The following is a 57,038-nucleotide window of genomic DNA, read 5'->3' as shown; positions in this document are numbered from 1 at the left end:
CGAATGGGACGCCGTCTTCCTCGTCGGCCTCGTCGAGGGCACCCTGCCCACGGCGTACGCCAAGACGCCGCAGGCGGTGGAGGAGGAGCGCCGGCTGCTCTACGTCGGCGTGACCCGCGCCCGGCAGTGGCTGTGGCTCAGTTACGGGCAGTCCCGGTCGCCCGGCGGCCGAGCTCGCAAACCTTGCCGGTTCCTGCCGCAATTGGGCGGCTCGGACGTCCCCCCGCAGCGGAAGGGTCCGTCGAAGGTCGACCGTCGCCGGGCGATCGCCGTCTCCTGCCGGGTCTGCGGGGCGACGCTGCTCGGCGGCTCGGAACGCAAGCTCGGCCGGTGCCAGACCTGCCCCTCGGATCTCGACGAGGAACTTTTCGAACGACTCCGGGAGTGGCGGTCGCGAGTCGCCGCCGAGCAGGGTGTGCCGGCGTACGTGGTGTTCACCGACGCGACCCTCACCGCCCTCGCCGAACGGCGTCCCACCAGCACCGATGACCTCTTGCGCATCGCCGGCATCGGGCCTCGGAAAATCGAGCTCTACGGTGCCGCCGCATTGGCGCTCCTCAACGGAGCCGACGTCGACGATCTTGTCGGCGAAAAAAACTTGGCAACGGAACCGTAAAATCATTTGCGCCTGCTCAAGCAGGCGGAATAACCTTCGGTCACACCAGTTCGAGCGGCGGGAGCGATCCTGCCCGGGAGCTAGACCAGAGCGCGCCGGCGAGAGCCGGACGCGGAGAGCAGTGAGGAGGTGAGCCAGGTGGTTCTGATGACGTGGACGACGACGCCGCAGAGACTGCCGATGCTCGCTTCTGCCTGCGCGTCGAACGGTGGCACCAGTCTGCCCACTATCGCCCAGCTCAGCCTGGGTGGCGATGTGTTGAAGACCCGCAAGCCGGGTCACGTCATCGGAGGAGTCTCTCCGGTGGCAGCGCAGCGGCCGCAGACCGTCCTGAACCCGGAGCAGATCCAGGTCCAGGACCCGCGCGGCGGCTACGCGGAGAAGCCGGAGTTCATGTCGACCAAGGTCGATGGACTCCGCGGTGTTCCGCCTCGAGGTAGGCCGGTCTAGAAAACAGACCACCGGCTCACCTCGAGGCCGCGGAACCCGTACACCGGGATCCGCGGCCTCATTTATTTGCCACTACGGCCACCCCCTGGGGAAGAACCCCCAAGAAGGAAGAAGAGGTGAGTAGGACTATGAGTCTGGCGTTGGCCCCAGCTCTCGACGTCCCCGTCGAGCTGGGTGCGGAGCTGCCCTGCCGGAAGTTCGACCCCGACCTGTGGTTCGCCGACGCTCCGGCCGAGCTGGAGCTGGCCCGAGCCCTCTGCGGCGACTGCCCGCTGCGGGCCGAGTGCCTGGCGGGCGCGTTGGAGCGGGCCGAGCCTTGGGGCGTCTGGGGTGGTGAGATCTTCGACCGCGGTGCGATCGTGGCGCGCAAGCGTCCTCGTGGCCGTCCGCGCAAGGAGGACCTCGCCCGGGACGCCGACCTGCGGGCCGAGACGGTCGCCCGGGTGGCGACGGTCACCGGCCGCGAGTCGGTCCGTCTGGCCGCCTGAACCGAACAGCACAGCAGCGAAGCACCAACCCAGCCGGGTCTTACCGGCTACATCCGATAAATGAGTGAGAAAGAGAGAAGGAAATGAATCCGTCGAGTGGAATCGCCGAGATGTATCTACTGAACGAAGCGTTGACGCGGGCGCGAATGCCCGAGCCTCAGGCCGAGGCACCCCGCACCGCGAAGCGCATCGCCATGAAGGCGCTGCGTAAGCAGGCCCGCCAGTCGGGCTCCTTCTGATCGGTAGATCGACGACGACACACCAGCGCCCGGGTCCGCGAGTACGCGGCCCGGGCGCTTTCCTGTGCGGCGGTGTGGCTAGACGGTCTCGGGCTCGAAGCCCGGCAGGTACTCGGCGATCACGTCGCGATAGGAGGCCTTGGCCTCCAGTTGGCACAACACGCCGATGGTCCCCATCGTGACGCGCTGGATCATCAGGTACGCCGGCGGCAGGTTGAGCTGCCGGCCCATCGCGTAAGCCGGGCTCTTCGGGCTGGCGATCCGGGCCGCCTCGCCGCGCAGCCAGGACCGGGTGAACCGGAACTCCTCGGCGCGCAGCGGTTCGAGCATCGGGTCGATCCACTCGAGGATGGCGGGCGCGTCGATGTCGACGTCGGGCTTGACGAAGCCCTCCTCGCGCAGCCCTTTCAGGACGCCGTCGGCGTCGCCTTCGAGGGCGAGCCGGGTGAGCCGGCCGATCGGCTCGGGCAGCCCGCCGGGGAGCCGGGCCACCGCACCGAAGTCGATGACGCCGAGCCGTCCGTCGGGCATCAGCCGGAAGTTCCCCGGATGCGGGTCGGCGTGCAGCATCCCCGCGCGCTGCGGCGCCGAGAACGCGAAGGTCGCCAAGAGCTGACCTGCCTGGTCGCGGTCGCCGACGGTGCCGGAGTTGATGACCGCCGACAGGGGCGTGCCCTCGATCCACTCGGTGATCAGCACCCGAGGGGCGCTCATCAGCACTCGGGGGATGTGGAACTGCTCGTCGCCGGCGTACGCCTCGGCGAAGATCCGCTGGGAGGCGGCCTCGAGATCGTAGTCGAGTTCCTCGACGACCCGCGCCTTCAACTCGGTGACCAGCGGCTTCACGTCGAGGCCGGGCTGGATCACGCCGAAGAGAGCGGAGAACCGAGACAGCTGGTTGAGGTCGGCGACCAGGGCGTCGCCCGCCCCCGGGTACTGGATCTTCACGGCGACCGGCAGACCGGTGCGCTTGCGGGGCACCTTCCACTCGGCCCGGTGGACCTGGCCGATGCTGGCCGCGGCGGCCGGATGATCGTCGAACTCCTTGAACAGACTGCGCCATTCCGGGCCGAGCTGGTCGGCGAGGACCTTGTGGACACTGGCCGCCGGCAGCGGCGGCGCCGCCTCCTGCAACTTCGTCAGCGCCTGGCGATAAGGTCCGGCCAGCTCCTCGGGCAATGCGGCCTCGAACACGCTCAGCGCCTGGCCGAGCTTCATCGCACCGCCCTTGAGCTGCCCCAATACGCTGAACAGCTGCTCGGCCGTGCGCTCCTGGATCCCGGCCGCCACGACGTCGGCCGCCATCCCGGTGACCCGCTTGCCGAACCCGAGGACGGTACGCCCGGCGAAGCCGAGCGGCAGCGACGCGAGCTTGGCGGTGCGGGCTACGGCTCGGCGTGGAATGTCGGTCACCGGGCCATTCTCCCTCATCCGAACGTCTGTCATCGGTCCGACATCCTCACGGCGGGCAAGCGCAAGCGGGATGCCGCTCCCATCGCCGTCGGCGGATCTCGTCGGCTCCGGAGATCTCCACACTAGCCCCGATCAGCGCAGACGGCCCCCCGTCGAGCAGGGTGAGTGCCTCGGCGATCGTCCGGGCCGCCGCCGCGAGCACGGTCACCGCCGAACACGGCGGCTCGGTCTCCAGGGAAGCGGGCAACTGCGACTCCAGGTGCTGCCAACGGGGATCACGGTCGACCCGGTGCAGCCCCAGACACCGCAGACAGGGGCCGTGAGCCGCGACGACCATCGGCCCGACGGTCACGGCGGCTTCGCGTACCGTCACCAGCAGCAGCGGCAGGGACCGGGCGGCCGGCAGCCGCCCGCCGGAGATCTCGACCCGGAGGGCCGCGCCGCCCGCGCGTACTCGGGGGCCGCCGACCCGGTCCGGAAGCAGCGCCTGCGGCTCGGCCGCCTGCGCGACACGGCGTACTCCCGCCTCCCGGAGCCCGTCGGCCACCGTCTCGGCCAGTCGCCCGCCGCCGCCGATCACGACGCGAGAACGCGCTCGCCGCCGCAACACCTCGGCCGGCGTCCGGGGCGGTTGCTCCAACGCCAGCGCGCCCGCCTCGGCGCTGAGGCGCTCACGGTCCGTGGCCGGCAGACCGGCCGGGAGCAGTGCGTCCGCGGCGATCACCAGGCCGCGGTCCATCAGATCGCGCAGGAGGGTACGCGTGGCTTCCTCGCTCATGCCCAGTGCGGCCGCCTGGTCGAGCAGCATTCGTTCGGTACGCGAACCGTCGAGCAGGTCGAGCAGCCGACCGGCCGACGGATGCGCCAGCTCGAGGACGACCGCCCGCCGTTGATCCAGCCCCAGCTGCACGCGGCGGCGATCCCGCCAGAGCGGGCGTACGCCGGGCAGCAGCAGCGGCCGGGGCTGACGGCGATGGCTCACGCACCGGATTCTGCTGCGTACGCGGGGTCGGTCACCGGCCGATCCACAGGTTATGCACAACCTCGATCGGGTTATCCACAGAAATCGGCCGGTTATCCACAGGATGCGGGCCCCAGCTGTCGGTGTGCTGACAGCCGGGGCCCGAAAGGTCGGACGGGTCAGGCCTTGCCCAGAATGCGGTTCACCGTGGTCCCGCAGACGGGGCAGGGGCCCTTCGCCATCTTCATTCCGGTCTTCGAGACAGTAACGGTGCCCTGGAAGTCGCGCTTCTCCTTGCACTTCACGCAGTACCCGTTGTACATCTCAGCCACGATGTCCTCCTGTTGCCCTTTCGCCCGCCCATATGCGACAGGCTCGCCCGGAAGTGTGCCTTCCCCACGTCATCGGATATGTCAGGTACGCCGGGACACGCCGGGCGGGCCCGAGATGATCTTCGGCGCTTTTGTCCAGTACCCGAGTTTTGCGAAGAAAAAAGGCGTGGGACAGGTCTTGCGCACCCCTGCACTCCGCCCGCTACCGTCCAACGCATGAACCGGCTGAACGTCACCGCCGGCGTGAGCTGAACCTGCCATCGATGGCGGACCAGCGGACGCCCGTCGTTGAGGTGCGGCGCAGTGAGCGCCGACGCCGGACGGTTGCCGCCTACCGCGAGGGTGAGACGGTCGTCGTTCTCATACCCAGCCAATTCTCCCGGGCCGAGGAAACCGCCTGGGTCGACAAAATGCTGGCCAGGCTGGAAGCCAAGGACAAAAAGGGCGCCCGCTCGGACGATGCGTTGATGGCCCGGGCACGCCAGCTCGTCGCCCGATACTTCGCCGACTACGACGCCGCCGCGATCCCGGTCGGGGTGCGGTGGGTCTCCAATCAACGCGGCCGGTGGGGCTCGTGCTCACCCGACGACCGGACCATCCGGCTGTCGGACCGGCTCCGGGACATGCCCATCTGGGTGAGCGACTACGTGCTCGTCCACGAACTGGCCCACCTGATCGAGCCCAACCACGGCGCGGCCTTCTGGCGGCTGGTGGCCCGGTACCCGAAGACCGAACGCGCCCGCGGCTTCCTCGAAGGCGTCGCGGCGGTCGCCGGCAACGCCTACATCGAAGACTGACGCCGCCGGCTGAGCAGCCGACGGCGTCGCCTCACTTCCCGTCGTCGGGCTTGTCGTCCGAGTCGGAGTCGTCGGAGTCGGGCTTGTCGTCGGGGGCGGTCGGCGTCTCGCCCTCCATCAACTTGCGCAGGTCGGACTCGAAGTCGCCGAGATCACCCAGGGACAGCTGACCGGCGGCGTACGCCTCGGGGTCGGTGAAGTCGTCGTCGGTGGGCAGCAGGTCGGGGTGCCCCCAGAGGGCGTCCCGCCCGGCGATCCCCCGATGCTCGGCGAGGGCGGCCCAGAGCCGGGCGGCCTCCCGCAGCCGGCGCGGCCGCAGCTCCAGCCCGACCAGGGCGGCGAAAGTCTGCTCGGCTGGTCCGCCGGCGGCCCGGCGACGGCGGAACGCCTCGCCCAGTTTGGCCGCGTTCGGCAGGCGCCCCTCCGCCGCGGTGTCCACGACGTGGCTGACCCAGCCCTCGATCAACGCGAGGACGGTCTCCAGCCGCCGCAGCGCGGCCTGCTGAGCCGGGCTGTCCTCCGGGGTGAAGATCCCGGCCATCTGCAGTTCCTGCATCGAGCTCGGGTCGCTCGGGTCGATGCGGCCCATCGCCTCCTCGATCGCGTCCCGGTCGACGCGGATGCCGCCCGCGTACGCCTCGACGGCGGCGAAGACGTGGCCGCGCAGCCACGGCACGTGGCTGAACAGGCGCTGGTGAGCGGCTTCCCGGAGGGCGGCGTAGAGGCGCACCTCGGACGGGTCGATCTCCAGCCCCTCCCCGTACGCCTGGACGTTGGCCGGGACCAGCGCACCCGTGCCGGCCGGCCCCAACGGGAGGCCGATGTCACCGGCGGAGAGCACCTCGGCGGCGAGCGAGGCCAGCGCCTGCCCGAGCTGGCCGCCGAAGACGGCGCTGCCCAGGGCGGTCAGCATGCCCTGCATCATGCCCAGCTGCGCTCGCGCCTCCTCGGGGACGAGGTCGCCCATCGCCCCAACCATGCGGGACGCGACGGGGTCGCAGAGTTTGCGCCAGGCGTCGAGGGTGTGGAAGAGCCATTCGTTGCGATTCCACGCAGCGGTGTTGGTGAGGCCGGTCGGCCACGCCGTCAGCGGTTCCAGCCACAGGTCGGCCAGGCGCAACGCCTCGGTGACCGCCGCGCGGTCGGCCGGGGAGACGCCGGGGTCGCCCGCCGAATTGAGCTGGCTGGTCGCCACCTGCCGGGCCAGGTCCCAGTTGACCGGGCCGTCGGTGGCGGCGCTCTGCGCGAGCATGTGCTGCAGTCCGGCGAGGAACTGCTGCATCTGCCGCGGATCGTTCGGGTCGGGCTGCCCGCCCGGCAGGCTGAAGCCGAAAGGAGTGTCAGGCACGTACTCCACGGTACGCGAAGTTGAGTCGTACTGACTCAGGGAGGCCCCCGATCCTGGCTGTACATCTCCTGTGCGCTGCGCTGTGCGTACAAGCTGGGTCCTGACGATCCCAGCTTGGCCTCAGCGACGGTGCTGCGCCCCATCGCGCGGAATCAGAAAGTGGGCCTGATCTAGTGTTGTCGCCATGAGACGTCGCGGGTGGACCGTTGTCGCGGGGGCCGTGCTGGCCGCGCTGCTGGTGTTCCTGATCGGCCAGGCGCCGGTGAAGTACGTGATCCTCGGCCCGGGACCGACCTTCAACACCCTCGGCAGCTACGACAAGAAGCAGGTGATCCAGGTCACCGGCGCGACCACCAGCACGAGCCAGGGCCAGCTGCGGATGGTGACGGTCAACGTCACCGACGACATCGACCTGCTCTCGGCGATCAAGGCGTGGTTCGACCCGCAGCAGAAGGTCGTCCCGCGCGAGCTGGTCTACCCGCCCGATCAGAGCAACGAGCAGGTCGAGCAGGAGAACAAGGAGGCCTTCCAGGAGTCGCAGTCCAGCGCGGAGACGGCCGCGCTGCGCGAGCTCGGCTACCCGGTCCAGGTCACGGTCTCCGAGGTCGCGGCCGACGGCGCGTCGGCCGGCAGGCTCGCCGCGGGCGACGTGATCCAGACCGTGGACGGCCAGCAGGTCACCTCCACCCAGAAGCTTCAGGAGCTGGTACGCGGGAAGCCGGTCGGCACCGAGCTGGCCGTCGTCCGCAAACGGGGCGACGCGACCGAGACGGTGAAGATCGCGACGAAGGCCGGTGACGACGGCACGCCCCGGATCGGCATCTCCGCCGAGAACAAGCAGCCGCACCCGTTCGAGATCACCTACCACCTGGAGAACGTCGGCGGCCCGAGCGCGGGGCTCATGTTCGCGCTGGGCACGATCGATACCCTGAACACCGAGGACCTGACGGGCGGCAAGGTGATCGCCGGCACCGGGACCATCGACGACGAGGGCAATGTCGGCGTGATCGGCGGCATCGCGCAGAAGCTGGTCGGCGCCAAGGACGACGGCGCGACGTTCTTCCTGACCCCGGCCGGGAACTGCGAGGAGGCCGCGGCGAACGCGGTGAAGGGCCTGAAGCTGGTCAAGGTGGAGACGCTGGACGGGGCGCTGCAGGCGCTGTCCGACATCCGCGCGGGCAATCCGACGCCGACCTGCTGAGCCGAGCTGCTTTCAGCGCCGTGCGGCGCGCTTGAGGTCGCGTGCGAGCGCGCCCTGGATGCCTAAGCTGACAGGGTGACTCTGGCTGAGCATCCCCCGCTGGGCCGTCGCGGACGCATCGCCCTCGTGGTGGTCGTCAGCTCACTGGCCGTCCTGCTCGTCCTCGGCTGGGTCGTCGCCCTGTGGACCGACTGGCTGTGGTTCGACGAGGTCGGCTTCCGCTCGGTCCTCACCAAGGAGCTGAGCACCCGCGTCGGCCTGTTCGTGGTGGCGACGCTGGCCACCGGTCTCTTCCTGGTCGGCAACCTGGCGCTCGCCGTCCGCCTGCGGCCCTTCCTGCCGCCGGGCGCGGGCGGTACGCCGGCCGAGGAGACGCTGGACCGGATGCGGTTCGCCCTGGCCGGTCGGCTCGGCCGGTGGCTCGTCCTGCCCGCCGCGGTCGTGGCCCTGCTGTTCGGGCTCGGCGCGCAGGGGCAGTGGCAGACCTGGTTGCTGTTTCGCAACGCGCAGCCGTTCGGGCAGACCGATCCGCTGTTCCACCGCGACATCGGGTACTACGTCTTCGAGCTGCCGTTCTGGCAGTTCCTGCTCGGCCTCGGGTTCACCCTGATCACCTTGACCCTGCTGGGCTCGACCGCGATGCACGTCATCTACGGCGCGGTACGCCTTCGCGGCCGCGGCGACCGCATCACGCCGGGCGCCCGCACCCATCTGACCGCGCTGATCGCGGCGTACGTGGGGTTGAAGGCGATCGCGTACGAGCTGGACAAGAGCGCTCTGGTGCTCGACGGGAACTCCACATACGACTTCAACGGCGCGGGCTACACCGACGTGCACGCCGTCGTCTCGGCCAAGGAGATCCTGTCCTACCTCGCGATCGTCGTCGCCGTCGCGATCCTCGTCGTCTCCAACGCCGTGCTCCGCAATCTGGTGTGGCCCGGCGTCGCCCTCGGGCTGCTGCTCATCTCGGCGATCGCCATCGGCGGGGTCCTGCCGTGGTGGGTGCAGACCTTCAAGGTGAACCAGACGCCGACGCTGGAGCAGCCGTACGTGCAGGACGCGTTGCGCGCGACACGCACCGCGTACGGGTTGCGGGACGTGACGGTCGAACGCTACGCCTCGGCCAACACGCAGGCGCCCGCGTCGCTGCTGACCGACGAGACGATCGCCCGCAACGTCCGGCTGCTCGACCCGGCCATCGTGGACGAGTCGTTCACCCAGCTCCAGCAGGTCCGGCCGTGGTACGACTTCGGCGACAAGCTGGACGTCGACCGGTACACGGTGAACGGCCAGACCAGCGACTACGTGATCGGCATCCGGGGCATCGACTACGCCAGGCTCACCGGGCCGCAGACCAACTGGCAGAACAAGCACATGGTCTACACCCACGGGTACGGCCTGGTCGCCGCACCGGCGGACCGGGTGGGCTGCGGCGGGGGACCCTACTTCGTCTCCGGTCTCCTCGGCGGCTCGGCCACCGGGGCGAACTGTTCGGCGGCGGTCGACCAGCTCGACATCGAGCAACCCCGGATCTACTACGGCGAAGGGTTCGACGAGTACGCCGTCGTCGGCGGCGCGGACCAGCCGATCGAGTACGACCGGCCGTCCGACGACGCGGCGTACTACACCTACTCCGGGTCGGGCGGCGTACGCCTGGACTCGGCGTGGCGGAAGACGCTGTACTCGCTGGCGTACATGGAGACCCGGTTCCTGCTGAACGACCAGGTCACCGACGACTCCAAGGTCCTCTACGTCCGGGATCCACGGGAACGGGTGCAGAAGGTCGCGCCGTTCCTGACCCTGGACGGCGACCCCTATCCGGCCGTGGTCGACGGGCGCATCCTGTGGATCGTCGACGGCTACACCACCTCCGCGCACTACCCGTACGCCCAGCGCGTCAACCTGCGCGACGCCACCAACGACGCCCTGACCGGAACCGGGACCACCGCCCAGGCCGGGCAGGAGATCACCTATCTGCGCAACTCCGTCAAGGCGACGGTCGACGCCTACGACGGCACGGTCACGTTGTACGAGTTCGACCCCGGCGACCCCGTGCTGAAAGCCTGGAACAAGGCGTTCGGCGACATCATCACGCCGCACCCCTCGATCCCGGCCGCCTTGGCCGCGCACTTCCGGTACCCCCAAGACCTGTTCAAGGTCCAGCGGGATCTCCTCACCCGCTACCACGTCGCCGACGCGACGAGCTTCGCCGCCGCCAGCGACCAGTGGAAGGTGCCGAGGGACCCGGCGCAGCCCGGCAAGACGGCCAAGCAGCCGCCGTACTACCTCTACGCCCAGCCCCCCGGCGCAGCTCAAGAGCAGCCGCGGTTCCAGCTGGTGTCGGCGCTCACCCCGGCCGGCAACCGGGACAATCTCGCGGCACTCGTCTCCGCGTCCTACGTCGGCGGGAGACCCGAGATCCGGGTGCTCGAGCTGCCCAAGGACACCCAGACCGCCGGGCCCAACCAGGCCGCCCAGCTCATGGAAGGGCAGGAGGCGGTGCGTACGGACATCAACATCTGGGGCAAGAACGTCCAGCGCGGCAACCTGTTGTCCCTCCCGTACGCCGACGGGATGCTCTACGTCCAGCCGCTCTATGTGAACAACACCACTGATCCGAAGTATCCGCAGCTCCGCAAGGTCCTGGCCCTCTACGGCACCAGGATCGGGTATGCCGACACGCTGGAAGGTGCGCTCGCTCAGCTGGCCGGGGCCGACGCCCCGCCGGGGTCGCCGTCGACCGTTCAAGCGGCTGTCGCCAAGATCCAGAAGGCGCTCGCTGATTTGAAGGCCGCTCAGCGTACGGGGGACTTCGCCGCCCAAGGGCAGGCGTTGGCCGAGTTGGAGGCCGCTCTTCAGGAGTTCTCCGCCGCCACTGCTGCGTCGCCCACGGGGGCGGTGCCGTCGCCTTCGGCGACCGCCCCGCCTCCCTCCGGCTAACTGTCCCGCCGACCCCATGACGGATCGCCGGCGGCCATGATCAACGGAGGTGATCCAGATGTCGGCGGGTATGGATTTGGCAGCCCGTTCGCCCTGGGGTAATCTTTAGAAGCCGACGCGGGGTGGAGCAGCTCGGTAGCTCGCTGGGCTCATAACCCAGAGGTCGCAGGTTCAAATCCTGTCCCCGCTACTCAGTAGCCAAGGGCGCTTATCCAGTGGATAAGCGCCCTTGACCGTCTTCTCCGGGAAACGCCGGAACGGTGGTGATGTCGGAGTCGGTCCGTAGGATCGACGGGTGCAGGAGCCCCGGGAAGTACTCCGCAAGATCTTCGGCTACGACTCCTTCCGCGGCGAGCAGCAGGAGATCATCGACCACGTCATCGGCGGCGGCGACGCGCTGGTGCTGATGCCGACCGGCGGTGGCAAGTCCCTCTGCTACCAGATTCCCGCGCTCCTCCGAGACGGCGTCGCCGTGGTGATCTCACCGTTGATCGCGCTGATGCAGGACCAGGTGGACGCGTTGACCGCGCTCGGCGTACGAGCCGGTTTCCTCAACTCCACCCAGGACCTCGAGACGCGGCGCGAGGTCGAGGCGGCGTTCCTCAGCGGTGATCTTGACCTGCTTTACCTCGCGCCCGAAGCGTTGAGCGGCGGCTCGGCGATGAGGTTGCTGGAGCGGGGCCGGATCTCGCTCTTCGCCATCGACGAGGCCCATTGTGTCTCGCAGTGGGGCCACGACTTCCGGCCCGACTATCTGGCGCTGTCGGTGCTGCACGAGCGCTGGCCGGAGGTCCCGCGGATCGCCTTGACGGCCACTGCGACGACGGCCACCCGGAACGAGATCGCCAGCCGGCTGAAGCTGACCGAGGCGCGGCTGTTCGTCTCCAGCTTCGACCGGCCCAACATTCGCTATCGCATCGTGCCCAAGGTCGACCCGCGCAAACAGCTCCTCGAACTGGTGCGGACGGAACACTCCGGTGACGCGGGCATCGTCTACTGCCTGTCGCGTGCGTCCGTCGACAAGACTGCGGAGTTCCTCGTGGCCAACGGGATCGAGGCGCTCGCGTACCACGCGGGGCTGGACGCCGCGACGCGCGCCGCGCACCAGGCCCGCTTCCTGCGCGAAGACGGCCTGATCATGGTGGCGACGATCGCGTTCGGGATGGGCGTCGACAAGCCCGACGTACGCTTCGTCGCCCATCTCGACCTGCCGAAATCAGTCGAGGGCTACTACCAGGAGACCGGTCGAGCCGGTCGGGACGGATTGCCGGCGACCGCCTGGCTGGCGTACGGGTTGCAGGACGTCGTCCAGCAACGCAAGATGATCGACTCGTCCGAGGGCGACAACGCCTACCGGCGCGGGCTCGCCGCGCATCTGGACGCCATGCTGGCGCTCTGCGAGACGACCGAATGCCGCCGTGCGCAGCTGCTGGCGTACTTCGGTGAAACCAGCGAGGCCTGCGCCAACTGCGACACCTGTCTGGAGCCGCCACAGTCCTGGGACGGAACGATCGCGGCGCAGAAGCTGCTGTCGACGGTGCTGCGGCTGCAACGCGAACGCAACCAGCGATTCGGCGCCGGTCAGTCGATCGACATCCTCCTGGGCCGCAAGACCGACAAGGTCGTCCAACATCGGCACGACGAGCTGTCCGTCTTCGGCATCGGCACCGAACTGCAGGAATCCGAATGGCGTGCGGTGGTTCGCCAGCTGCTCGCCCAAGGCCTGCTCGCCGTGGAAGGCGGCTACGGCACCATCTCGCTCACCGACGGCAGCGCCGCGGTGCTCAGCCGGCAACGCGAAGTCCTGCTCCGCAAGGAACCTGAGCGTACGCGTCGATCCGCCGCCGGAACGGCGAAGAAGGCGGCAGCCTCCGCAGACCTCAGTCCAGTGGCAGCGCCGATCTTCGAGCGGCTGCGCGCGTGGCGGGCGGCGACCGCGAAGGAGCAAGGCGTCCCGGCGTACGTGATCTTCCACGACGCGACGCTGCGGCAGATCGCCACCGAGGCGCCCGCTTCGTTGGCGGCCTTGGGCACCGTGAGCGGAGTGGGAGAGAACAAGCTCGCCAAGTACGGCGACCAGATCCTAGCGGCCCTCGCCGAGCATTGACCTAATATGGCCGGGTGATGATCGAGAAGAGCCCGACCGTCCGGCATCCACTATGGATGATCGTGGGACCGGCCCTCGGAACCATGCTGGCGGCGTACCAGATCGGCGCGCTGATCGGGCCGTTGCGGGAGACTCTCGAGCGGGACATGGGCTACAGCACGACGGTGAACCTCATCGTGCTGATGATTCACTTCCTGGCCCTGGGCGTCGGCGTCGTGCCCGGACTGCTGCTCGGGCGGCGTGCGCCCAACGCGGTGGCCGCTCCGGCCATCGGGTTGATGCTGATCGGCGTCGTGCTCCTGGCACTGGCGCCCGCGGCGTTCATGGTGATGGCGGCGTCGCTCTTCATCGGCTTCGGCAGCGGTGCGGTGCTCGGCACCGCGCTCGCACTGGCCGGTCAGGCGGGCGCGCGGCGTACGGCGATGCTCATCGCCGTAGCCGCGGTCGCTTTTGTCGGCTTGCTGTTCGGGCTGGTCCTCGGCTGGTTCTTGACGACCGCACTCAGTTGGCGGTGGGTGTACTTCCTGGCGGTGCCGATGGCGCTGGTCTCGCTCGTCGTCACCGGAGCCGGCGGGATCGTCGCGCCGACGAAGAAGTCCGCCTGACCGATCCCTCGCCGTGACGGCCGATCGGCGAGGGGACCCGATTGGCGAAGGTCGGCGGAGGGATGCGGCGGATCAGGAGCGGGACGTCCAGAAGACCGCGGTCAGCCAGCTCCACGCGAGGACGACCGCGACCAGGAAGCCGATCGTCGTCGGCCCGTGCGAGCCACTGGCGATGCCCGCGAACCCGGCGAGGAACACGACGCCGGTGATCCACGAGAACCACGCGAACCCCCGCCGGCCTGCTGCCAGGTACCGCCGTCCGAGAACGACGCAGGCGGCGATCAGGCAGAGGAAGCCGATGCCGCCGACGACGAAGTGCAGCGTGCCGTGCCAGCTCATGGTGTCGGTCGTCGTTCCGGCCGGAAAGCCCTGGGCCGGGTCGGCCCGGAAGACGCCGGCGCCGATCAGGCTTGCCCCGTAGATTCCGATGAGGACGCTGCGGAGGCCGATCGCGCCGAGCACCGTCAGGATGCCCGCGACGAGGAAGTCGGCGATCTGGATCCAGCCGAGGTCGCCGTTGCTGAGCAGGCTCCAGGCGTGCTTCGTGAGGTCGAAACCGTCGCGGGTGACGGCCTGCGTCAGCCCCACGACCAGGTAGATCGGACCGGCCAGGGCGCCGAGCGAAAGAAGTGTCCGAGGGTTCATGCCCGGTTAGACGACCGTCGCGGGGGAAACTCATCGCATGCTGTTGATCGTTGACGCCGCCAACGTCGTCGGGTCGGTCCCGGACGGTTGGTGGCGCGATCGCGCGGGTGCGGCGCGCCGGCTCCGCGACGCCTTGGCGCCGCTGGCGACCACCGGTTTCGCGGGCCACGAAGGCCCGCTGGACATCGTGCTGGTGGTCGAGGGCAAGGCCCGAGGCATCTCCGCAATCCCAGGGGTACGCGTAGAGCAGTCGCCCGGATCAGGCGACGACACGATCGCAGCGCTCGCCGCCGCCGAGCGCGACCGGGAGGGTGGTGTCGTCGTGGTGACCGCCGATCGTGGGCTCCGCCAACGGGTCGAAGCAGTCGGCGCGACCGTCGTCGGCCCCCGCTCTCTCCCCTACCCGTAGCCCGCACCTGTCCCATCCGCGTCGCGGCCCTCTGCGCCGCCGCGACCCGCCGTGCCATGCGGCGCCGCTGACACGCCGGTCGATCATGCCCGTTAGTTCATGATCGCGCGGAAAGGGCGGCGGGGCGGGCGGGTGAGCGCGCTGGGGGCTAGGTGAGGAGGGCGGGGAGGACTGCGGCCAGGAGGAAGGGGCCGAGGGGGAGCGCCGAGCGCCAGGAGACCCGGCGAAGGGCCAGCAGGACGAGCGCCGTCAGCGTCATCAGGAGGCCGGTCGCCAGCGCCCAGATCGGCACGGTCGACCAGCCGGCCCAGCCCAGGACCAGGCCGATCGGGAAGGCGAGAGCGGCGTCGCCGAGGCCGATGCCGCGCCGGGGCAGGGCCAGGAGGAAGAGGATCCCGGCCAGGAGCAGTCCGCAGAGGACGGCGGGGATGAGGCGTACCGGGGCGGCGCCGGCGAGCAGCAGCAGCGTCCCGCCCGACATCGTGCCGACGGTGCGGAGCGGCAGGCGGTGGGTGCGTACGTCGGTGATCGAGAGCAGCACGGCGTGGCTGATCCACCAGAGCGCTGCCAAAAGGGCGGCGACGTGGGAATAGACGGATCCGTCAGCCAGCACTGTACGTATGGACATTGATCACCCCTTGTTACATAGGCGTCGATCATCGTACGATCGCCCGCGAGAGCGCAATCGGTTGGTGACGGGGGGTAGGGACCAGCCGATGACGAGGGGGGATGCATGCCATCCGGCTTCTACAAAGGACGGATAGCGGCAACAGGGTTGATTCTGTTGCTGCAGTTGGCATCCGGCTGTTCCCCGCGGGCGGTCGAAGTCCCGTCCGCCGGTCCGCCGAGCAAGGCGGCGATCCAGTCGAGCCTCTCGCCGACCGATCAGCAGGCCGTCGACCAGGCCTGGTCGGCGTACCAGCGGCTCAACGCGATCTATCTGAAGGCGGCGCAGTCCGGCGTCTACGAGTGGAACGCCGACAAGACGAAGCGCCCCCTCTACCCGTACGCCGCCGGCACCTACATGTCGGCGTTGGAGCGCGACCTGGACATCATGCGGGAGCAGGGCTTCGTCCGGAAAGGCTCGCCGCAGGTGACGCTGCGCCGCGTGGTCAGCGTCAGCCCCACCTCGATCGTCGTGGAGGTCTGCGTGGACGACTCGGGAACCGACACCGTCAGCCGTAAGACCGGAAAGTCCGTCGTGAAGGCCGGGCAGAACCAGCGCTATCCGGTGACGATGCGGGCCGGGCTCTACCCCGACGCCAAGTGGCGCTGGGTGGAGTCGCAGGCGGAGCGGGCGGCGTCATGCTGAGGTACGCGAACCGGAGCCGCCGTTGGGCGTACCCCTTGGTCCTGGTGGTGATCGCGGCCGGAACCGTCGTCGCCGGCGCGAGCCCCGCGCAGGCCGACTACATCTACTGCCCGCCGGACAACGGGCCGTGCTACATCGTCGTCACCGGAGGTGGCGACGGTGGGGGAGGCGGCGGCGGGGGCGGAGGTGGTGGCGGCGGGGGCGGCCGGGACGTGTGCCTCGACCCGCAACTGGGCGAGATTCCGTGCTACCGCGACAGTCTGGGCTGGTACAACCCGACCGACGGCTGCTACTACGACCGGCTGACGTTGCCGCCGAGCGACCCCGCCTGGGGCGGGCACGATCCGAGCGACGGGTCGATCTACCAGAAGTGGTGCTACGACGGCGGCGCCGCAGGGTTCGTCAACTCGGGCATCGAGTTCCTGGCCGATCCGCCGCCCGGCTACGGCGGACTGCCGTCGGTGCTGGAGATCGCCTTGCGCGCGATCAACGCGTTGCCGATCGCCGGGCCGGCCATCGGGCTGGTCCCGCGACCAGGCAGCACCGGGCTGGTGGGGCTGCCCGTGTGGATGTGGACTGAGGTGACCCCGGAGACCTGGGGGACGCAGTCGGCGACCGCCTCGGTGCCGGGGCTGTCGGTGACCGCGACCGCTCGATCGCGGCAGATCAGCTGGGACATGGGCGACGGGTCCACCAAGGTCTGCCCGAACCAGGGCACGCCCTACACCGCCGCCGACGGCGGGAAGTCCTCGCCGACCTGCGGCTATCGGTACGAGGAGCCCTCGCGAGACCGGCGCCTGCCCGGGCACTTCGGGCAGTACCGCGTGGAAGGCACGACGACGTGGCACGTGACCTGGGTCGCGACCACGGGAGAGACCGGCGAGCTGGACGTGTCCCGGTCCTCGACGACGTACATCCGGATCGACGAAATGCAGGTGGTCACCCGATGAGTACCGTTGCGACCGGCAAGCCGCCCGCGCCGCCGCTGGCCGTGCCCCGGCTGGCCCCCCGCCGCCGGTCCTTCCTCCAAGGCGCGCTCGCCCTCCTCCTGATCATCGCCGGCGCGCTGACCGCCGGATACGTCGTGCAGCGCATCGGCGCCACCCATGACTACCTGGCGGTGGCCCGCCCGGTCGGGGCGGGCGCGGAGATCACCTCGGCCGACCTGGTCATCGTCCGGGTCAACTCGGCGCTCGGGCTGCGGCCGATCCCGGCCGGGCAGGCCCGTGACGTGGTCGGCAAGCACGCGGTGATGGCACTGGTCCCCGGCACGCTGCTCACCCTGGAGCAGCTCACCGACGACGCGATCCCCGGGCCGGGCAAGCAGCTGGTGGGGTTGCTCCTCAAGGAGGACCGGATGCCGGCGACCCGCGTACGCATCGGCGTCGAAGCAGTCCTCGTCGTGATCCCCGACAAGATCACGACGACGGCGCAGAACACTCCCGAATTGGTGCCGCCCCGGACGATCACCGCCCGGGTGACGGACGTCAAGCCCGGCCACACCGAAGGAGAGACGCTGGTCAACGTCGAGGTCGCCACCGCGGACGCGCCGACCGTCGCGGCGATGGCCGCCGACGACCGCATCGCGCTCGCCCTAACCGGAGCCTAGGAGGTGCGATGAGCTTCGTCGCGATCGTCTCCGCCAAGGGCTCCCCGGGGGTGTCCACCTTCGCGCTCGCCGCGACGTTGTCCGTGCCGGCCTCCGGCGCGCAGTCTTCCTCCGGTGGGGCGGTTCTGGCGCGGGATCCGGGATATCGCGGCTTTCCCGCGACGGAAGACGACGTTTTCCCGGATAGTGCGCGCAAGCCCGGTCCGGTGGTGCTCGCCGAGTGCGACCCGGCCGGGGGCTCGCTCCTCGCGGGCTACCTCAGCCGCTACGACCTCCCGACCGACCGGGGCGTCCTGCCGCTCGCGGGGGCCACGCTGCGGGGGACGGCCGTCCAGGAGCTGCCCGGTCTGCTCATCGACCTGGACAACCACAAGGGCGAACGGCTGGCGCTGCCCGGCCTGTCCGACCCCGCCCAAGGCGCGTCGCTCGCCCCGGCCTGGGCCGCGATCGGCGAGTTCTTCGCCGGGCTCAGCCGGGCCGGATGGACCGTCATCGCCGACTGCGGCCGGCTGGCCAGCGGATTTCCGCCGTGGCCGTTGCTGCGGCAGGCCGACGCCGTGCTGCTGGGCGTACGACCGGCGACGCTCGGCACGATCTCCCCGGCGGTGCCGGCGCTCGCGCAGCTTCGGCGCGAACTGCCCGCCACCGACGGCACCCTGGCTCTGCTGGCGATCGGCGGCGGCGTCTCGACCCGTGAACTCAGCCGGCACCTCATGGCGCCGGTCGTCGCCGAGATCGCCTGGGACACCGGCACGGCGAGCGCGCTCGGCGGCAAGGGCCGCGGTCGTCGGCGGGGGGCGTTGATGCGTACGGCGGCGCGGGCGATGCAGGCCACGCAGGCGATGGTGGTCTCCGACCGCGCCGCGCGGGTTCAGCTCCCGGCGCTGCCCGGAGGAGTGATCACATGACTGGCCTTCAGCCGGTCATCAGCCGGCACAGTGTCGCTCATGCGAGCGCCGGCCGCAGGTTGGTGATCACATGACTGGCCTTCAGCCGGTCATCAGCCGGCACAGTGTCGCTCATGCGAGCGCCGGCCGCAGGTCGGTGATCACATGACTGGCCTTCAGCCGGTCATCAGCCGGCACAGTGTCGCTCATGCGAGCGCCGGCCGCAGGTCGGTGATCGCATGACTCAGCCAGCGAGGTTGAACGGGCATGCGACGTCCGCGGTGGTTCCGGTGTCGGCCGCGCCGTTCGTGCCGAAGGCGGTCGATCTCGACTACTCGGTGGTACGCCAACTGCATACCCGGGTCACCGACAAGTTGAGTCAGCTGCTGGCCGACTCGGCGAACGTGACCGCGGCGTACCGGCGGGAGACGGCCGAGCGCCTGGGCCGGGAGGTGATCCGGGACTACGCCGCCGGGATGGCGCACGCCGGTCGTCCGGTGAGCCCGCAGGAGGAACGGGCACTGCTGGAGGCGCTGGTCGCCGGGATGTTCGGGGCCGGGCGGCTGCAGCGGCTGCTCGACGACCCGCACATCACCAACGTGCACATCATCGGCTGCGACCAGGTCCTGCTGCATCACGCGGACGGTACGCGCAGCCGCGGTGAGCCGGTGGCCGACAGCGACGACGAGCTGATCAGCATGTTGCAGGTGCTCGCGATGCGGGTCGCGGCAACCGAGCGGCAGCTCTCGGAGTCCAACCCGGAGCTGGACATGCAGCTGCCGGACGGCTCCCGGATGACGGTGCTCTACAAGGTCTCGCCGCGGCCGATCGTCTACATCCGCAAGCACAGCCTGTTCGACGCCTCGCTGGAGCAGCTACGGGATCACTGGGGCATGATCGACCTGCTGCTCTACCGGTTCCTCACCAAGGCGCTGGAGTCCGGGGCGAACATCATGATCGCCGGGCTGGCCGGGTCGGGCAAGACGACGCTGCTGCGGGCGCTGGCCCGCACGATCCCGGCGGGCGAGCCGTACATCACCCTCGAGGAGTCTCGCGAACTGGGCCTGCACGAGCCGGCCGGGTCCAACTGGGTGATCAGCCTGGAGGCGCTGCAGGGCCACGGCGAGTACGACACCGGCGGCCGGCGGCGTGGTGAGAAGAACCTCCACGACATGATGCCCATCACCCAGCGGCTCGGCGTACGCCGGGTGATCGTCGGGGAGACCCGGGGCCGCGAGATCGTGCCGATGCTGCGGGCCATGACGGTCAGCCGGGGTGCGATGTGCACCATCCACGCCCGGCAGGCCCGGGAGGTCATGGACTCGATCGTTCAGCTCGCCTGCTCGTACGGCACCGACATCGGGGCCGAGCAGGCGTTGCGGATGGCGGCCCAGGGCATCGACCTGATCGTCTACACCGCCGTCGTCGACGAGCGCGCGATCGGCGGGGCGGAGCACCGGTTCGTCTCCCACGTCGTCGAGGTCGGCGGCATGCGGGACGGTCAGGTGGTCACCACCACCGTCTTCGGACCCGGCCCGGACGGCCGCGCAGTACCCCGGCACCTGCCCGAACGTATCCGGGAGGACCTGCTGGACGTCGGCTACGACCTGCGGGAGCTGACGGCGTACATCGAGGCCGGGCCGCACAACCGGGGCGCGTGGGCGCATGAGCTGCACACTCGGCGGGTGCGCCGATGATCGAGCTGCTCGCGATCTTCGCCCTTCTCCTGCTCGGCGGCGGCATGGCGCTGGCGGTGAGCTTCGGCGTGGGGACGCGGAAGCCGGCCGGGCCGCCGTCGCCGATTGCGTTGTGGCTTCGCCGGATGGCCACCGGCGACCGCATCGACGATCCGGCGCACGCCCGGCTCCGGGCCGCTCTCCTGCTCGGCGGCGTGGCGGCGGCCGCGGCGACCTGGTTCCTGACCGGGTGGCCGGTCGGCGCGGCGATCGCCCTGGTCGCCGTACCGGGATTGCCGTGGCTGCTCTCGGCGGCGGGCGCGGAGAAACGGGCGATCGCCCGGCTCGGCGCGCTGGAGGCGTGGACCCGGCGGGTCGGCGACTACGTCCACAACGGACTCGGGTTGCAGGCCGCGATCGTGGCGTCGGCGCGGACCACCACCGTTCCGCTCATCGGGCCCGAGGTACGCAACCTCGCCGTACGCCTGCAGGCCGGGGTCGATCCGGCGGCGGCGTTGCGGGCGTTCGCCGACGAACTCGACGACTACAGCTGCGACGAGGTGGTCGCGCCGCTGATCCTGCAGCTCGCCGACGCGGGCGACGGTCTGCACAACGCGCTGGTCGACATCGCCCACGCCATCCAGGAGGAGATCACCACTCGTTCCACTGTCGACAGTGAACGGGCGCGGGCGCGGTTCACCGTCAAGTTCCTCACCGTCGCCACCGCCGCCATGGCGCTCTTCGGCGCGCTCAACGCGGGCGCGGCGATGGCGTACGGGACGGTCTTCGGGCAGATCCTGCTGGCCGTGCTCGCCGGGATCTACGTCCTGCTGATGCTCTGGATCCGGTCGCTGTCGTTGCCCGAGCGCCGTCCCCGGCTCCTGGGCGGGCCGCCGCTCGACGGAGGTGCGCTGTGATCGTCGATCTGTGGGTGATCGCCGCCGTGCTGGCCGGTGGACTGGTCGGCTTCGGCGTCTACCTGGCGGTCGTCGCTTGGCGTACGCCGGAGCCGGCGCTCGGCCCGGCGCTGCGGCGCCTGCATCCGCCCGCCACCGCGGGGATGCCCGGCCTGGCCGCGCCGTCGCACGCCCCGGTCGACCGGGACTGGTGGAACTGGGTCGAGCTGCCCAAGCAGGACCTGGAGATCCTCAACCGGACCCCGCAGGCGCACGCGACCACCGTCGTCTCGGTCGGCTTCGCCGCGATGCTGCTGCCCGGCCTGATCGCGGTGGCCGCCGTGATCCTCCAAGCGCCGTTCTCGCCCGCGGTCCCGCTGCTCATCTCGCTGGCGTTGGCGATCGGGGCGGGCTGGCTGACCCACCGGTCGATGCGCGCGGCGGCCCGGTCGGCGCGCTCGGAGTTCGTCCGGGCGCTGTGCACCTATGTGACGCTGGCCGCGCACCAGGTCCGGGCGGGCCATGGCGCGGTCGAGGCGATGGAGCGGGCGGCCAAGATCTGCCAGGGCTGGCCGTACGTGCGGCTCCGGTCGGCGCTGCTCACGGCGCAACTGCAGATGATCCCGCCCTGGGACGAGCTGCGGGCGCTGGCGCTGGCCATCGGCGTCGACGAACTCTCGGCGTACGCCGACATCATGCGCAGCGCCGGATCGGACGGCGCCCAGGTCTACCGGACCTTGCGCGCCCAGGCGGAATCGCTGCGCGATCAGGCTCGCGTACGCGCCCTGGAGGACGCGAAGAAGCGTTCCTCCAAATTGGACATCCCGGCCACGATGCTGGTCATGGTCCTCCTGGCGTTGGCCATCTTCCCGATCATGGCCAACCTGTTCGCCCAAACCTGACGAAAGGACTTCGTTATGCTGCGCAAGCTGTACGGGCGGATCCTGGTCCTGACCTCGCCCGCCGAACGGGACCGGGGCGAAGGCCCGGTGCCCTACATCATCCTGGTCGCGTTGATCGGCATCCTGGCGGTGGCGGTCTACACCGCCCTCAACGGCATCGTGACCGGCTGGCTCGGCCACGTCCCGAAGAACCCGTGACCGGGAACCGGTTCTGGCGTCGTCCGCTCCGCGGGGAGGGGCCGGTGGAGTTCGCCATCCTCACCGGCCCCATCCTCACGCTGACCTTCATGATCGTGCAGGCCTCCCTCGTCTGGTACGCCCACTCCGTCGCCCTCGGCGCGGCGACCCAGGGCGCGAACGCGGCCCGGCTCTACGGCGCGCCACCCGCGACCGGCAACGCCGAGGCGCAACGGTTCCTCGACCAGATCGGACCGGCCCTGACCGACACGACGGTCACCACGCGGATCAGCGGTGACCGGGTGGAGGTCGTGGTCACCGGGGAGGCGCAGTCGGTGCTGCCGTGGCTGACCTTCCACGTCCGCCAGACCGCGTCCGGCCCGATCGAACGGTGGATTCCATGACCGCCACCGGCCGCACCGCCCGCGCTGTGAGCGCTGGATCAGGGATCCGGGTCGAATCTTGGGGCAAGATTCGACCGAGATCCCTGATCCAGCTCAGAAGGAGCGGGGGCACGACCACCGCGGGGAAGTGGAGTCGGGGGACGATCGCGGTCGAGCTGGCGATCCTCACCCCGGCGGTGCTCGCCTTCTTCGCGAGCGCGATCATCGCCGGCCGGTACGCGATCGCGAAGCAGGCCGCGGACGCGGCGTCCTTCGACGCGGCCCGGACGGCGAGCCAGGCGCGAACCGCGCGGGACGCGACCAATCGGGCGCTGGCCGCGGCGCAGCGGTCGTTCGACGCGCAGGGCATCACCTGCCGTACGCCGGCCGACGTCGACGTCGACGTGAGCGGGTTCGGCGTACCGGTGGGGCAGCCGGCCTCGGTCCGGGTGACGGTCACCTGCGACGCCGAGCTCGGCGACGTCGCGCTGCCCGGTATGCCGGGGACGATCCGGCTCAGCTCGACTTTCGTGAGTCCCCTCGACACCTACCGGACGCGGTCATGAGACGGAGTCGGGGCAGCGTCTCGGTGTTCTTCTCGATCGTCGCGACGGGCTGGGTCAGCATCCTGGTGCTGATCATCGTGGGCGGTGGCCGGGTGCGGGCGTACCAACGGGCGGACAACATCGCCGCCGAGGCTGCCCGGGTCGCCGGGCAGGCCATCGAGCTGCCGCCCGCCGTCGAGGGCGGCGAGAAACGGATCGATCCGGCGCGGGCGCGGTTGGTGGCGCAGGCCTACCTGCGGGACGCGGGAGCGACCGGGACCGTGAACGTGGCGGAGGACGGGCAGACCGTCGAGGTCACCGCGACGGTCGGCTACGACAATCCCTCCGGCTTTCCCCTGCTGGGCGGCCGGACCTGGTACGCGACCGGGGCGGCGACCGCCGTGCTCCTGGTCGGGTGAGGAGGAGCCATGCGTCGGCTGGTCACCGCCTTCGCCGCCCTGCTGGGGCTGCTGTCCTTGGTGGCGGGGGCGCCGCTGCTGCTGCTCCGGGTCGGGTCGCTGCCTGATCGCGTACCCTCCTGGGCCGAGATCGGGGACGCGCTGGCCGCGCCGGACGACGGCACGCTGGTCCCGCGGATCTTGACGATCGTCGGCTGGCTGGCCTGGGCGAGTTTCGCGGCCGGGGTGCTGCTCGAGATTCCCGGGCGGCTGCGCGGCCGGGCGATCCGCGTGCGTGGCCTGCGGATGCAGCAGCGTGTCGCGGCGGCGCTCGTGGGCGCGATCCTCGCGGTCTTCACCGGCGGCGCGTTGGCCTCCGCCGCCCCGGTCGCGCGCCCGGCGGTCGTGCTGACGCTGCCGCAGGCGCCCGCACCGCCGATCGCGACCGTAGTTCAGCCGCTGCAGACCCAGCCGGTGGTCAAGCAGGCGGTGGTCCTCCAACGACCGGTCTACACCGTGAAACGGGGCGACTACCTGGGCAAGATCGCCGAGCGGTTCACCGGCGACTTCGAGCGCTACCACCAGATCGCGGCGTTGAACCCCAAGTTGGTCCGCAACCCGAACCTGATCCGTCCAGGGTGGCGGCTCACGCTTCCCGTCGACGCGCACGACCGTGGGCCGATGCGGCATGCGACGGGCCGTGTGGTCGTGCCCGCGCCGCCGAAACCACCGGCCGCGACGCCTCCACCCACCTCGGTGTCCCCGGCCGAGTCACCCGCCGCTTCTCCGCCGGCCACGACGACTCCGACTGGTACGCAGAAAGCCCGGGCCGAGGAAGGCGGAGTGAGTCCGCTGCTGGCCGTGCTCGCGGGGCTCGCCGCGGCCGGTGTCCTGACCGGGCATGCCGTGCTGTGGCGGCGACGGCTCGTCCGCATCCACCGTTACCAGGTCAGCAAGCATCGCGTACGCACCCGGGTGGAACCGGTCGGCGTCGAGTGGCCGGTCGAGGTCCCGCCCGTAGTGGCGCCGACGGACCGCACTCCCGACGGCTCGGCCGAGAGCGTCCCCGGCTTGATCTACGAGCCGAAACTGCGCCGACCGGCCGCCACCGCCGACCGGCTCGACGCCAGCCTCCGGCGGCTCGCGCTCGGTCTGCGTTCGCGGCCGGCCTGGGCGATGCCGGACATCTTCGCCGCCTGGCAGTACGCCGGTGAGCTGGGGGTGGTGCTCGCCGCGCCGTGCGGCGACCCGCCCGAGCCGTACGCGGCCCGCTCCGCCGACACCTGGGCGCTCCCGAGCGGGGCCGAATTGGACGCTCCGGACGACGCCCCGGCGCCGCTGCCCGGACTGCTGACCCTGGGCACCTGGCCGGAGGGCGGGGAGTTGCTGGTCGACAGCGAGCGTACGGGGTTGCTGACGCTGGTCGGCGATCCCGAGAACTGCGACGACCTGTTGCGGCACCTCGCGGCCGAGGCGGCGACCGCGGCTTGGGCCGACACGGCGGCCGTCCTCGTGAGCGGCTTCAACAGCACCGACACCCGGTCGCTGGGGGCGCTCAACGAATCCCGGGTGCGATCGATCCCGTCGGTCGAGGACGCCCTGTCCCGGGTGGCCCGCCGCGCCGTCGTCAACCGGTCGGTGCTGCGGGAGAGCGGCATCTCCGACACGATGTCGGCCCGGATCAACAGCGCCAGCGGTTCACTGTGGACGACGCACATCCTCTTCGTCGCCGACCCCTGGGGCCAGCACACCAGCGCGCTCGAGGAGCTGGACGCCCAGTTGGCCGAGTTCGGGCGGGTCGGCGTGTCGGTCGTGGCGACCCATCCGACCACTACTCGCTGGTCGGTGACGGTCGACGCGGGTGGCGCGCTCGACATGCCGTGGTTGGCGTTCACCGACACGACGGCCTGCCGGCTGTCCGGGACGCAGCTCGGCGCGCTCGCCTCGACCACCGGCAATCCCGAGTACGCCGGGATGCCGATCGCGGGGGCTCGGCACCGCTCCCGGACCTGACTTCAGCTGCTGATCCGCGTCGGACCCGGCGTATTCTGACATATCGGAATCACGCTGCTAAGTGGGACGAACACGGGTATCGGGGGAGTCAATGGTAGTCACGGCGACGACGCACGCCGATCCGCACCTCGAAGCGCGGCCGTCCCGAGTACGCCGGCTGATCTCCGTCGACGTGGTCGCCGTCGTTGTCTTCCTGGCGGCCGGAGTCTGGTTCACCGCCGCCCTGTGGCGTGATCCATCTGCGACGATCACCGCCAATCGCGAGGACCAGGCCTTCTTCGAATGGCTGCTCGCCCATGCCGCGCACGCCGTGACGCACGGCCAGAGCCTCCTGTTCGCGAGCGAGCTGAACACGCCGGCCGGCGTCAACCTCATGGCGAACACCTCGATCCTCGGCCTGGCGCTGCCGCTGGCGCCGGTCACCCTCCTCGGTGGACCGGCGGTCACGTTCACCCTGATCCTCACGCTCGCCCTCGTCGGCACGCCGATCGCCTGGTACTTCGTGTTCTCACGGCAGCTCGTCGGCAACCGCTGGGCCGCGCTCGCCGCGGCCGCCTTCTGCGGCTACGCGCCCGGCGTAATGGCCCAGGCCCAGGCCCATCCCAATCTGGTCGCCCAGTTCCTCGTGCCGGTGATCTTCTGGTGCGTCGTGCGCCTGCATCTCGCCCCGGTACGCCGTGGGCTGATCCTGGGTCTGCTGGTGGCGTACCAGTTCTTCATCAACGAAGAAGTGCTCTTTCTGCTGGCGCAGGCGTTGGCGATCACGGTGCTCGTGACGCTGGCGGGCACGCCCAGGCTGATCCTCGCCTCGTGGCGGCGGTCTCTCGGCGGGCTCGCCGTCACCGCGGCGGTCGCCGTCGTGCTGCTCGCGTACCCGATGTATGTCCAGTTCGCCGGCCCGCAGAGCTATCACGGCATTCCCGCGATCGTCAGCCGGTCCTTCAGCCTCGACGTGCTGTCCTATGTGTCGTTCCCGCCGGTGACGGCGTTCGGCGAGAATCCCGACGGGGCGAAGCTGGCGATCAACGCGACGGAGACGAACTCCTTCTTCGGCTGGCCGCTCCTCGTGGTCCTCGGCCTGCTGGCCTTGTGGCAGATCCGCACCCTCGCGATCCGGGTCGCCTTGGCGATCGCGGTGTGGTTCACCGTGCTGTCGTTCGGCGCGTACCCGAAGCTGGACGGGCACCGGATCGGCCCGCCCGGGCCGTGGCACGAGCTGATCAAGCTGCCGCTGTTCGACTCGGTGGTGCCGGCCCGGATGGGACTGGCCGTCATCCCCGCGTTGGGGGTGATCATCGCGGTGAGTCTGGATCGGCTAATGCGCCGGAAGGAGCGGCAGTGGATGTGGCCGCTGCGCGTGGCGGCCGCCGCGGCCGTGCTGTTCGCGCTGGTCCCGCTCGCCCCCAGGCCGCTCGCCGTCAGCTCGTCGACGCCGATGCCACGCTTTCTCGCCGACGGGGCCTGGCGGGCCTACGCGCCACCCGGAACGAGTCTCATGTACGCCGACCCGAGCTGGGTGGGCGACGTCGTCGCGATGCGCTGGGCGGCCACCTCGGGACTGGACTTCGCCCTGGCCCGCGGGTACTTCCTCGGCCCGGATCCCCGGTCGGCCGACCGGATCGCGATGTTCAGCACGCCGCACACCACGACGTCGGCCCGGATGCGGACCGCCGCCAAGACCGGTCAGGTGCCACGGATCGGGTCGCTGGAGGTCGCCGGCGCCGCGAACGACTTCGACTACTGGAAAGTCGGGGCGATCTTCCTCCCGGACGGCACACCCAACGCGGCGGCACTGGCCGAGACGATTCGGCTCCTCGTCGGGCGGCCCGGTGAACGCGTCGATGATGTGCTGGTCTGGCGGATCGCGTCGTGAGGTCGCGTACGGCGAATCGGTGGGCTGTGCTGGCGGTGCTCTGCGCCAGCCTGCTGCTGGTCGCGATGGACGCCACCATTCTCAACGTCGCCCTGCCCTCGTTGATCGACGACTTGGAGCCCGACGCGTACGAGCAGCTGTGGATCATCGACATCTACGGTCTCGTCCTCGGCGGCCTGCTCATCACGGCGGGCGCGGCCGGTGACCGGTGGGGCCGCAAGACCTTCTTCCTGGTGGGCTTCCTCCTCTTCGGCGTGGCCTCGATCGTGTCGGCCACTGCGGACAGCCCCGGCCGGCTGATCGCCGGTCGGGTGTTGCTGGCGGTCGGCGGCGCCATGGTCATGCCGTCCACGTTGTCGCTCATCCGGAACGTCTTCACCGATCCCCGGGAACGCGGGACGGCGATCGGGATCTGGGCCTCCGTGGCCGGGGCGGGCGCCGCGATCGGGCCGGTGCTCGGAGGCGTCCTCGTGGAGCATTACGGCTGGTCGGCGGCGTTCTGGGTGAACGTCCCGGTGGTCGTCGTCACCGTCGTCGCCGGCTGGCTCCTGCTGCCGGAGTCCCGGTCGCCGGGGCGTACGCGGCTGGACTGGCTCGGGGCGGCGCAGTCGGTCTTCGGCATGATCAGTCTCGTCTGGGGCATCAAGCATCTGGCCAGCGACGGGCTCGCCTCGTCCGCCCCGGTGGCCCTGCTGGCCGGGCTGGGGCTGCTCGCCTGGTTCGCCCGGCGGCAGCTCCAGCAGACCGATCCGCTGCTCGACGTACGCCTGTTCGCCAATCGCCCGTTCCTCGCCGGCGCGATCGCGACGCTCATGGCGATGATGGCGGTCGGGGCGGCGTACTTCCTGCTCTCCTTGTGGCTGCAGTACGTGCACGGATACAGCCCGGTCGAGGTGGGCGTACGCATGTTGCCGGGCGCCGTCGCCACCCTCGTGGGTGCGCTTACCGCCCCCTGGCTGGTACGCCGGCTCGGCGTCCACGCCATGCTCGCGCTCGGGCTGGGAGCGCTGGTCGTGGCGTTCGTCGCGCTCGCTGCGCTGCCGTTGACCTACGGCGTGGCGGCGTTGGCGCTGGTCGCCTTCGGACTCGGCGACGGGCTGGCGATCACCACGACGACGTCGGTCATGATCTCGGCCGCGCCCCCGGAACGGGCGGGCAGCGCCGCAGCCGTCGAGGAGACCTGCTACGAGCTGGGAATCGGCTTCGGGGTCGCGCTGCTCGGCACCATCGCCGCCGTCGTATACGCCTCCGGCGTCCACCAGCTTCCATTGAGCGAACCCGGCCGGACGGCGGTCGAAGAGTCCATCGGCGGCGCCGTCCACGTCGCCCGTACGCAGGGCACCCAGGTCAGCGCGTACATTCTCGAGGTCGCGCGGTCGGCGTACCTGCATGCGGTGACGGTGACCAGCGTGATCTCGGCGGCGCTCATCGCGATCGCGACCGTCGCGGCGCTGGCGTTGATTCCCCGCGGCTTCCGCGCGGACGCCGAACACTGAGGTTTGAATGTCGACTTCTTGCGGGTATTCACCTGGACAACCGACGCCCGGGAGTACGCGATGGCCAGGACCGAAGCGACTCGAGCAGCGATTGAGACCGAAAGCGACCTGTGGGAGTTCGCCGCAGGACAGGTGGAACTGGGCCGCGACCTGTGGCTGACCCACCAGATGCAGATCGGTGGGGGCATCTGCGCCGCGTGCGGTCACGTCTACCCCTGCGACGACGCCGAGCACGCCGCGTGGCTGGTCCTCTACTGGAGCCGCCACCTCCCCTAACCCTGCCCGCCCCCCGTTTTTCCGCGCGATCATGAACTAACGGTCGTGATCGACCGGTGTGTCGTGTCCCCGGCATCCTGATCGATTCCCCGGCGGCCTGATCGACAGGCCCGCCCCGCCCGGCGAGCGGGGCGGGGCAGGGCGAGGCGGGAAGGTCGGCTCAGCGGCGCGGCAGGTCGAGCCAGGCCGAACCGCTGAAGCTGACGTTGGCGAGCGCGCCGTTGTCGTCCAGGTAGAGCGGGTCGTGCCCGTCGACGACCAGGGCGAGCTTGTGCCCCGCCGGAACGTTCCAGGCGGTGGCCGGCAGCCGGAGGTCCAGCGTCAGCGGCGAGCCGGCACTGGCGCCATGCCAACTGATGGGGGCATGCGTGAGGAGTGATCCGGTGCCCAAGCCGTCGACGTCATATACGTAGGCGATGAGTGTCCCGTTGCTCGCCGACGGAGTGATCCGCAGGTGAACCGTCGGAATGCCGCGGATCTTCAGCGTGGACCCGAGGCTGGACGAGATCCAGACTCCGGCATGTCCACGGTCGACCCCGGGGAGCCAAGCGGTCGGCGGCTGCCCGGTCAGGGCGGTGAGACCGTTGCTGATCAGAACCACGCCGCCGTCGGCGCTGGTGCCGAGATCGGTCCAGGTGAACCGCGACCAGCCGGTGGACGGCGTACCGCCGAGGTCGCCGGTGCCGTCCCACCAGTGCACCTCACCGAGTCCGTAGCGGGTGGTGCTCGTCGAGACCGCGGCCCAGCTCGCGTACGCCTCGGCCGCGCCGCCGCCGTTGGGCCGCAGGACGATCGGCGCCTCGGTGTCGATTCCGTTCGCCGCGCCCGCGAGGTAATGGTCGAACCATCGCCGGGCCGAGGTCCAGACCGCGTTGTCGAGCCCGGCGATCCCGGTCAGCTCGGGGATGGCGTGGTCGCCGGGGGAGAACTCCAGGCGCTTCGGCGTACTGAGCGAGCCGTAGAAGTCGACGAGCTGGTTCGGCGGGAAGACGCTGTCGCCGAAGGCGTTCGCCATGAGGATCGCGGGCTGGTTCGCGTTGATCCCGGCGAGGTAGGTCTTCGCTGACCGCACTCCCGCGAACGCCAGGACGCCGGGCACGTTCCGGTAGTTCCAGAAGTCGCTGATCACGGTGTCGAACTCGGGGCTGGTCCGGCCGAGCAGCATGGCCGTGCCCTGCAGCAGCGCCGGGGCCTGCTGCCGCCGGGTCTGATCGCCATACAGGCTGGCAGCCAGGTCCGACCAGCCGGACAGGGCGGCCACCGCGCGGATTCGGGCGTCGTTGCCCGACGCGATCAGGCTGATGCCCGCGCCGTAGGAGACCCCGCCCATGCCGATATGGGCCGGGTCGGCGCTGGTGTGCGCGAGCAGCCAGTCGATGACCGTGGAGACGTCCCGGATGTCCTTCGGGCCGGCCGTGTCGATCTGACCGCCCGAACTCCACCAGCCGCGGGGCGTGTAGGACAGCACGGTGTACCCGGCCGACGCCATGGCCTGCGCCTGGGCGAGGTACTCCAGGTCGTTCAGGCCCCAGCTGGACGGGAAGACGACCGCCGGATGCCGGCCCGGACTCGTGGACTCGATCACGTTCGCCTTCAGGACGACGCCGTCCGAGGCCGTGATGTCCACAAAGGTCATCGAGGTAGTTCCGGCGTACGCGGGGGCGGCGACGCCGGTGGTGATTGCGGTGGTGATTCCGGTGGTGACGAGGAGGGTGAGGGCTACAACGGCTGCGCGAAGGGGGGATTGCGTCCGCATTACCGGACGGTAACTTAGGAGTGGGCTGGATCACAATACCGACGAGTAACAATCTCTGCTCATAGGCGCTGGATCAGGGTTGCGGGTCGAATCATGGGTCATGATTCGACCGAGAACCCTGATCCAGCGCTCAAAACGGCAGTCCAAAGGCCGGAAGCAAACGATCAGAGGTGAGAATCGAGCCCGCGTACGCGGAGAAGCCGAGCCCGGGCGGAGGCATCCCGGTAGAGGGCCCACCGCAGGAAGTCCACAGTGGCGGAGACGACCAGCGTGAACTGCGGATCCCGTCGCGACGCGTAGGGGGCGCTGTGCCCGTCCCCGGTCAGCGGCAGGTACGCCCGGGGCCAGGAAAGCGCGTCGAACACCGCCCGATCCGTGTACGCCGGAACGACCGGGTCCTGCTCGGCGTGCACGAACAGCATCGGGGCGGGCGTACCGGTGAAGGCCTGGCCGACGCCGAGCGAGTTCCCCGCGAGCACCACTCCGGCGGTGAAGCGAGCGTCACGGGGTTGACTGCTGAACACGCCGACTGTCGTGATCCCGCCCGCCGAGTGCCCCGCGGCCGCCACCGCCTTCAGATCCAGGATCTTCCGGACGCCGTCTGATGCGGGCAGCGCGGTCAGCCCGTCCAGAACGGCCGAGACGTCGGCGGGCTGGTTCAGGACGTCCATGACGTCGAACTTCGCTACGCCGGCCGAGGTATGCGGGAAGGCCGGGGCGGCGATCACAAATCCGGCGGCCGCCCAGCGTCGGAGCAGTTCGGCGTACCCGGTGGGGTTTCCGTTCAGGCCGTGCCCGAAGATCACCACGGGAAAGTGCCCGGACGCCTTGGGGTAGTACACCGTCGTCGGCAGTTTCCGGTCGCCGCGCTTGAACCGGAGAGTGCGGGTCGCGACGGCGAACGTCCTCGTGGGTGCGTGCCCGGCGGCAGCGGGCGAGGGCGCGATCGACGCCACGACCGGTGACGGCGTGGCCGGAAGCTCTACCGGTGTCGCCGCCGAGCATGCGCCCAGCAGCAGAACACAAGCGGCACCCGACAACAAACGCACGTCAGCCCGCCGAGATCCGATGGCCACCGGTGTACACGTTCATCGAGGGCGGCCGGAGGAAACCGACCAGCGTCATCCCGGCCTCCGCCGCCAGGTCCGCGGCGAGCGTACTCGGGGCGCCCACCGCCGCCACCACGCTCACCCCCGCCATCCAGGCCTTCTGCACGAGCTCGAACCCGGCCCGCCCGGACAGCAGCAGCACCCGCCCGGCCAGCGGCACCCGGCCCTCGCGCAGCTCGCGCCCGACCAGCTTGTCGACCGCGTTGTGCCGGCCCACGTCCTCGCGCGCCGCGATCAACTCGCCGTCCGCGGAGAACAAGGCTGCCGCATGAGATCCGCCGGTACGCGTAAAGCCGCGTTGAGCCAGCGCGAGCCGTTCCGGCAAAGCGGCCAGCGTGGCGGGACTGACCGTGACGGGATCCCCGGTCAGGTCGTACGCCGACCGGGTGCGGATGGCGTCGATGCTCGCCTTGCCGCAGACGCCGCAGGCGGATGTGACGGTTCTCGGTGATGCGGCGACCTTTCCTTCCGCGATCACGTCCGGCAGCGACACGTTCGGCGCGAGGACGACGTCCACGACGTTGAACGTGTTCTCACCGGGCTCCCCACTGCACAGCATCGCCGACTGGACGTCCTGCGGCTGCCGGATGATCCCCTCGGTAAAGAGATACCCCAGCGCCAGATCCAGCTCGTCGCCCGGCGTACGCATCGTCACCGCGAGAGGCTTGCGGACCTGCCCGGCGTGGCCGACCCGGATCTCCAGCGGCTCCTCCCCGGCCAAGGTGTCGAGGCGCGTGAGGGGTGTTCCGCCGACGGTGATGTGGGTGATCGGGCGGCGTCTCATGGCGCCGCACAGGGTTGGAGGCGTACCACGATCTGCTTGGAGGTCGGGGTGTTGGACTCCTTCGCCGTTGCGTCCAGCGGAACGAGGACGTTCGCCTCGGGGAAGTAGGTCGCGGCACACCCCCGCGCCGTCGGGTACGCCACCACCCGGAACTGCGGAGCCAGCCGTTCGCCGTCCGGCCACTCGGAGACTATGTCCACATAGGAGGCGTCGGCGATCCCGAGCGCGGCGAGGTCCTCGGGGTGCACGAAGACGACCCGGCGACCCTGCTTGATCCCGCGATAACGATCGTCCAGCCCGTAGATCGTGGTGTTGTACTGGTCGTGGCTGCGCAGGCTCTGCAGCAGCAGCCGCCCTTCGGGAATGTCGATGGAGGCCGGCTCGGAGACGGTGAACTGGGCCTTGCCGGAGGGCGTGGCGAACCGGCGCTCGTCGCGGGGCGGGTGCGGCAGGGTGAAGCCGCCGGGCTCGGCGACCCGGGCCTCGAAGTCGCCGAAGCCGGGGACGTGCCGTTCGATCAGCGCCCGGATCAGCCGGTAGTCGGTCTGCCACTCCCGCCACGGCAGGGCATCCCCCAAGACCTCTGCCGCCAGCTCGCAGATGATCGCGACCTCCGACCGCAGTTCCGGGGAGGCCGGGTCGAGCCGGCCGCGCGACGAGTGCACGCAGGACATGGAGTCCTCGACCGTGACGAACTGCTCGCCGGTCGGCTGCTCGTCCCGCTCGGTACGCCCGAGGCACGGCAGGATCAGTGACGTCATCCCCGGGACGGTGTGCGACCGGTTGAGCTTGGTCGACACGTGCACGGTCAGCTCACAGGCGGCGAGGGCGGCCTCGGTGACGGCGGTGTCCGGGCTGGCGGCGGCGAAGTTGCCGCCGAGGGCGAAGAAGACCTTGGCCGCGCCGTCGCGCATCGCCCGGATCGCCTCGACCGTGTCGAACCCGCGCTCGACCGGCATGGCCAGCCCCAACGCGTCCCCCAGCGCGGGCACCCAGGCGGGCGGCTCGTGCCAGATCCCCATCGTGCGGTCGCCCTGCACGTTCGAGTGGCCGCGGACCGGGCAGAGACCGGCGCCGGGCCGGCCGATCATGCCGCGCAGCAGCTGGACGTTGACGATCTCGCGAATCGTGGCGACCGCGTCCCGCCCTTGTGTCAGCCCCATCGCCCAGCAGACGACCGTCGCGTCGGACTCGGCGAAATCCCGGGCCGCCGCCTCGATCTCGGCCCGGGTCAGCCCGGTGGCCTGCTCGGTCGCCCGCCAGTCGATGTGCCGCCGAGCCTGCTCGTACGCCTCGAAGCCCGCCGTGTACGCGTCGACGAAGGGCTGGTCGATCGCCGCCTCCTTCAGCAGGAGCGAGCCGATCGCCTGGAAGAGCGCCAGGTCGCCGCCGACCCGGATCTGCAGGAAACGGTCCGCGAGCGGCGTACCAGAACCGAGCAGTCCGCGTACCCTCTGGGGATTCTTGAAGCGGAGCAGGCCCGCCTCGGGCAGCGGGTTGACCGCGATGATCTTGGCCCCCGCGCGCTTGGCCCGCTCCAGGGCCGTGAGCATGCGCGGATGGTTGGTGCCGGGATTCTGGCCCACGATGACCAGGAGCTTGGCCGCGTGGATGTCGTCGAGGGTGACCGAGCCCTTGCCGATCCCGATCGTGCTGATCAGCGCGGTGCCCGAGGACTCGTGGCACATGTTCGAGCAGTCGGGCAGATTGTTCGTCCCGTACGCCCGCGCGAACAACTGGTAGAGGAAAGCCGCCTCGTTCGACGTCCGGCCCGACGTGTAGAACAGCGCCTCGTTCGGCTGGATCCCGCGCAGCGTCCCCGCGGCGAGCGAGTACGCGTCCGCCCACGAGATCGGTTCGTAGTGCGTGCCGCCCGGGCGGCGAACCATGGGAGACGTGAGGCGACCCTGTTGGCCGAGCCAATAGTCGGACTTGCCGGCCAGGTCGGCGATCGAATGCTCGGCGAAGAACTCGGGAGTGATTCGGCGAAGCGTGGCTTCCTCGGCGACCGCCTTCGCACCGTTCTCGCAGAACTCCGTGTGCGCCCGCTTCCTCGGCTCGGGCCAGGCACAGCCGGGGCAGTCGAACCCGTCGGTCTGATTCACCTTGAGCAGCGCGAGCGTCGTCCGGCGTACGCCCATCTCCGCCAGCCCGGCCGCCAGTCCGTGCGTGACACCGCCGACCCCGGCCGCCGCCGTCATCGGTTCGGTGACCCGGGGATGCCGCTCGTCGGGGTCGGAGACCGGAGGCTTCTTCGCCATGCAGGCAGCCTAACTCGCGGCCCCGCCTGACCCGCCCTGCCGCTCGCCCCCGCCCGGCGCTCGCCCCCGGTCGCCCCCGCCCGGCGCTCGCTCGCGCTCTTAACGCGCTGGCGCTCTTAACGCGCTGGATCAGGGTTCTCGGTCGAATCGTGTCGCACGAGACGGGCGAGAGCCCGCCGCCCGCCCCCCCCACCGCCCCACCCCCACGCCCCACCCCCCCGGCGCACCCCCGGGGCGGTGCATCAGGGTTCTGGGTCGAATCTTGGGCCAAGATTCGACCGAGATCCCTGATCCAGCGGGGATCTTGGCAAACCGAGGACGCGAATCTTGGCGAACCGAGGACGGCGGATCTTGGCGAACCGAGGACGGCGGATCTTGGCGAACCGAGGGCGGCGGATCTTGGCCGACAGGCGGCCGGGGTCCCCGGGTCGCGACGGGAGGACGGCGGCTAGCGCTGGGAGCTGGACGACCGCTGGCTGACCATCCGGATGGTCGCCTCGTTCGCCGTCAGCTCGGCGGAGGCTTGCGCGGTCAACGAGGTCAGCACGTGCCACGGCCAGCTCGTCGGGCTGGGCAGGCGAGCGCCGTCCTTGACGGGCGCGGCGATCGAGATGGTCAACTGCTCCGGGCCGATCTCGAAGCGGCAGCGCAGCTCGGCGTCGGGCGGGGTGATGACCAGCAGCATCGCGCATGCTTCGTCGACCGCGATCCGCAGGTCTTCGATGCGTTCCAGGGTGTAGTGGAGGCGCGCGGCGAGCCCGGCCGTGGCGGTCCGCAGAACGCTCAGGTACCCCCCGTCGGCGGGCACCACAAGGGTGACGATGTCGTCGTCGCCGACGTTCGTCTGGTCATATGCGTCGCTCTGCGCCAAGGAGCCTCCCCCCGGGGAGGGACTTTAGCCGAAAGCGGGTGGCCGTGTATCCCACGGCCACCCGCTCCCGCTGTGGATCAGGCCTGCTTGGTCTCCCAGAAGATCTTCGAGATCTCCTCGATCTTCGCCAGGAGCTGCTCGGCCGTGGCCGGGTCGGCCGAGCCCTTCGCGCCGCTCGCCCCGGCCAGCTTGGTGGCCTCGTTGAACAGCTGGTGCAGCTGCGGGTACTTCTCGAAGTGCGGAGCCTTGAAGTAATCGGTCCACAGCACCCACAGGTGGTGCTTCACCAGTTCGGCGCGCTGCTCCTTGATGATCAGCGCCCGGGTCCGGAACTCCGGATCGGTGTTGGCCTGGTACTTCTCGCAGATCGCCTTGACGGACTCCGCCTCGATGCGGGCCTGAGCCGGGTCGTACACGCCGCACGGCAGGTCGCAGTGCGCGCTGGCGACGGTGGCCGGCGTGAGGAAACGCGGCATGCGGAAACGCATGAGATCCTCCAGATAGGTCTGTGCAGCTTGCGTTGCAATCTTGACCCTACTCTCGGATTCAAACACGGCGGAAGGCGGTGGCGTGGCGTGTTCGGGTGGTGGCCGATCCAGGTTTTCGGCCCTTCGATGGCCCCGACTTTGCGTTCCGGCGACGCCGTTCTGGCCCGGCGGCGGGGGCGCGGCGTACGCCCCGGTGACGTGGTCGTCGCCCGCTTCCCGGCGCGTCCCGACATCGGCCTGGTGATCAAACGGGCCGTACGCCGTCAGGGCGACGGTTGGTGGGTCGAGGGTGACAACGTCTTCGTGGCCGACGACTCGCGGGCGTACGGGGTCGCCCTGGTCGAGGCACGGGTCGTCGCTCGCTATTGGCCTCGTCCGGCGGTGTTCCGGGGGCGGGGCGAACACCGCCCAGCTTAGTCCGATATGCCCGAATGATTTAGCATGGCCATGTTTTAGGCAGAATGTCGGTCTGTCCCCTCCGGATCGCCCGACCCGAATGCAGGCCATGGACGATTCCTCCATCGTGGTGATCGGCGGCGGCCCCGCCGGCCTCACTGCGGCATACCAATTGACCAAGTCCGCTCGCGCGGTCACCGTCTTCGAGGCGGACGACGTGGTCGGCGGCATCAGCCGCACCGCCGAACGCGAGGGCTGGCGGTTCGACATCGGCGGGCACCGGTTCTTCACCAAGGTCGCGGCGGTCGAGGAGCTGTGGCACGAGATCCTGCCGGACGGGGACTTTCTGCTCCGCCCGCGAATGAGCCGGATCTACTACAACGGCGTCCTGTTCGACTACCCGCTCAAGGCCATGAACGCGCTGCGGGGACTGGGCGTGGTGGAAGCCGTCCGCTGCGTCGGCTCGTACGCCTGGGCGCAGGTCCGGCCGCCGAAGGATCAGTCGCATTTCGAGGGTTGGGTGTCGGCGCGGTTCGGCTGGCGGCTCTACTCCATCTTCTTCAAGACCTACACCGAGAAGGTGTGGGGCATGCCGGCCACCGAGTTGCAGGCGGACTGGGCGGCCCAGCGCATCAAGAACCTCTCGCTGGCCGGCGCGGTGCTGAACGCGTTGCTGCCCAAGCGCAACCAGAAGGACATCACCAGCCTCATCGAGGAGTTCCAGTATCCGAAGTTGGGGCCCGGGATGATGTGGGAGCGGTGTGCCGAGCTCGTGGCGAAGCAGGGCGGCACGGTCGCGCTGTCGACGGCGGTCACCGCTGTGCATCGGGACGACGCGGGCGTCACCGCGGTGTCCGTTCGCGACTGCGACGGGGAGCGACGCGTACCGGCGACGGACGTGGTCTCCTCGATGCCGTTGTCGGCCCTCGTGCGGGCCATGGAACCGGCCGCGCCCGCCGAGGTCCGGGCAGCCGCCGACGACCTGCGCTATCGGGACTTCCTGACGGTCGCCCTGGTCGTGCCGGAGGAGTTCAGCTTCCCGGACAACTGGATCTACATCCACACGCCGGGCGTCCAGGTCGGCCGCATCCAGAACTTCGGGTCCTGGTCGCCGTACCTCGTGCAGGACGGGCGCACCTGTCTCGGCCTGGAGTACTTCGTCAACGTCGGCGACGAGCTGTGGGACGCCGCCGACGCCGACCTCGTCGCCCTGGCCACGGCCGAACTGGAGAAGCTCGGTCTGGTCCGGCCCGGCGCGGTCGAGCAGGGCTACGTCGTCCGGATGCCCAAGGCGTACCCGGTCTACGACGAGCGCTACCAGCGCAACGTCGACACCGTCCGGCAGTGGCTGGCCGAGGCCGTCCCGAACGTGCACCCGGTCGGCCGCAACGGCATGCACCGCTACAACAATCAGGACCATTCGATGCTGACCGCCATGCTCAGCGCCGAGAACATCCTCACCGGCGCCGGCCACGACATCTGGGCGGTCAACGTCGAGGAGGAGTACCACGAGCACAAGGCCGGCGACCACGGCACCGGCCGCGCCGCGCCGGTGCTGCCCAGCCAACACCGCGAGGCTCAGGAGGCCGGAATCTCATAGACCCGGCACGAGCCGGCCGCGTACCGCAGGACCGCCACCCGGTCCAGGCCGTCGGCCGGCTTGTGCTGAGTGAGACCCACGAAAAGCCACTTCACCTTGTACGCGTCCCGCAGCTTGCCGACACTGGCCGCGGTGGGCTGCGCGAACGCGGTGTCGTTGTCGGCCAGCAGCGCCGGGTTGTGGAACGGCACCCGCACGGGGCGCAGCCGGAACGGGATCCACTCCGCGTGCGCCCATGCGGTGTAACCCCAGCTCTCCACCAGGACCCGGCGTTCGGCGTACGCCGAGATCCAGAAGTGGCGGCTGTCGCAGCCGGTCTTCACCGGCGGCCAGCAGTGCGCGTTGGTGGCGACGAGATCGTCCGGGCTGGAATGGTCGCGCAGCCAGCGTCCGGCCTCCAACGCCCCGGCCGGGATGAACCGGGTCGGCCGCTGGTCCGGCGGCGGACGCCAGCCGGCCACGCTGGTCTCGACGGCGAATCCGAGCAACGCCACGGCGAGCAGGCTCGTGAGGAGTCTCCGCCCACCTCCGGTACGCCAGGCCAACCCGGCGGCCACCGCGACTGCGACCACCGTCGGGACGGCGTACGCGAGCACGAGGATCAGCAGCCGATCGGCGGCCGGCCGGTGGGCCGGACCGAGTTTGACCGTCAGGTACGCCACGAGCGCTCCCCCGCCGACCGCGGCGGCGTACCGCCACGCGGCCGTCTCCCGGCTGCGCAGCAGAGCCGCCACTCCGGCGACGACGAGCAGGCAGACGTACGGCCAGGCGGAGTACACGAAGTAGTGCTCGCTGCCGGCGGGGTGTGCGAGGACCAGGACGAGCAGGAGTGCTGCCGTTCCGACGCCGAGGAGGATGCCGGGCATCGGCTCGGCCAGCCCGGCCCGGCCGAGGCGCAGGATCAGGCCGCCGAGGCACACCCAGCCGAGGAGGATGAGCACCCCGAGGACCGCGTACGCCCAGAGCGGCCGGTCGCCGGTCAGTCCGGTGGCGTTCATGCGGCTGATCAGCGACGGCGCCGGGAACATCGCCCGCAGGCCGAAGCTCTCCCCCTCGTACACCAGCTGCCGGGTGACGAGGAACAGGACGCCTGTCACGGCGCCCAGGCCGAGCAGCGTCCGGTCGATCCGCCGGGCCAGCACGAAGCCGAGGACGGTCGCGAGGCCGATCCCGGCCAGGAGCAGTGCTCCAAAGGTTCCCTTGGCCCCCATGACGACCGTGCAGAGCACGGTGAAGACCGCCCATTCGCCCCAACGGCGGTCGGGCCGGGCCGACCCACGGCTCACCAGTGAGCAGACCGTCAGCATCAGCGCCGCGAACAGCACCGCCCCGAAGGTCTGGGTCGGGCAGATCCAGAGCAGCGGCAGCCCGGAGTAGCCCGGCGAGAGGCCACCGGCCCAGCTGGTCAGCGCCGGTCCGATCAGCGTCCACGTGGCCGCCACGGTCAGCGCGCCGGCCCACCAGGCGCCGATGATCCGCCGCGCCAGCAGGGCGAGCATGACGCCGAGCGCGAGGATCATCGGCATGATCGAGAGCCGGAACAGCAGCGTCATCGGCTCGATGCCGGTGACCCAGCTGGTCGCGGCGATCTCCGGATGCAGGAACCAGTGGTGGGTCAGCGGCTGCCCGGCCTCGAACGGGAACTGCGGCGGGATGTGGTGCTTCACCTCGCCGATCAGCGACAGGTAGTAGGGCAGGTCGACGTAGGGTGAGGCCGAAGCCGGGTAGGACAGGCCGTGGCCGGCGTAGAACGGGATCGCCGACCAGATCGCCGGATAACAGGCCAGCCCGGCCAGCACCCAGGAGAACCACACCGGCAGCCGGTCGGCCGGACGCATTCGCCAGACCCGACGCAGCCCCGGCACCAGACCGAACAGCAGGTAGGTCGCGATCGGCCAGGCCAACACCGCCAGCGGTACGCCGGCCGCCCGCGCCGGCAGGTAGGTCAGCACCTCCAGGGCGTACCCGAGGGTGGTGCCCGCGGCGAGATCCTCGGCGAGGGTGCTGGAGCCCCGGCGCGCCGCCCGCCACCACAGCGCGCCCGGAAGGGTGATTCCCACCAGCAGGTACGCCAGAAACGCGAGCAGGTCGCGGACGGAGACCCCGTTGGACACGACGAACACCGACAGGCCGGCGAGCGCCAGCGGCGCCGGCGCCCAGGCGGCGAGCCAGGCGGCGGGCGTACGCCGCGTCGGCGGCTGAGTCGGGGCGGTGGTCTGCTCCAGGACGGCCGTCATGCCGCGTTAACGACAAGATCTCCACCCTGGTCGCGGCGAGCCCGACCGGCGGGGGGTACGCTGGCGGCCACCACTTGGGCCTCTCCGGCACCTCGGAAACTGCCCAGTTCGCGACGCGTGCGGGTCATCCCCGATCGCCACTTCCTCGGGTAACCTCCCGTTCGTAGCCCGCCGAGCCGGGTCAGCGCACCTGTTGACGACCGCCCGGCTTTGTGAAGTTCTCTCTGGGAGCCCAATCGTGGAAGATCCCGTCTTCGCCCGGCACCGCGGCGGAAAAATGGCCGTGGCCAGCACTGTCCCCCTGACGAGCCGGGAGGACCTCTCCTTGGCGTACACGCCGGGGGTAGCCCAGGTGTGCGAGGCGATCGCCGCCGACCCGGCCCTGACCCGGGAGCTGACCTGGGTCGGCCACACCGTCGCGGTGGTGACCGACGGGTCGGCCGTGCTCGGCCTGGGCAACATCGGCCCCCGGGCCGCGATGCCGGTCATGGAGGGCAAGGCCGTCCTGTTCAAGCAGTTCGGCGGGGTGGACGCGGTGCCGGTGTGCCTCGACACCCAGGACACCGAGGAGATCATCGCCGTCGTCAAGGCGCTCGCGCCCTCGTTCGGCGGGATCAACCTGGAGGACATCGCCGCCCCGCGGTGCTTCGAGATCGAGCGCCGGCTGGACGCCGAGCTGCCGATCCCGGTCTTCCACGACGATCAGCACGGCACCGCCATCGTCGTGCTGGCCGCCCTGCGCAACGCCGCGCGCCTCCTCGGGCGTGACCTCGGCGACCTGCGCGTGGTCGTCTCCGGCGCGGGCGCGGCCGGGATCGCCGTCACGAAGATGCTGATCGCGGGCGGTGTCGACGCCGGCCGGGTGATCGTCTGCGACTCCAAGGGCACCCTGTACGCCGGTCGCCCCGACCTCGCCGCCGGATCGGAGAAGGCGGGGCTCGCCGCGATCACCAACGCGCGCCACGTCGCCAACGGCATCGAGGCCGCCCTGGCCGGAGCGGACGTCCTGATCGGGGTGTCGGGCGGGCAGATCGCCGAGTCGGCCGTCGCCGCGATGGCCCCGAACTCGATGATCTTCGCGCTGGCCAACCCGACGCCGGAGGTGCCGCCCGCCATCGCCGGCAAGTACGCCGCCGTCGTCGCGACCGGACGCAGCGACTTCCCGAACCAGATCAACAACGTGCTGGCGTTCCCGGGGATCTTCCGGGGCGCGCTGGACGCCGGAGCGCCCCGGATCACCGAGGCCATGAAGCTGGCCGCGGCCGACGCCATCGCCGGGATCGTCGCGGACGATCTGCGGGCCGACCAGATCGTGCCGAGCGCCCTGGACCCGCGGGTCGCTCCCGCCGTCGCGGCCGCCGTCATCGCCGCCGCCTGACGCCCGTTTCGTCTCAGCTGGATCAGGGATCTCGGTCGAATCTTGGGTCAAGATTCGACCCGGATCCCTGATCCAGCGCGAAAGTAGCCCGCGTCACGCGGCCCGCGTTACCACCGGGTAGGTTGACACCCATGCGTGCGGTGTATGCAGAGGCGATCAATCCGGAAGACCCGCTGAGCGGGTTGGCCATCGGGGAGCGTCCCGAACCGCAGCCGCACCCGGGCTGGGAGGTCGTCAAGGTCGTGGCCAGCGCCCTCAATCACCACGACATCTGGTCGCTGCGCGGTGTGGGCCTGGCTGAGAACCAGCTGCCGATGATCCTCGGCTGCGACGCCGTCGCCGAACGGGCGGACGGGAGTCGCGTACTGGTGCACGCGGTCATCGCGGATGCCAAGGACCCGCGCGGATTCTCGCTTCTCAGCGAGAAGCACCAGGGCACTCTGGCCGACTACGTGACCGTCCCCGCGGAGAACCTCCTGCCGCTGCCCGACGCAGTGTCCACGCAGGACGCGGTGGCTCTGCCGACGGCGTGGCTCACGGCGTATCGGATGTTGACGACGAAGGGCCGGGTCCAGGACGCCGACGCCGTGCTCGTGCAGGGCGCGGGCGGCGGGGTCGCAACCGCTGCCGTCGTCCTCGCCCACGCGATGGGCAAGCGCGTCTACGCCACCAGCCGAGACGCCGCCAAGCGGAAGAAGATCGCCGCCCTCGGCGCGATCGCCGTCGAGCCCGGCGCGCGACTGCCCGAGCGGGTCGACGTCGTCATCGAGACGGTCGGCCCGGCCACCTTCGACCACTCGCTCAAGTGCGCCGCGCCCGGCGCCCGCGTGGTCGTCTCCGGCTCCACCTCCGGCCGCAGCGCGGAGATGCTGCTGGCCCGGGTGTTCATGATGGAACTGCAGATCCTCGGCTCCAGCATGGGCACCGCCGACGAACTGCGCGCGCTGATCGACCTGGTGGCGACCAAGGGCGTCCGGCCGGTGATCGACGAGGTCTTCACCTTCGCCGACGCGCGTCAGGCGTTCGAGAAGCTGGCCACCGGGGACGTGTTCGGCAAGCTCGTGCTCGCCCACTCGTAGCGCTCCAGGATCAGCCGCGCCAGGTCCCACGACGCGCCCAGCGGTTCGGCCACCGCCACCGCGCCCGCGCGTACCGCACTGTCCGTGACCAGGTCGAAAAGGCGTCCGCAGGCCAAGAAGTAGCTCGCCACGGCCACTCTCCGCGCGCCACGAGCACGCAAGGCCGCGACTGCCTCACCGCCCGAAGGGGTCGCGCCGGCGGCATAAGCGACTTCCACTGGTACGCCTAAAGCAGCGCTCAGGGCATCACCGGTTTGGTGGACGACCACCCGGGCCTCGGCCATGCGCGTACCGGCCGCCGCCAGGACGAGGCCGTCATACGCGTCGCGTCCGATCGCCGCGTCGAGCCGTTTGCGCAGCCCGGCGAGCAGATGGTCGGACGGCCCGCCCAACGGCGGCGCGACGGCGACATCGAACCCGGCGACCTGAGCCGGCAGGTCGATCCGCCCGTGGTACGCGTTGGTCAGCAACAACGGCACGACGACGGCGCGCTCATCCAGGGCGGTGAGCACGGTGGCCGGACTGGGCTGGGCGAGTTCCAAGAAAGAGACCCGGACGTCGAGGCCGGGCCGCGCCGCCGCCACGACCCTTGCCAAGGCTCGGGTCGTGGCGTTGGCGCGCGGATCCCGGGACCCGTGCGCGACCAGGAGCAGCGGTTTCATAATCACGCCACCGAATGAAGACCGCACTCGGTCTTGTCGAACATCGCCCAGCGCCCGGCGCGCGGGTCCTCCCCCGCCGCCGTACGCCGAGTGCACGGCCAGCAGCCGACCGAGCCGTAACCGTTGCTCAGCAACTGGTTGACCGGGATGTCATAGCGCTCGATGTACGCGTCGACCTGGTCCTGCGTCCACGCCGCGATCGGGTTCACCTTGACCTTGTTGCGGGCGTACTCGAAGTGGACGACCGGGGTCTTAGCCCGGGTCGGCGACTCGTCGCGGCGCAGCCCGGCGGCCCAGGCGTCGTACTCGGCGAGCACCTTCTCCAGCGGCTGAACCTTGCGCAGCGAGCAGCACAGGTCCGGGTCGCGGGCATACAGCCGGGGGCCGTATTCGGCGTCCTGCTCGGCCAGCGTCAGCTCCGGCCGCACCGACCGGATCGTCACCGGGATCGTGCGCGCCACAGTGTCGCGTACGCGCAGGGTCTCGGCGAAGTGCAGGCCGGTGTCGAGGAAGACGACGTCGATGCCGGGGGCGACCCGGGAGGCCAGGTGCGCCACGACGGCGTCGGCCATCGAGCTGGTCACGGCGAAGCGGTCGCCGAAGGTCTCCACCGCCCAGGCGATGATCTCTTCGGCGGGCTTGCCTTCGAGCGCCTTTCCAGCACGAATGGAAATCTCGACAAGCTCATCTACTGCTCGGGTACTCACTTCGGACCTCCGAGGGGCTGTAATTCTGAGGGACGTGTAGGCCGAGGAATTTCAGCGAGAAGACTCTGGTGCAGGACCGGCACTCCCAGGTGCCGTGGACATCGGAGTGGGGACGCAGATCCTCGTCCCCGCAGTAGGGGCAGAAGCTGGGGAACGCCCGGTCACCGGAGGACATCTTCATCCGCCCGCTGGACCCATTCGGCGAACGCCTCGTCGGCGTCCTTCCGCCCGTCCAGGTACGCCCGGCTGAGCCGCTCCACGTAGGACGGCAGCTCGGCGGTGGTGGTCTTGAGGCCCCGCAGTTTGCGGCCGAAGCCCGACTGCTGACCCTTGGCCAGGGTGAGACCGCCGCCCAGGTGCACCTGGAAGCCCTCGACCAGCTCGCCGTCCGGACCCGGGACCAGCTGGCCCTTCAAGCCGATGTCGGCGACCTGCGTACGCGCGCACGCGTTGGGGCAGCCGTTGACGTTGACGCTGATCGGCAGGTCGAGGCCGGTGGACTCGATGTGGTGGACGACCGCCGCCGCCGTCGCCTTGGTCTCGACGATGGCGAGCTTGCAGTATTCGATGCCGGTGCACGCCATCGTCGACCGCCGGATCTGCGACGGCCGCGCCTGCAGCCCGATCGCCTCCAGGGCGTCGGCGAGCGAGTCGACCTGCTCGGGCGCCACGTCGAGGACCAGCAGCTTCTGGTACGGCGTCAGGCGTACTCGCTGGGAACCGTGCGCCTCGGCCACGTCGGCGAGCGAGTGGAGCATCGGCCCGGAGACACGGCCCACGATCGGCGAGGCGCCGACGTAGAACGAGCCGTCACGCTGCGGGTGCGCGCCCATGTGGTCGATCGGCTGGGCCGGCAGCTCCGGCGCCGGACCGTCGACCAGCTTGCGGCCGAGGAACTCGTCCTCGAGCACCTGACGGAACTTGGCGACGCCCCAGTCTGCGACGAGGTACTTCAACCGCGCCCGGTTGCGCAGCCGCCGATAGCCGTAGTCGCGGAAGACCTCGACGACGCCCTTCCAGACCTCGGGGACCTCCGCGAGGGGCAGCCACACGCCGAGCCGCTGGGCGAGCATCGGGTTGGTGGACAGGCCGCCGCCGACCCAGAGGTCGAAGCCCGGCCCGTGCTCGGGGTGGACGACGCCGAGGAAGGCGACGTCGTTGGCTTCGTAAGGCACGTCGGGCAGCCAGGAGACCACCGTCTTGAACTTGCGCGGCAGGTTGGACAGGGCCGGGTCGCCGATGTACTTGCCGACGATCTCGTCGATCGCGGGCGTGGCGTCGACCAGCTCGTCGGCGCTGACCCCGGCGACCGGGCTGCCGAGCACGACCCGTGGCGTGTCGCCACAGGCCTCGGTGGTCGACAGGCCGACCGCCTCGAGCTGCTGCCAGATCGCCGGCATGTCCTCGATCCGGATCCAGTGGTACTGGATGTTCTGCCGGTCGGTGATGTCGGCGGTGTCGCGGGCGTACCGGGTGGAGATGTCGGCGAGCACGCGCAGCTGCGCCAGGCTCAGCTGACCGCCGTCGATGCGTACGCGAAGCATGAAGTACTCGTCGTCCAGCTCGTGCGGCTCCAGGATCGCCGTGCGACCGCCGTCGATGCCGGGCTTACGCTGGGTGTACAGGCCCCACCAGCGGAATCGGCCGCGCAGGTCGGCCGGGTCGATGCTGGCGAACCCGTGGTGGGCGTAGATGGACTCGATCCGGGCCCGGACGTTGAGGGGGTTGTCGTCCTTCTTGGTCCGCTCGTTCGGGTTCAGCGGTTCCCGGTGGCCGAGCGCCCACTGTCCTTCGCCGCGCTTCCGCCGGACAGCGGGTTTGGCAGTCACGGCATTATCGGTCGCCATCGCGGCGTCCTCCTGATGCTTGGATTGCGCGCTTTACGCCGACATCGCGGCACGACCGCGATCAAGCATCATTGCTCCGGCGCATGCGCGCCCGGACAAGAAGTGACTCCTCGACGGAGTCCTCGGGCGACGCTCAGCCGAGCCGACAGATCGCGCTCCGCACACGCCCGTAGTCGACGTGCCGCCGAGCGGTCAGCAGCACGGAACGGAGCGTGGCGGGACTCATGTCGTTCACAATGCCATGTCCGGACGCCGATGGCCAAGATGCCGTGGCCGCCATCTCAGCACTCGGAACCGAGGCGGCGGGGATCACAATATGCTGGCACTCGTGCGGAGGATTTGGCCGGATTTGACGGCAGCCGCGTTCTTCGTCCTAGCGGCAGTGCTGGTTCTCCGGGGTCTATGGGCCGACCCCGGCCGGCGCCTCCTGGCCACCAATCCCCAGGATCAGATCCTCTTCGAATGGATGCTCCAGCACACCGCCCAGGCCATCGCCCACGCCCGTGATCCGTTCCTCTCCCCCATCCTCGGTACGCCGACCGCGGCGAACCTGGCGGGCAACACCTCGGTGGTGCTCGTCGGCGTCCTCCTCGCCCCGGTGACCCGGCTGGTCAGCCCGGGGGCGAGCTTCACGATCTTCGCGACCGCCGCGTTGGCCGGCACCGCGATCGCCTGGTACGCCTTCCTCCGCCGCCGTCTCGGCACGTCGGTGCCGGCCGCCTTCGTCGGCGGATTGTTCTGCGGTTTCGCGCCCGGCATCGTGTCGCAGGCGAACGGGCATCCGCACATCGCCGCCCAGTTCCTCGTGCCGCTGCTCGTCGCGCTGACCCTGAATCTCGGCGTACCCGGCCGATGGTGGTCCCATCCGCTGCGCGGGGCGGGGCTCGGCCTGGTCGCCGCCGCGCAGATCCTGCTGGGCGAGGAGACGCTGTTCCTCGCCGCGCTCGGCCTCGGCGGATTCGTCGTCTTCTACGCCGTCCAGCGGCCCGCGATCGTCTTCGCCCGATGGAAGGCCGCACTCGTCAGCATGGTGCTCGCCGCCGTGGTGACCCTCTCGATCGTCGGCTACCCGTTGTGGGTGCAGTTCCTCGGGCCGGACGCGTACCACGGATTGCCGAGCGGGCGATACGTCGCCGACCTCGGCTCGTTCCCGGCGTACGCCGCCGCCTCGATCGCGGGCAGTCCGGCGGCCGCGGCCGAGGTCGCGCCGAACCCGAGCGAGCAGGCCGCGTTCTTCGGCGTACCGCTGATCGTCGTCGCGGCGGTGGCGACGGTGTGGCTCTGGCGGCTGGTCTGGGTCCGGAGTGCCGCGCTGACCGCAGTGCTCGCCTGTGTCGCCTCCCTCGGCGTCCTGCCCAAGTGGCACGGGCGGGCGATCGGCGTACCGGGGTCGTGGACTCTGGTGGCCCAGCTCCCGCTGTTCCGCGACGTCGTCGTCGTACGCCTGGCGCTCATCGCCATTCCGGTGATCGGCCTGCTCCTCGCGGTGAGCTGGGATTACGCCGCCCGGCTGAGCGTTCTGCGCTGGGCGTGGCCGGCGATGGTGCTCGTGGCGCTGATCCCGACCCTCCCGCGCGGGCTCGGTGCGGTGGTCGCCAAACCCGCCCCGGCGTTCATCAGTTCGGGCCAGTGGCGGTCCTGTGCCGAACAGCACGGCACCCTGATCGCGTACGGGGACACGACCCGGGCGGGCGTGATCCACTACCAGATGCGGCTGCAACTGGCGGCGAAGCTGGGCTACGCCTCGCCCAACGGCTACTACTTCAGCCGGGACCACGACGGCGAGGGCCGGTTGGGGCGTCCACTCCGGACGATGGACGTCGCCGTGATGACGGCCCGGGAGACCGGGCGGCCGCCGGAGCTGACCCCCCGGCAGCTCACCGTCGCCCGCGCGGATCTCGTCTACTGGCGCGCCCAGTGCGTCGTGCTCCAACAGGGCGGGCCACACGCCGACGCCATGCGCGACACGATCACGGGCATCGTCCAGCAGCCCGTCCAGACCGGCGGCGGCGTCTGGTACTGGCGAATCCCTCAGCGCACTTCGTAGACCGACACGGGTCCCTCGGTGTGCCGCAGATCGGCGTACGCCGCCAACTCCGGCGAGACCTCACCCGACCGGGCGTCGACCACGAGCCACCGCACGCCGTCCGCCTTCAACGCCGCCAGATCCTCCGGCGTCGGATCGGTGAAGACCCGGTCGTTGCGGTCCAGCAAGGCCTGATCCCAGAACGGCTTCAGCGCATCCCCGGCGATCCGGGGCGCGAACGTCCAGCCCTCGACGAGCACCCGGCGTTCGGCGTACGCCGAGAGCCAGAACGACCGCGGATCACACCGCCCCAGGTACGCGACCGGCAGGCAGTGCACGTTCGTCGCGAGCACGTCGTCGGGCCGGCTGTGCTCGCGGACCCACCGCGCGGCGAGCACCCGGGATCGGGGCATCGTCGTGTTGTAGTACGCCCCGCCGTTCGGCGACCGGGCCGACTTGACCATGTCCATGACCAGTCCGGGCGCCCCGATCACGAGGATCGCGGTCAGGACGACGAGCCCGCCCTTGCCCCGCAGACCCGGGCGGCTGCCCCGCAGGGCGTACCAGACGATCGCGCCCGCCAGCCCGCACAGCAGCAGGAAGAACGTCCAGCGGAGGATGGGCACCGCCGGGTCGAACGGGCGCTGCCCGGTCGACGGCCCGGCGAAGGCAACTTGCGCCAGGACCGTCGCCACTGCCAGGCCGCCCGCGAAGACGCCCAGGTACCACCGGGCGCGAGCCGACAGGCGAGCGCGCTCGAAGACTTCGACGTAGCCCCACGCCGAGAGGAGCACGCCGAACGCGAACCCGGCGCGAGCGAAGTACTGCTGGCCGTCGCTGAGCTGCCGCAGCAGCAGGTACGCCGCCACTCCCCCGAGCGCACCGCCGAGCAGCAGCCACTGCGCGGGCTCCAGCCGCAGCCGGCTCCGCCACAGCAGCGGGACGATCCCGGCCTGCCGGAGTTCCAGATTCAGCAGGAACGCCGCGAACACCCCGGTGGTGATCGCCGCCTGCTCCCACCAACCCCGTTCCTCCCCGGCCGGTGGGCCGTAGAAGACCGCGAGACTGCCGAAGACGTTGATGTCGGTGGCGTAGGTCTGGAACCGGTAGAGCACAGCGGTCGCGAAGAACTGTCCCGCCAAGGCCAGCACCCCGAGCAGGACGACCGGCCACGGGATCCGCTTTGTGCGTACCACTTGCACCACCGCGACCAGCAGCAGCGCGGCCAGGGCCACCGGCAGCGAGCTGGCCTTCGCTCCACTCGACGCGGCGATCAGCAGAGCCGCGAGCAGGTAGCCGCGCCAAGATCGCCACTCGCCCGTGATGATCGCGACCAGTACGCCGATCAGCGCCACGAGCAGCGCCCAGCTGTAGATCATGGACATGCCGTGCCAGATCACGAAGGTGGCCTGGGTGCCGAACGGCATCGTGACCGGGTCGGTGAAGTTGACCTCCCCCACCGTGAAGAAGAGCGCGGCGGCGACCACTCCGGCCCACGGGCGGCGGCTGATCCGCGCGCCGACGACCGCCGTGAGCACGATGGTGAGCGCGCAGAGCGCCGGAACCGCGAACCGCAACGACACCGCGGCGAGATCCGTTCCGCCGACCAGGGACGCCATCGCCATGTGCGCATAGGCGAACCAGTGGTAGTTCAGCGGCTCGCCCGCGACCTGAGGGACGTGCAGCGGCAGGTGGTTCTTGGCCTCGCCCGCCAGCGACAGCTGGTACGACAGATCGAGGTACTGCCTGGTCTCCTCGGAGGTCGGGATGACCGGGTTCCGCGCGAGGAAGACCACGTAGAGGTAGAGCGTCCAGAAGATCACGATCGCCGCGAGCGACCACGCCCAGCCCAGCGACACGGGGGTGAGGCCGACCGGACGCCAATGCCGCCGCAGCCGCTTGGTCAGGAACACCACGACGACCAGGAGGGGCCAGCCGGGGAGCAGGAAGCGCACCTCGAGGGCGGAGAAGACCGCCCAGGCGACGAGTTCCAGGGTCAGCCCGACCGCGGCGCCCATCGCGACGTCCTCGACCAGCGTTCGCGGGGTCGGTCGAAGCGCGCGGTAGACCAGCGTCCCCGGCAGGACCACCGCCCACACCGCGTACGCGCAGTACCGGGCCACCTCCGCGACCGGCGTGCCCGCCGCCAGCACCAACGCCGTCATCGCCAGGAAGGCCACGATCAGCGGCAGCCATCGGGCCGGCCTGGCCGTCATGCGCGTCCTCCGGGGGTTTTGGTCTTGGCACTCGGGGGTTTGGTCTTGGCACTCGGGGGTTTGGGGTTGGCACTGGATCAGGGTTCTCCGTCGAATCTTGCCCGATGATTCGACCGCGAACCGTGATCCAGCGCTGATCTTGAGCGGGCCGGTCAGCGATCTTGAGCGGGCCGATCAGCAATCTTGAGCGGGGCGGTCAGCGTTTGGTCAGCGGAACCTCGAGCAACGCCTCGGCGCCGCCCTCGGGCCGGTTGCGCATCTCGATGCTGCCCCGGAGTTCCCCGGTGGTGAGCGTACGGATGATCTGGAGACCGAGCCGCTTGGAGACCGCCGGATTGAAGTCCTCCGGCAGGCCGCGCCCGTTGTCGGCCACCGCCACCTGCAGCTGCTTGCGGAACCGATGCGCCGAGATCACCACCTCGGCCTCCGGGCTGTCGTCGGAGAAGGCGTGCTCGACCGCGTTGAGCAGCAGCTCGTTGAGGACCATGACCAGCGGCGTGGCGATCTCGGCCGGCAGTACCCCGAAGCTGCCCTCCCGCCGCATGCGCACCGAGATGCCGCTGCCGGAGAAGCCGCCCGCGACCTCGGCGGCGGCCGTCGCGACCCGGTCGACGATCCCGTCGAACTCGACCGCCTCGTCGGCCGACATCGCCAGCGTCTCGTGCACCAGCGCGATCGAGGCGACCCGGCGTACGGACTCCTCGAGCGCGGCACGGGCCTCCGGCGCGTCCACCCGCCTGGCCTGCAACCGGAGCAGTGCGGCGACCGTCTGCAGATTGTTCTTCACCCGGTGGTGGATCTCCCGGATCGTGGCGTCCTTCGTGATCAGCGCCCGGTCCCGGCGGCGTACCTCGGTGACGTCCCGGGCCAGGATCAGCGCGCCGATCGGCACCCCGGCCGGGATCAGCGGCAGTGCGCGGGTCAGCACGGTCGCGCCGCGTACCTCGATCTCCTTGCGGGCCGGGGAATCGCCGCGCAGCGCCGCCAGCACCCGGGCCGACGCCTCCGATCCCTCCAGCGGATCGTCGGCGAGCCGGCTGAACAGGGCGGCCAGATCCTCACCCACCAGGTGGGAAGCGTGTCCCAAGCGCCGGAAGGCCGACTGCGCGTTCGGCGAGGCATAGGTGACCTTGCCCGAGGCGTCCAGCCGGATCAGCCCGTCCCCCACGCGGGGCGCGCTGGTCGTCTCGCCCGGGTGCCGGGGCGGCGGGAACGTGCCGTCGGCGACCATCTGCGCGAGGTCGTCGGCGCTCGTGAGGTAGTTCAGCTCCAGCTGGCTCGGGGTGCGAGCGGTGGACAGGTTCGTGTCGCGGCCCACGACCGCGATGACCTCGCTCGCCTCACCGTCCGCGCGCCGCCGCCGGACCGGCACCGCCTCATGGCGCGCCGGAGTGTCGCCGTACCAGACCGGGTCGCCCTCGCGCCAGATCCGGCCCTGCTGACGGGCGATGGCCAGGTGGGCCACCTCCGGCCCGCTGACCATCCGGCCCACTTGATCATCTTGGTACGCCGTGGGAGCCGTCGTCGGGCGTACCTGGGCGACGCAGAGGAACGACGGCGTGCTCGCGACGGCCTCTCCCGCGCTGACCGGCACCCACAGCAGCAGGTCGGCGAAGGAGAGGTCGGAGATCAACTGCCAGTCCCCGGCCAGCCGGGTCAGGTGGTCGATGTCGGCCGGGCCGAGGGAGGTGTGCTCCTCGACCAGATCGCGAAGTGTGGACACGCCACCACCCTAGCCAGTCGCGCGGCTACAGGGTTTCGGTGACCTTCTTGAGTCCACGGGGTGCGTCCGGGTTCTCGCCGCGGCTGAGCGCGATGTGCAGGGCCAGCCGCTGGAGCGGCAGGATGTCGAGCAGCGCCGAGTAGCGCTCGTCGACCGCAGGCACCGCCAGCCGGGCCGAAGCGTCGGCCACCTCGCCGGAGCCGATGGTCACCACGTCGGCCCGCCGCTCGCCGAGCCGGGTGAGCACGTCCGACATGGCCACCCCGCCCGGACCCGACCCGACGACGGCGAGGACCGGCACGTCGGGATCGGCCATCGCCAGCGGACCGTGCAGCAGGTCGGCTCCGGAGAAGGCGAGCGCGGCCAGGTACGAGGTCTCCATGAGCTTCAGCGCCGCCTCCCGGGCCGTCGGGTACGCGTACCCCCGGCCGGTGGTGACGACGCGATCGGCGAACCGATAGCGCCCGGCCAGCTGAGCCGGGGTGTCGTCGCGCAGGGTCTGCTCGGCCAGCTCCGGCAGCCGGGCGAGCTGGGCAAGTTCGTCGGCCGGCACCTTGCCCTCGCCCCGGATCGCCTCCACGAGCAGCAGCAGGGCCAGCAGTTCGGCGGTGTAGGTCTTGGTGGCCGCGACCGCGCGCTCGTGCCCGGCGGCCACGTCGACGGACAGCTCGGCGGTCTCGTTCAGGATCGACTTCGGGTTGTTCGTGACGGCCAGCGTCAACGCGCCCTGCTCCCGGGCGATCTTGAGCACCTCGGTCAGGTCGGGTGAGCCGCCGGACTGGGACACCCCGACGACGAGCGCCTCGGAGAAGTCCGGGCGAGCGCCGTAGACCGTCATCGCGCTCGGCGAGGCGAGCCCGGCCGGAATGCCGAGCCGGATCTCGGTGAGGTACGCGGCGTACAGGGCGGCGTGGTCGGAGGTGCCGCGAGCGGTGAACACGACGTGCTTCGGGCGGCGCTCGGTGATGGCCCGGGCGACCCGCTCGATCTCGCCGACGCTCGCCGGGTCGAGCAGCGCGCCGTAGACGCCGGGCTGCTCCGCGATGTCCGTCGCCATGCCGGCGCCGCGCTCGCTCATGCTCACTCCTGACTATGGATGCTCAATGCGTGCGTTTTTGATGCTCGATCTGTGCGCAGTCTTGCACGAAATCGGCCTCGCCTCAACTCGGGCGAGCAGGATCACGCAAGGGACGCGCTGGATGTCACATTCCTCTACCCTGCCCGGGTGACCCAAGCCGAAGGAGTCCACGACCCGATCCAGGAGGCGCACGGCGAACTGGCCCTGGCCCGCATCGCCCTCGCCGGAGACGATCTGACCCACGCCGCCAACCACGTCGCCGGGGCCATCGCGTACGCCCCGGGCCTGCCCGAGGTGCACGAACTGCTGGCCGCGATCGCCGCCCGCCGGCCGGACGGCGGCCTGAGCCTGTTCCCCCTCGACGACCATCCCTTCCTCGGCACCGTGGTGGCCCATGCCCACCTGCGCTCGGTGTCTGATGTGGATGGAGCGTTGTCGTTGCTGGCCAAGGCGACCGCGTTCGACCCGGCCCAGCCGTGGGCCGACGTCGCCTGGGTGCGCGCGCTGCCCGGCGACCGCGTCGACCCCGACACGTTCGTCCAGGTCCTCGTCACGCTGATGCGGGAGCTCGGTGAGCCCACCAGCGACGAGGTACGCCAGGCCAACGCCGTCTACCTCGAGCTGACCGCCCGGGTGCTGGCGGCGAACCCCAAGCACGCCATGCTCCACGGCGCCGCCGCCGGAGTCGGCCGCCGACTGGGTGACCCGGCGATGGCAGCCCGTTGGGGCGAGACCGCCTACCAGCTCGAGCCGAGCAAGCTCACCGCCGTCTGGTACGCCTACGCGCTCCGCGCCGCCGGGCGACTGCCCGACGCGCTCGCCGTGATGGCCGAAGCGCGCCGCCAGAACCCGCTCGACCTCGATCTCAACGCCGACGTGGCGAGCTGGCTCAGCGACGCCGGCCGCCTCGACGAGGCGCTGGCGGTGATCGAGGACGCGATGCGGATCGACCCCACCTACGACTGCGCGGTGCACACGGCGTACCGGTTGCGGTTCCAGCGGGACGGAGACCCGCAGCACCTCGTCGCGCTGTCGGACTTCGTGCGTACCGCGCCGGCGACCAGCCACGAGCACACCGACCTGGCCGACTGCTGCCAGGGGCGTACCTGGCTGGGTTTCGTCGCCGGGCCGAGCGCGTCGTGCATCAACGTGCTCGACCAGTTCCCCGCCGACCAACGCGACAGCGAAGGCGAGATCGGCATCTCCGGGCTAGAGCCGCCGAGCGCGCTGGCGATCTTCCGGCGGGAGATGCCGAACGTCACGGTCGCCGTCGCCGGAGATCCGCCGCCGGACATGGTCCAGCCGTTGCGTCCCGGGCGGGTCCTGTGGCAGTACGCCGGATTCCGGGCCGAGCCGGCGGTGCCGCCGCCCTCCGCCCGGGCGAGCGCACTGCTCGCGGAGGTCGCCGCGCCCTCGTGGCCGGACCCCGTCTCGGCGTACGACCACGCGCTCCCGCTGGGCGAGCTGCCACTGAGCGACCTGGTGGGACTGCTCGTCTACCCGCCGCCGGCGCCGGAGCGGATGACCGGCATCCCGGACGGCTGGTGGGAGCGTTCGGCGCAGACGTTCGCCGCACTCGGCATCCTGCACTGCCGGGAACTCGCGACCACGCCCGGCGACACCACCGCTCAGCGGGCCGTGCTCGCCGAGATCGCGTACGGGATCGAGGACTGGACGACCGAGGTGGCCTTGTTCGCCCTGGTCGTGGCGGCCTGGCTCGACCCGGACTGCCGCGACGAGGTACGCGAGCTGGTCGGCCGCCGGTTCCTCGACGCCGTCGAGGCGACCCAGCACCGACCGGTCACGATCCTGGCGTCGTTGGCCGCGCTGGCGCAGCTGACGCCGGGCATGGTCGCCGAGGTGACCTCGCTCGCCCGGGAGATCCTGGCCGATCTGGAGGCCGAACAGGACGACGCCGAGGCCTGACCTCGGTCGCGCAGAACAGTGCGGCGCCCCCGGAGGAGGAAAGCTCCGGGGGCGCCGAGTCTTGCGATATCCCTAGTGGACGATCACTCCACGCTGGCGAGGGCGAGCGCCGCCTCCGGCGAGTCCTCGCCAGCCTTCTGCGGACCGGCGCCCCGCAGCGGGACCTCCTTGATGAACCAGGCCAGCACCGGCACCAGCACGGCGAAGGCCAGTGCCCACCAGAACAGCCCCGACGTCGCGTACGCGATGGCGTGCTTGATGGCCTTGACCATCGGCTCGAGCTGTTCCGGCGGCAGGATCTTCGCGAGCTGGGCCATGCCCTCGGTGCCGAGGTTGCCGCCGAACTGGTCGATCTTCGCGGCGGCCTCCGGGCCGGCGCTCTGGGTCATGCTGTCGCTGAGCCGGGAGTTGAACACGGCGCCGAAGATCGACACCCCGAACGAACCGCCGATGGACCGGACGAAGGTGGCGGTGGAGCTGGCCACGCCGAGGTCCTTCATCTCCACGCTGTTCTGCGCGATGAGCAGCGTGGTCTGCATGAGGAAGCCCATGCCCAGGCCGAGCAGCACCATGTAGACCGAGGACTCGAACTTGCTGGTGTCGTCGGCGAGCCGGGTCAGCAGGAACATGGCCACCGCCATGATCGCGCCGCCGATGATCGGGAAGATCCGGTACTTGCCGGTGTTGGTGATGATCCGGCCGATGGTGAACGAGGTGACCAGGACGCCCATCATCATCGGCAGGAGCAGCAGGCCGCTGTTGGTCGCCGAGGCGCCCTGCACGGTCTGCTGGTAGAGCGGCAGGAAGGCGACCGCGCCGAACAGCGCGAAGCCGACCAGGAAGCCCATGCCGCTGACCACGCTGAAATTGCGGTTCTTGAAGATGTGCAGCGGCAGGACGGGCTCCGGGTGACGCCGCTCGACGAGCAGGAACAGGCCGAGGGTCACCAGCGCCAGCGCGCCGAGGCCGAAGATCTGCGCCGAGGCCCAGTCGTACTCCTTGCCACCCCAGGTGGTGATGAGCACGATGGCGGTGATGCTGACCCCGAGCAGGGCCGCGCCCAGCCAGTCGATCTTGTGCTCGGTCTTGCGGACCGGCAGGTGCAGGAAGAACAGCAGCATGACGAAGCCCACCGCGCCGATCGGCAGGTTCATGTAGAAGATCCAGCGCCACGAGGCGTGGTCGGTGATGAGGCCGCCGACCAGGGGACCGGCGATCATCGCGATGGCCATGATGCCGCCCATGAGGCCCTGGTACTTGCCCCGCTCCCGCGGCGGCACCAGGTCGCCGATGAGGGCGAACGCGCCGACCATCAGACCACCGGCGCCGAGACCCTGGAAGGCCCGGAAGGCGATGAGCTGGGTCATCGGGTTGACCGCGTCGTTGAGCCAGCCGAACTCGCCGGCCGCACCGGAGAGCATCGAGCCGATCATGAACAACACGACCGAGGTCAGGAAGACCTTCTTGCGCCCGTAGAGGTCGCCGAGCTTGCCCCAGATCGGGGTGGACACCGAGGTGCCCAGCACGTACGCGGTGACGACCCACGAGAGCTTGGACAGACCGCCGAGCTCGCCGACGATCTTCGGCATGGCGGTTCCGACGACCATGTTGTCGAGCATGGCCAGCATCATCGCCAGCATGATTCCCGGCAACACGAGCCGCAGGTTCGGCTTCGCGATGGATTGTTCGGGGATGGTGGACACGAGCGATGCTCCCTTGATCAGCGCTTTCGATCAGATCTGGCCAGGCTTACTTGCCGACCGGCTAGCGAACTTACTAGCCGTACGGTAAGTTGATTACCAGCCGCGCGTCAAGTGCAATGGAATTTCGGATCTCCGCGGGAGCAGAAGATGAGCGAACAGCAGGTCGAGGGCCGGGACACGCGGTCGCGTATCCAAGC

General features: G+C 70.4%; 52 protein-coding genes and 1 tRNA gene (2 of these 53 cut by a window edge). 33 read left to right on the top strand and 20 right to left on the bottom strand.

Annotated features, from left to right (window positions below; genetic code table 11):
- The 4 genes from AB0H43_RS08545 to AB0H43_RS08530 all read left to right on the top strand — a co-directional run.
- Positions 1–616 carry the end of an ATP-dependent DNA helicase UvrD2 gene (locus tag AB0H43_RS08545; protein WP_359998366.1) on the top strand. 1,487 nt of this gene lie to the left of the window's left edge, so the window shows 616 of its 2,103 coding nt (coding positions 1,488–2,103); its start codon lies off the left edge, out of view; the stop codon is at positions 614–616.
- Positions 617–745: 129 nt separating this feature from the next.
- Positions 746–1,066 carry a hypothetical protein gene (locus AB0H43_RS08540; RefSeq protein ID WP_359998364.1) on the top strand — a complete coding sequence of 107 codons (321 nt, stop codon included), beginning with the start codon at positions 746–748 and terminating at the stop codon, positions 1,064–1,066.
- A 128-nt stretch (positions 1,067–1,194) separates the two neighbouring features.
- Complete coding sequence (locus AB0H43_RS08535) at positions 1,195–1,554, top strand: WhiB family transcriptional regulator (RefSeq protein WP_253763687.1); 360 nt, start codon at positions 1,195–1,197, stop codon at positions 1,552–1,554.
- Between the two features lie 83 nt (positions 1,555–1,637).
- Positions 1,638–1,793 carry a hypothetical protein gene (locus tag AB0H43_RS08530; protein WP_359998362.1) on the top strand — a complete coding sequence of 52 codons (156 nt, stop codon included), beginning with the start codon at positions 1,638–1,640 and terminating at the stop codon, positions 1,791–1,793.
- A 78-nt stretch (positions 1,794–1,871) separates the two neighbouring features.
- On the opposite strand, the gene AB0H43_RS08525 is transcribed toward AB0H43_RS08530, so the two are convergent.
- From AB0H43_RS08525 to AB0H43_RS08515, 3 genes are all read right to left on the bottom strand, one after another.
- Positions 1,872–3,206 (bottom strand): AarF/ABC1/UbiB kinase family protein, encoded by a 1,335-nt coding sequence (locus AB0H43_RS08525; RefSeq protein WP_359998360.1) that lies wholly within the window; start codon positions 3,204–3,206, stop codon positions 1,872–1,874.
- A 46-nt stretch (positions 3,207–3,252) separates the two neighbouring features.
- On the bottom strand, positions 3,253–4,188 hold the full coding sequence (locus AB0H43_RS08520; protein WP_359998358.1) for a hypothetical protein: 936 nt from the start codon (positions 4,186–4,188) through the stop codon (positions 3,253–3,255).
- 158 nt (positions 4,189–4,346) lie between these two features.
- Entirely contained in the window at positions 4,347–4,490 is a 144-nt protein-coding gene (locus AB0H43_RS08515; protein ID WP_359998636.1) for a DUF5679 domain-containing protein, read from the bottom strand.
- A 272-nt stretch (positions 4,491–4,762) separates the two neighbouring features.
- Here AB0H43_RS08515 and AB0H43_RS08510 point away from each other — a divergent pair, with 272 nt between their 5' ends.
- Positions 4,763–5,296: a M48 family metallopeptidase gene (locus tag AB0H43_RS08510; RefSeq protein WP_359998356.1), complete on the top strand. Its 534-nt coding sequence runs from the start codon at positions 4,763–4,765 to the stop codon at positions 5,294–5,296.
- Between the two features lie 31 nt (positions 5,297–5,327).
- Here AB0H43_RS08510 and AB0H43_RS08505 read toward each other — a convergent pair whose 3' ends face one another.
- Positions 5,328–6,644: a zinc-dependent metalloprotease gene (locus AB0H43_RS08505; RefSeq protein WP_359998354.1), complete on the bottom strand. Its 1,317-nt coding sequence runs from the start codon at positions 6,642–6,644 to the stop codon at positions 5,328–5,330.
- Positions 6,645–6,828: 184 nt separating this feature from the next.
- Between AB0H43_RS08505 and AB0H43_RS08500 the strand changes: the two genes are divergently transcribed.
- From AB0H43_RS08500 to AB0H43_RS08480, 5 genes are all read left to right on the top strand, one after another.
- Positions 6,829–7,845: a PDZ domain-containing protein gene (locus AB0H43_RS08500; protein WP_359998352.1), complete on the top strand. Its 1,017-nt coding sequence runs from the start codon at positions 6,829–6,831 to the stop codon at positions 7,843–7,845.
- A gap of 75 nt (positions 7,846–7,920) precedes the next feature.
- On the top strand, positions 7,921–10,785 hold the full coding sequence (locus tag AB0H43_RS08495) for a UPF0182 family protein (RefSeq protein ID WP_359998351.1): 2,865 nt from the start codon (positions 7,921–7,923) through the stop codon (positions 10,783–10,785).
- Positions 10,786–10,901: 116 nt separating this feature from the next.
- Positions 10,902–10,975: transfer RNA gene (locus AB0H43_RS08490), tRNA-Met, on the top strand.
- A gap of 105 nt (positions 10,976–11,080) precedes the next feature.
- Positions 11,081–12,892, top strand: a complete 1,812-nt coding sequence (gene recQ, locus AB0H43_RS08485) for a DNA helicase RecQ (RefSeq protein ID WP_359998349.1) — start codon at positions 11,081–11,083, stop codon at positions 12,890–12,892.
- A 17-nt stretch (positions 12,893–12,909) separates the two neighbouring features.
- A complete protein-coding gene (locus tag AB0H43_RS08480) occupies positions 12,910–13,497 on the top strand; it encodes an MFS transporter (RefSeq protein WP_359998634.1) in 588 nt (195 codons plus the stop codon).
- A 72-nt stretch (positions 13,498–13,569) separates the two neighbouring features.
- Here the strand turns inward: AB0H43_RS08480 and AB0H43_RS08475 are convergent, their stop codons facing one another.
- A complete protein-coding gene (locus AB0H43_RS08475; RefSeq protein WP_359998347.1) occupies positions 13,570–14,142 on the bottom strand; it encodes a DUF998 domain-containing protein in 573 nt (190 codons plus the stop codon).
- A 37-nt stretch (positions 14,143–14,179) separates the two neighbouring features.
- On the opposite strand from AB0H43_RS08475, the gene AB0H43_RS08470 reads away from it, so the two are divergent.
- Positions 14,180–14,551 (top strand): hypothetical protein, encoded by a 372-nt coding sequence (locus tag AB0H43_RS08470; RefSeq protein WP_359998346.1) that lies wholly within the window; start codon positions 14,180–14,182, stop codon positions 14,549–14,551.
- Between the two features lie 148 nt (positions 14,552–14,699).
- On the opposite strand, the gene AB0H43_RS08465 is transcribed toward AB0H43_RS08470, so the two are convergent.
- Positions 14,700–15,179, bottom strand: a complete 480-nt coding sequence (locus tag AB0H43_RS08465; RefSeq protein ID WP_359998344.1) for a prepilin peptidase — start codon at positions 15,177–15,179, stop codon at positions 14,700–14,702.
- 156 nt (positions 15,180–15,335) lie between these two features.
- Here AB0H43_RS08465 and AB0H43_RS08460 point away from each other — a divergent pair, with 156 nt between their 5' ends.
- The 15 genes from AB0H43_RS08460 (at position 15,336) to AB0H43_RS08390 (ending at position 28,994) form a co-directional block, all read left to right on the top strand.
- Entirely contained in the window at positions 15,336–15,863 is a 528-nt protein-coding gene (locus tag AB0H43_RS08460; protein ID WP_359998342.1) for a hypothetical protein, read from the top strand.
- Positions 15,857–16,813 (top strand): hypothetical protein, encoded by a 957-nt coding sequence (locus AB0H43_RS08455; protein ID WP_359998340.1) that lies wholly within the window; start codon positions 15,857–15,859, stop codon positions 16,811–16,813. The genes AB0H43_RS08460 and AB0H43_RS08455 overlap by 7 nt, the downstream gene beginning before the upstream one ends.
- Positions 16,810–17,472, top strand: a complete 663-nt coding sequence (locus tag AB0H43_RS08450; RefSeq protein WP_359998339.1) for an SAF domain-containing protein — start codon at positions 16,810–16,812, stop codon at positions 17,470–17,472. The genes AB0H43_RS08455 and AB0H43_RS08450 overlap by 4 nt, the downstream gene beginning before the upstream one ends.
- 8 nt (positions 17,473–17,480) lie before the next feature.
- Complete coding sequence (locus AB0H43_RS08445) at positions 17,481–18,380, top strand: hypothetical protein (protein ID WP_359998337.1); 900 nt, start codon at positions 17,481–17,483, stop codon at positions 18,378–18,380.
- Positions 18,381–18,598: 218 nt separating this feature from the next.
- Positions 18,599–20,056, top strand: coding sequence for an ATPase, T2SS/T4P/T4SS family (locus AB0H43_RS08440; protein WP_359998335.1), 1,458 nt, complete (start codon positions 18,599–18,601; stop codon positions 20,054–20,056).
- Entirely contained in the window at positions 20,053–20,952 is a 900-nt protein-coding gene (locus tag AB0H43_RS08435) for a type II secretion system F family protein (RefSeq protein ID WP_359998333.1), read from the top strand. The genes AB0H43_RS08440 and AB0H43_RS08435 overlap by 4 nt, the downstream gene beginning before the upstream one ends.
- Entirely contained in the window at positions 20,949–21,833 is an 885-nt protein-coding gene (locus tag AB0H43_RS08430; RefSeq protein ID WP_359998331.1) for a type II secretion system F family protein, read from the top strand. The genes AB0H43_RS08435 and AB0H43_RS08430 overlap by 4 nt, the downstream gene beginning before the upstream one ends.
- Positions 21,834–21,848: 15 nt before the next feature.
- Positions 21,849–22,031, top strand: coding sequence for a hypothetical protein (locus AB0H43_RS08425; RefSeq protein ID WP_359998329.1), 183 nt, complete (start codon positions 21,849–21,851; stop codon positions 22,029–22,031).
- 44 nt (positions 22,032–22,075) lie between these two features.
- On the top strand, positions 22,076–22,414 hold the full coding sequence (locus tag AB0H43_RS08420; RefSeq protein ID WP_359998328.1) for a TadE family protein: 339 nt from the start codon (positions 22,076–22,078) through the stop codon (positions 22,412–22,414).
- The gene (locus tag AB0H43_RS08415) at positions 22,411–22,959 is read left to right on the top strand and encodes a TadE/TadG family type IV pilus assembly protein (protein ID WP_359998326.1); all 549 of its coding nucleotides are present in this window, start codon (positions 22,411–22,413) and stop codon (positions 22,957–22,959) included. The genes AB0H43_RS08420 and AB0H43_RS08415 overlap by 4 nt, the downstream gene beginning before the upstream one ends.
- A complete protein-coding gene (locus AB0H43_RS08410; RefSeq protein WP_359998324.1) occupies positions 22,956–23,357 on the top strand; it encodes a hypothetical protein in 402 nt (133 codons plus the stop codon). Before AB0H43_RS08415 ends, AB0H43_RS08410 begins: the two co-directional genes overlap by 4 nt.
- A 9-nt stretch (positions 23,358–23,366) precedes the next feature.
- Positions 23,367–25,349, top strand: coding sequence for a LysM peptidoglycan-binding domain-containing protein (locus AB0H43_RS08405; RefSeq protein WP_359998322.1), 1,983 nt, complete (start codon positions 23,367–23,369; stop codon positions 25,347–25,349).
- A 91-nt stretch (positions 25,350–25,440) separates the two neighbouring features.
- Positions 25,441–27,222, top strand: a complete 1,782-nt coding sequence (locus AB0H43_RS08400; protein WP_359998320.1) for a hypothetical protein — start codon at positions 25,441–25,443, stop codon at positions 27,220–27,222.
- Entirely contained in the window at positions 27,219–28,718 is a 1,500-nt protein-coding gene (locus tag AB0H43_RS08395) for an MFS transporter (RefSeq protein ID WP_359998319.1), read from the top strand. Before AB0H43_RS08400 ends, AB0H43_RS08395 begins: the two co-directional genes overlap by 4 nt.
- A 60-nt stretch (positions 28,719–28,778) precedes the next feature.
- A complete protein-coding gene (locus AB0H43_RS08390) occupies positions 28,779–28,994 on the top strand; it encodes a hypothetical protein (RefSeq protein ID WP_359998317.1) in 216 nt (71 codons plus the stop codon).
- 160 nt (positions 28,995–29,154) lie between these two features.
- Here AB0H43_RS08390 and AB0H43_RS08385 read toward each other — a convergent pair whose 3' ends face one another.
- From AB0H43_RS08385 to sodN, 6 genes are all read right to left on the bottom strand, one after another.
- Complete coding sequence (locus tag AB0H43_RS08385; RefSeq protein ID WP_359998315.1) at positions 29,155–30,750, bottom strand: CocE/NonD family hydrolase; 1,596 nt, start codon at positions 30,748–30,750, stop codon at positions 29,155–29,157.
- A gap of 164 nt (positions 30,751–30,914) precedes the next feature.
- Positions 30,915–31,799: a dienelactone hydrolase family protein gene (locus AB0H43_RS08380; RefSeq protein ID WP_359998313.1), complete on the bottom strand. Its 885-nt coding sequence runs from the start codon at positions 31,797–31,799 to the stop codon at positions 30,915–30,917.
- Between the two features lies 1 nt (position 31,800).
- Positions 31,801–32,643 carry a formate dehydrogenase accessory sulfurtransferase FdhD gene (gene fdhD / locus AB0H43_RS08375; RefSeq protein WP_359998311.1) on the bottom strand — a complete coding sequence of 281 codons (843 nt, stop codon included), beginning with the start codon at positions 32,641–32,643 and terminating at the stop codon, positions 31,801–31,803.
- Positions 32,640–34,904, bottom strand: coding sequence for an FdhF/YdeP family oxidoreductase (locus AB0H43_RS08370; RefSeq protein ID WP_359998309.1), 2,265 nt, complete (start codon positions 34,902–34,904; stop codon positions 32,640–32,642). The genes fdhD and AB0H43_RS08370 overlap by 4 nt, the downstream gene beginning before the upstream one ends.
- Before the next feature lie 448 nt (positions 34,905–35,352).
- A complete protein-coding gene (locus AB0H43_RS08365) occupies positions 35,353–35,775 on the bottom strand; it encodes an anti-sigma regulatory factor (protein ID WP_359998307.1) in 423 nt (140 codons plus the stop codon).
- Between the two features lie 77 nt (positions 35,776–35,852).
- Entirely contained in the window at positions 35,853–36,263 is a 411-nt protein-coding gene (sodN, locus tag AB0H43_RS08360) for a superoxide dismutase, Ni (RefSeq protein ID WP_253760438.1), read from the bottom strand.
- Positions 36,264–36,350: 87 nt separating this feature from the next.
- Here sodN and AB0H43_RS08355 point away from each other — a divergent pair, with 87 nt between their 5' ends.
- Both AB0H43_RS08355 and AB0H43_RS08350 read left to right on the top strand, forming a co-directional pair.
- A complete protein-coding gene (locus tag AB0H43_RS08355; RefSeq protein WP_359998305.1) occupies positions 36,351–36,680 on the top strand; it encodes a S26 family signal peptidase in 330 nt (109 codons plus the stop codon).
- Positions 36,681–36,768: 88 nt separating this feature from the next.
- A complete protein-coding gene (locus tag AB0H43_RS08350) occupies positions 36,769–38,259 on the top strand; it encodes an NAD(P)/FAD-dependent oxidoreductase (RefSeq protein WP_359998303.1) in 1,491 nt (496 codons plus the stop codon).
- On the opposite strand, the gene AB0H43_RS08345 is transcribed toward AB0H43_RS08350, so the two are convergent.
- The gene (locus AB0H43_RS08345) at positions 38,238–40,496 is read right to left on the bottom strand and encodes a hypothetical protein (RefSeq protein WP_359998301.1); all 2,259 of its coding nucleotides are present in this window, start codon (positions 40,494–40,496) and stop codon (positions 38,238–38,240) included. The two genes, AB0H43_RS08350 and AB0H43_RS08345, sit on opposite strands and share 22 nt — an antisense overlap.
- 277 nt (positions 40,497–40,773) lie before the next feature.
- Between AB0H43_RS08345 and AB0H43_RS08340 the strand changes: the two genes are divergently transcribed.
- Positions 40,774–41,874 carry an NADP-dependent malic enzyme gene (locus AB0H43_RS08340; RefSeq protein WP_359998632.1) on the top strand — a complete coding sequence of 367 codons (1,101 nt, stop codon included), beginning with the start codon at positions 40,774–40,776 and terminating at the stop codon, positions 41,872–41,874.
- A gap of 122 nt (positions 41,875–41,996) precedes the next feature.
- Positions 41,997–42,953 (top strand): zinc-binding dehydrogenase, encoded by a 957-nt coding sequence (locus AB0H43_RS08335; protein ID WP_359998299.1) that lies wholly within the window; start codon positions 41,997–41,999, stop codon positions 42,951–42,953.
- On the opposite strand, the gene AB0H43_RS08330 is transcribed toward AB0H43_RS08335, so the two are convergent.
- The 3 genes from AB0H43_RS08330 to AB0H43_RS08320 form a co-directional block, all read right to left on the bottom strand.
- Positions 42,890–43,615 (bottom strand): CbiX/SirB N-terminal domain-containing protein, encoded by a 726-nt coding sequence (locus AB0H43_RS08330; RefSeq protein ID WP_359998297.1) that lies wholly within the window; start codon positions 43,613–43,615, stop codon positions 42,890–42,892. The genes AB0H43_RS08335 and AB0H43_RS08330 overlap by 64 nt on opposite strands.
- Positions 43,616–43,617: 2 nt before the next feature.
- Complete coding sequence (locus tag AB0H43_RS08325; RefSeq protein WP_359998295.1) at positions 43,618–44,322, bottom strand: phosphoadenylyl-sulfate reductase; 705 nt, start codon at positions 44,320–44,322, stop codon at positions 43,618–43,620.
- Between the two features lie 161 nt (positions 44,323–44,483).
- A complete protein-coding gene (locus AB0H43_RS08320) occupies positions 44,484–46,169 on the bottom strand; it encodes a nitrite/sulfite reductase (protein ID WP_359998293.1) in 1,686 nt (561 codons plus the stop codon).
- 328 nt (positions 46,170–46,497) lie between these two features.
- Between AB0H43_RS08320 and AB0H43_RS08315 the strand changes: the two genes are divergently transcribed.
- Positions 46,498–48,216, top strand: a complete 1,719-nt coding sequence (locus AB0H43_RS08315; RefSeq protein WP_359998291.1) for a hypothetical protein — start codon at positions 46,498–46,500, stop codon at positions 48,214–48,216.
- Here AB0H43_RS08315 and AB0H43_RS08310 read toward each other — a convergent pair.
- From AB0H43_RS08310 to AB0H43_RS08300, 3 genes are all read right to left on the bottom strand, one after another.
- Positions 48,201–50,411, bottom strand: coding sequence for a hypothetical protein (locus tag AB0H43_RS08310; RefSeq protein WP_359998289.1), 2,211 nt, complete (start codon positions 50,409–50,411; stop codon positions 48,201–48,203). The genes AB0H43_RS08315 and AB0H43_RS08310 overlap by 16 nt on opposite strands.
- Positions 50,412–50,607: 196 nt before the next feature.
- Entirely contained in the window at positions 50,608–52,134 is a 1,527-nt protein-coding gene (locus AB0H43_RS08305) for a histidine kinase N-terminal domain-containing protein (RefSeq protein ID WP_359998287.1), read from the bottom strand.
- A gap of 25 nt (positions 52,135–52,159) precedes the next feature.
- A complete protein-coding gene (locus AB0H43_RS08300; RefSeq protein ID WP_359998630.1) occupies positions 52,160–53,191 on the bottom strand; it encodes an SIS domain-containing protein in 1,032 nt (343 codons plus the stop codon).
- A 168-nt stretch (positions 53,192–53,359) separates the two neighbouring features.
- Here AB0H43_RS08300 and AB0H43_RS08295 point away from each other — a divergent pair, with 168 nt between their 5' ends.
- Positions 53,360–55,138 (top strand): tetratricopeptide repeat protein, encoded by a 1,779-nt coding sequence (locus AB0H43_RS08295; protein WP_359998285.1) that lies wholly within the window; start codon positions 53,360–53,362, stop codon positions 55,136–55,138.
- An 83-nt stretch (positions 55,139–55,221) separates the two neighbouring features.
- Here AB0H43_RS08295 and AB0H43_RS08290 read toward each other — a convergent pair whose 3' ends face one another.
- On the bottom strand, positions 55,222–56,778 hold the full coding sequence (locus tag AB0H43_RS08290) for an MDR family MFS transporter (RefSeq protein WP_359998628.1): 1,557 nt from the start codon (positions 56,776–56,778) through the stop codon (positions 55,222–55,224).
- A gap of 210 nt (positions 56,779–56,988) precedes the next feature.
- Here AB0H43_RS08290 and AB0H43_RS08285 point away from each other — a divergent pair, with 210 nt between their 5' ends.
- Positions 56,989–57,038: the start of a helix-turn-helix domain-containing protein gene (locus tag AB0H43_RS08285; protein WP_359998283.1), read on the top strand. 514 nt of this gene lie beyond the right edge of the window; only the first 50 of its 564 coding nucleotides appear in the window; it begins with the start codon at positions 56,989–56,991; the stop codon falls past the right edge of the window.

It is taken from the genome of Hamadaea sp. NPDC050747, assembly GCF_040654195.1.
In the GTDB taxonomy this organism is placed as follows: domain Bacteria; phylum Actinomycetota; class Actinomycetes; order Mycobacteriales; family Micromonosporaceae; genus Hamadaea.
Note: the sequence above shows the minus strand (reverse complement) of the source record. Positions and strands in the feature narration are given on the sequence as shown.

Excerpts from the sequence above, each read along its gene's own strand:
- AB0H43_RS08535 (WP_253763687.1), top strand. The coding sequence starts at position 1,195 with ATGAGTCTGGCGTTGGCCCCAGCTCTCGACGTCCCCGTCGAGCTGGGT.
- AB0H43_RS08530 (WP_359998362.1), top strand. The coding sequence starts at position 1,638 with ATGAATCCGTCGAGTGGAATCGCCGAGATGTATCTACTGAACGAAGCG.
- AB0H43_RS08515 (WP_359998636.1), bottom strand. The coding sequence starts at position 4,490 with ATGTACAACGGGTACTGCGTGAAGTGCAAGGAGAAGCGCGACTTCCAG.
- AB0H43_RS08510 (WP_359998356.1), top strand. The coding sequence starts at position 4,763 with ATGGCGGACCAGCGGACGCCCGTCGTTGAGGTGCGGCGCAGTGAGCGC.
- AB0H43_RS08500 (WP_359998352.1), top strand. The coding sequence starts at position 6,829 with ATGAGACGTCGCGGGTGGACCGTTGTCGCGGGGGCCGTGCTGGCCGCG.
- AB0H43_RS08480 (WP_359998634.1), top strand. The coding sequence starts at position 12,910 with ATGATCGAGAAGAGCCCGACCGTCCGGCATCCACTATGGATGATCGTG.
- AB0H43_RS08475 (WP_359998347.1), bottom strand. The coding sequence starts at position 14,142 with ATGAACCCTCGGACACTTCTTTCGCTCGGCGCCCTGGCCGGTCCGATC.
- AB0H43_RS08470 (WP_359998346.1), top strand. The coding sequence starts at position 14,180 with ATGCTGTTGATCGTTGACGCCGCCAACGTCGTCGGGTCGGTCCCGGAC.
- AB0H43_RS08465 (WP_359998344.1), bottom strand. The coding sequence starts at position 15,179 with ATGTCCATACGTACAGTGCTGGCTGACGGATCCGTCTATTCCCACGTC.
- AB0H43_RS08455 (WP_359998340.1), top strand. The coding sequence starts at position 15,857 with ATGCTGAGGTACGCGAACCGGAGCCGCCGTTGGGCGTACCCCTTGGTC.
- AB0H43_RS08450 (WP_359998339.1), top strand. The coding sequence starts at position 16,810 with ATGAGTACCGTTGCGACCGGCAAGCCGCCCGCGCCGCCGCTGGCCGTG.
- AB0H43_RS08445 (WP_359998337.1), top strand. The coding sequence starts at position 17,481 with ATGAGCTTCGTCGCGATCGTCTCCGCCAAGGGCTCCCCGGGGGTGTCC.
- AB0H43_RS08440 (WP_359998335.1), top strand. The coding sequence starts at position 18,599 with ATGACTCAGCCAGCGAGGTTGAACGGGCATGCGACGTCCGCGGTGGTT.
- AB0H43_RS08435 (WP_359998333.1), top strand. The coding sequence starts at position 20,053 with ATGATCGAGCTGCTCGCGATCTTCGCCCTTCTCCTGCTCGGCGGCGGC.
- AB0H43_RS08425 (WP_359998329.1), top strand. The coding sequence starts at position 21,849 with ATGCTGCGCAAGCTGTACGGGCGGATCCTGGTCCTGACCTCGCCCGCC.
- AB0H43_RS08415 (WP_359998326.1), top strand. The coding sequence starts at position 22,411 with ATGACCGCCACCGGCCGCACCGCCCGCGCTGTGAGCGCTGGATCAGGG.
- AB0H43_RS08410 (WP_359998324.1), top strand. The coding sequence starts at position 22,956 with ATGAGACGGAGTCGGGGCAGCGTCTCGGTGTTCTTCTCGATCGTCGCG.
- AB0H43_RS08405 (WP_359998322.1), top strand. The coding sequence starts at position 23,367 with ATGCGTCGGCTGGTCACCGCCTTCGCCGCCCTGCTGGGGCTGCTGTCC.
- AB0H43_RS08400 (WP_359998320.1), top strand. The coding sequence starts at position 25,441 with ATGGTAGTCACGGCGACGACGCACGCCGATCCGCACCTCGAAGCGCGG.
- AB0H43_RS08390 (WP_359998317.1), top strand. The coding sequence starts at position 28,779 with ATGGCCAGGACCGAAGCGACTCGAGCAGCGATTGAGACCGAAAGCGAC.
- AB0H43_RS08385 (WP_359998315.1), bottom strand. The coding sequence starts at position 30,750 with ATGCGGACGCAATCCCCCCTTCGCGCAGCCGTTGTAGCCCTCACCCTC.
- fdhD (WP_359998311.1), bottom strand. The coding sequence starts at position 32,643 with ATGAGACGCCGCCCGATCACCCACATCACCGTCGGCGGAACACCCCTC.
- AB0H43_RS08370 (WP_359998309.1), bottom strand. The coding sequence starts at position 34,904 with ATGGCGAAGAAGCCTCCGGTCTCCGACCCCGACGAGCGGCATCCCCGG.
- sodN (WP_253760438.1), bottom strand. The coding sequence starts at position 36,263 with ATGCGTTTCCGCATGCCGCGTTTCCTCACGCCGGCCACCGTCGCCAGC.
- AB0H43_RS08350 (WP_359998303.1), top strand. The coding sequence starts at position 36,769 with ATGGACGATTCCTCCATCGTGGTGATCGGCGGCGGCCCCGCCGGCCTC.
- AB0H43_RS08345 (WP_359998301.1), bottom strand. The coding sequence starts at position 40,496 with ATGACGGCCGTCCTGGAGCAGACCACCGCCCCGACTCAGCCGCCGACG.
- AB0H43_RS08340 (WP_359998632.1), top strand. The coding sequence starts at position 40,774 with ATGGCCGTGGCCAGCACTGTCCCCCTGACGAGCCGGGAGGACCTCTCC.
- AB0H43_RS08330 (WP_359998297.1), bottom strand. The coding sequence starts at position 43,615 with ATGAAACCGCTGCTCCTGGTCGCGCACGGGTCCCGGGATCCGCGCGCC.
- AB0H43_RS08320 (WP_359998293.1), bottom strand. The coding sequence starts at position 46,169 with ATGGCGACCGATAATGCCGTGACTGCCAAACCCGCTGTCCGGCGGAAG.
- AB0H43_RS08310 (WP_359998289.1), bottom strand. The coding sequence starts at position 50,411 with ATGACGGCCAGGCCGGCCCGATGGCTGCCGCTGATCGTGGCCTTCCTG.
- AB0H43_RS08300 (WP_359998630.1), bottom strand. The coding sequence starts at position 53,191 with ATGGCGACGGACATCGCGGAGCAGCCCGGCGTCTACGGCGCGCTGCTC.
- AB0H43_RS08290 (WP_359998628.1), bottom strand. The coding sequence starts at position 56,778 with ATGCTGGCGATGATGCTGGCCATGCTCGACAACATGGTCGTCGGAACC.